We start from the raw sequence: 56,829 nt of genomic DNA, 5'->3' as shown, positions 1-56,829 counted from the left end.
CGCGACCGTCGAGCTGAACAACGCGTTCTACCGTCTGCCGAGCCGCGAGAACTTCGCGTCCTGGCGGGACCGGGTCCCCGCGGACTTCGTGATCGCGGTCAAGGCGAGCCGCTATCTCACGCACATCAGACGCCTGAAGGATCCCGCCGAGCCGGTCGACCGCCTGATGACCCACGCGGCGGGCCTCGGCGACCGGCTGGGTCCGGTCCTCCTCCAGCTCCCGCCGACCCTCAAGACCGACCCGGCCCTGCTGGACGCCTGCCTGGCGTGCTTCCCGCGCGGTACGAGGGTGGCGGTGGAACCCCGCCATGACTCCTGGTGGACGCGGGAGACCCGCGAGGTCCTGGAGCGCCGGGGCGCGGCCCTGTGCTGGTCCGACATCCAGGCCCGCCCCATGGCCCCCCTGTGGCGCACCACCGACTGGGCCTACGTCCGCTTCCACGAGGGCCGGGCCGCTCCCTGGCCCCGCTACGGCCGCCGTTCCCTGGAAACCTGGGCCGACCGCATCGCCACGGCGTATCCCAAGAAGGCCGACATCTACACGTACTTCAACAACGACCCGGGCGGAGCGGCGGTCAGGGACGCGGCGGCGTTCGCGAGGGTCGCGGAGCGGGCGGGACTCCCGGTGACACGAACACCACAGCCGACTACCAGCGGTTGACCACCTTCCCCGCCGCTTCTTTCTCCCTCGCCGCCCTGCTCAGTCGAGGCCCGAGACCCCCTACCCCCCATAAGCCGCCCGCAGGGCGTCCCGCACCGCGGCCAGCGCCTCCTTCTCCCCCAGCCCCAGCCGGCGCACCCGCTCCGCGTACGCCTGTGCGGCCGACGACGCCTCGCGCTCGGCGGCCGACCCGGCGGCGGCGACGAACGTTCCGTTGCGCCCCCGCGTCTCGATCACCCCGTCCGTCTCCAGCGCCCGATACGCCTTGGCCACCGTGTTCACGGCCAGCCCCAGCGACTCGGCCAGCCCCCGCACCGTCGGCAGCCGGTACCCCACCGGCAGCACCCCGCCCCGCGCCTGCTCGGAAATCTGCGCCCTCACCTGCTCGTACGGCGGCGCGCTGTCATCAATGTGGATCTTCAGAGTCACGGCCCGATTCTCCCGTATCCGCCGGAAAATGAGAGGCATCCCGCACTCGCCCCCGCATAGCGTGCGCCCCATGACAGTGATCGTGCGCGATCTGCGCCCCGACGCCCGGTCGGATGCCGAAGGCTTCGCCCTGGTCCGGCAGCTGGCCCTCCCCTACATGCTGTTCACCCCGGAGTCCCTGGTCCACGACCTGACGCACACCCACCCCGACGCCCGCTTCCGCCAGCTGATCGCGGAGGAGGACGGTGAGATCATCGGCACGGCCCAGGTCGGCCTCGCCCACGAGAGCCCCGAGCCGGGCCAGGGCTTCGCCAACGTGTACGTACATCCGGAGCGCACCGGCCGGGGCGCCGGCACCCTCCTCGTCCGTACGGCGGAGTCGCACCTGTCGGACGCCGGCGCGACCACGTCGTACGCCTGGGTGCTGGACGCCCCGTCCCACCGGGCCTTCGCCGAGCACCGCGGTTACACGGCGAGCCGCTCCGCCCACTTCCTCCGCCTCGACCTCGCGCACGGCACACTCCCCCCGCTCCGGACCCCGCCCCCGGGCGTCGAGCTCCGTACGGCCGCCGACTTCGCCGACGACCCGCGCCCGCTCTTCGCCCTCGACGCGGAGACGACACTGGACGAACCCAGCGACATCGACACCGAGTTCGCCGACTACGAGGCCTGGCTGGACGGGACCTGGCGGCATCCGCTGTTCAGCCACCAGCTGACCTCGGTCGTCCTGGTGGACGGCCGCCCGGCGGCGTTCAGCGCGGCGCGCACCGACGGCGGCACCCGCTATGGCACCGTCATGACCGGCACGGCCCGTGCCTTCCGCGGCCGGGGCCTGGCCAAGCTCGCCAAGAACGACTCCCTGCACCGCGCCCGCGCCGCCGGCTGCACGGAGGCGTTCACAGGCAACGACAGCGGCAACGGCCCGATGCTGGCGATCAACAAGTGGTTCGGGTACGACATCTGCGCGACGGAGGTCAGATATGTCCGCGAACTCGGCTGAGCCGACGGCCACGGTGGACGTCGTCCTGGTCAAGGCGGGCCGCACGAAGATCCGTTACCCCGCCGAGCTGTTGCACGACGACGGCACCCGGATCGCCGTACGCGCGCCGTGGACCGGTGACGTGGCCCGCGACTTCGGCTTCGTCCGCTTCGAACAGGGCGATGTCTTCACCGAGTTCTACTGGCGCGACCGCTGGTACGCGGTCAAGGAGGTCCGCGCCGCCGACGGCACGCTGAAGGGCTGGTACTGCGACGTCACCCGTCCGGCGACGCTCACCGGCGGCGAGCTGGTCGTCGAGGACCTCGACCTGGACCTGTGGCGGTCCGCCGACGGCACGGACGTCCGCCGGCTGGACGAGGACGAGTTCGCCGAGAGCGGGCTGGCGGCGCGGGACCCGGAGGCCGCCGCGGCCGCCGTCGCCGCGCTCGACACGCTGGAGACGCTGGCCCGCGAGCCGGACTTCACCGCCCTGCTGTCCTGAGGCGTCCCCTCGCATGTCCTGAGGCACCCCCTCACACCGTCGCCACCACCGCGTACCGCTCGTCGTCCACCTCCTTGCCCCACAGCACCGCCCGCGCCGACAGCCGCTCCACCCGCACGTCCGCGGCGAGCGGCGCCAGGAGGCCGGTGAGCCGGTCGGCGGGTATGCCGACCGGGGTCACGGTCCCCCACACCCCCTCCACCAGCACGAACCGCCCACCGGGGCGCAGGAGGCCGCGCCAGTGCCGCAGCACACGTGCGGGGTCGGGCAGCGCCCACAGCACATGCCGTACGAGCACGGTGTCGAAGAGCCGCTCACCCACCGGCGGTGCCGCCGCGTCGCCGAGGAGGAACACCGCGTCACGGCCGGCGAGCTTGGCGCGGGCCCGCTCCACCATCGCCGGGGAGCTGTCGACCCCGGTGACGTGATGGCCCTGCTCGGCGGCGAGGAGGGCCAGGCTGCCGGTGCCGCAGCCGAGGTCGAGGAGGTCGGCGGGGCGTCCGGGCAGCCACGTCCGGAGCCGCTCCGCCCAGGCCGCGCGCACCTCGGGCGAGCCCAGCCCATGATCCGGCTCGGCGTCGAAGGTGGCGGCCTGCGCATCCCAGTCGACACTCACCGCAACAGTCCGGTCACTCTCGTTCGTCATGCCCCCAGCGTGACACCTGCCACTGACACTCGGTCCGTGTGACAGCGACCACTGACAGACCCCGCACCGATGAGGAACTCTCGCCCAAAGGGTCTACCTCCGTGACACCACGGATCTCGGTAGGCACTGAAGGAGGCAGCCATGCGCCGCACAACCGTGCAGAAGCCCCTGAAGAGGACGGACAGCCGCCGGATCCGCGAGGAGGCCGACGAGCGCCCCGCCGGACGCCCTGAGGTGCGCAAGGACATCGCACGCACCTGGTGGCCGGACGGCTGACCGCGCCGGTCCCCCCGCGCGTTCTTCAGCCCAGCCGCTTGCGGTAGTGGACGCGGTCGTACGGCCCGTCCACGCGCCGCCCGACGACCTCGTAGCCGTACTTCGGGTAGAGCTCCTGGTTCTCCCACATCAGCGCGTTCGTATAGAGCCTGGCCTCGGGCAGGCCGAGCGCACGCGCGCGTGCGTCCACGAACTCCAGCAGCCGCCGTCCCACCCCCTGCCCGCGCGCGTCGGGGCGGACGGCGATGCTGTCGAGGAACAGATGGTCGTCGTGGGCCTCGATGACGACGAGCCCGATCACCGGCTCCCCGGCGACGAACACCCTGCCCGCGGCCACATTCGCCGTGTGGTCCGCCTCCATGGGCTGCGGCACCACCCCTATGCGCGCGATGTAGTGGTGGTACGCCATGTCCGTCACGGCCTTCACGGCCGGTACGTCGGCGGCCCGGGCGGGCCGGATCTCGTCGTTCGCCATGGCGGGAACGCTAGCTTCCTCAGCTCAGCCTGAGCACTCCCTTAAGGCGACCATAAGGATCTCCCTCGCCCCCTCCCAGCAGGCGATTTCACGGTTTCTTGGGGCTAGCTTTCTGATCGCCCCCACGGGATCCGGCCGGGCGGGACCGAGCCCGCCCCGAGGACCGTTCTGAGGAGTTTCCCGTATGACTCCGGGGCCTGACCGGCGGCTCAGGCCGGACAGGCCCCGGCGGCGTTCAGTTGGGCAGCGCCGCTCAGCTGAACGCCGACGCACAGCTGGTGGCGGTGGCGTGTGCCGGGTCGAGCGCGTTGGCCACCTCGTGGAAGGCGATCCGGTCGAAGAGCCCGATCGCCACGTGCTCGGAGAGGTCGAGCGAGCAGAGGTCCTGGAGCAGGACGTTGTGGACGTCGGAGCCGCTCAGGTACTGGCTCCGCCAGGGGGTGGCCACCTCGTCGTACTTGGTGGCGATGACCGTGTAGTGCACGCCGGGGACGGTGTCGCCGCCCGCGTTGAGCTTGGTGAGGAAGGCGGAGTCGGGGATCTGGTCGGCGAGGCCGGGGGTACTGGCCTTGATCAGGTCCGCGGCGCCGGGGAAGTACGGCAGCAGGTTGGTGAGGCCGCTGATGGTGGCGCCGTGGTTGTCGGGGGCGAGGCCGACGAGGGCGTTCACCTTGGCGGAGCCGCCGAGGAACTTCAGGTAGTAGCGGGGCATCATGCCGCCCTGGGAGTGGCCCACGAGGTCGGCCTTGGCGGCGCCGGTCGCGCTCAGCACCTTGTCGACGTAGGCGGAGAGTTGCTCTGCCGACTTGTCGATGGGGCCGAGGCCGTAGAAGAGCGGGACGCCGGACAGCTGGCCGTAGTCGAGGGAGAAGACGCAGTAGCCGCGGTCCTCCAGGTACGGGGCGAGGGAGAGCCAGTTGTCGACGGAGTTGCCCAGTGTGCCGTGGACCAGGATCACGGGGCGGGGGTGGGCGGCGGAGGGGCGGCAGGAGTAGTCGTTCCAGCCGGTGCTGGGGGCGCTCGACGCGTGGGCGGTGGCGGCGGGGACGGTGGCGACGGCGGCGGCGAAGAGCAGTGCGGTCAGGGGTCTGAGCACTCGTTTCCAGGGCAGCATCGTGTGATCTCCTTGCGGCTCAAGGGAGTTGCGACGGCCTTACGCCCTGTGATCCGGATCACGAGGATGCTGTTCACTCATCAAGTTACGGACGAGTAGTGCAATCGTGAAGTTACGCGTCGGTAAAACTTCCGAGTAACCGGTCGCGCGCCACCCGCCTGACGGGGTGTCACCAGCTGGGCCTGAGGGGACCATAGGGTGCGATACGCCAGATCACTCCACAACACGCACGTCTGCCCCGGCCAAAACGACGGAGGTTCCGGTACGGCGGGTGCCGTACCGGAACCTCCGGGATCGCGGGCTGTGCCCTGCGGTCAGTAGGTGGTGATCTCCTCACCGGCCGCGTTCCAGGCCCGGGTCCACCCCTTGGAGGAGATGGACTCGGACACGGTCACCATTCCGGGGGAATGGTCGATGTGGCCGCCGACCTGGCCCTCGGGAACGGGTGGGAAGGCGACGTCCAGATGGTCACCCTCGGCGAGTTCGTACTCCATACCCGAGGGCTCGAACTGCACGGTGAGCGGTCCCACGAACGCGGAGATGCGGACGCGCACTCCTACCACCCTTCCAGGATGTACTTCACGGGTCGGCGCTCGGGTTCTTCGGGGTCGACTCGCCGACCTTCTTGTAGGCGTCGTACACGACCTGGATCTGATCCTTGGTCCAGCCCGCCTGCTTGAGCTTGGCGATGTGCGAAGCGGCCATCAGGGCGTAGTTCTCGGCCTTGTTGGCCCAGAGCACACCGTTGCCGAGTTCCGGCAGCTTACTGTGGCCATGAGCCTCGGCCACCAGCTTGACCTTGGCGAACTCGTCCGCGACCGCCGCCGCGGCCTTCGCGGAGCGCTCCACGCCCGCTGCCGCGTCGGCGGCCAGGCCCGCGTCGCGGGCGGCGGACACCGCCTCGGTCACACCGGAGCCGGCCAGTGCCGCCGGAGCAGACCTCACACAGGGCGACACAGCCGCGAACCGTCACCCGCCCACCCGCCCCGAGCCGCTGAAGCACTGCGGCAAGGCGGCCGCAGGGGTGATTTCGCCCAACTGCCCCACCAGGCCGGAGAGCCGACAGGACGGCGCCTGCTCGGGACGCCACCTCGCCCTCAAGAATCGCTGATGTGTTCGAATCGAGTGTCGCCTACCTGGGTGGATGAGGTTAGAGTAATCGAACGCGAGTACGATGAATATATCGGGCGTACGGTCGAAAAGGGGTGGAGTGATGGAGGTGCGGCATGGCGGGCTTCGTCCATCTGCACGTCGCGTCCGGTTACTCCGCCCGCTACGGCGCCTCCCACCCCGAGCAGCTCGTCCGGCAGGCGGCGGACCGGGGCATGTCCGCGCTCGCGCTCACCGACCGGGACACGGTCACCGGAGCTGTTCGATTCGCGCAGGCCTGTGCGAAGGAGGGGGTCAGGCCGGTCTTCGGCATCGACCTTGCGGTGGCGGCCCTGGCGCCCCCGCCGCCGGTCCAACGCCGCCGCACCCCGGCGCGCGGCGGCGCGCACGTGGTCGAGCCGCCGTTGCGGTTCGTGCTGCTCGCCCAGGACCGGGCGGGCTGGGCCCGGCTGTGCCGGATCACGTCGGCCGCCCATGTCGGTGCCGTGTCCGGTACCCCGCCGGTGGTGCCGTGGGAGGCGCTGCGCGAGTACGGCGGCCCGGGCCTGACCGTGCTGCTGGGGCCGCTCTCGGAGCCGGTGCGGGCGCTGTCGGTGGGCCGCGAGGACGTGGCCATGAAGCTGCTGGCGCCCTGGCAGGAGGTCTTCGGGAAGGGGGTTCGATTGGAAGCCGTCGCGCAGAAACGTTTCGGCACCGGTCCGGGATCCCTGCGCCTGGCCGCCCGTACTCTCGCGCTGGCCGACCGCACCGGCACCACCGCCGTGCTCTCCAACGCCGTCCGCTACGCCGACCCCGACCAGCACCGCCTCGCCGACGTCCTGGACGCCGCCCGCCTGCTGCGGCCGATCGACCGGCGCCGGCTGGACAGCGGAGAGCGCTGGCTCAAGGACGAGCGAGGAATGGAGACCGTCGCCCGCATGATCGTCGAATGCGCCGGAGGAGACATCCGTCGGGCTCGCAGGCTGATGGCGGACACCGCCGCCACCGCGGACACGTGCACCGTCGACCCGGTGGCGGACCTCGGGCTCGGCACCCCGCACCTCCCCGAACCGGCGCTCTTCGGCGCCGAGCCCAAAGCCGGCGGCGCGGCCCGGCTGCTCCGTCTGCGCAGCGAGGCCGGCCTGGTCCGGCGCGGCCTCGACCGCGACCGGGCGGCGCTCGCCCGGCTCGACGAGGAGCTCGCCGTCATCTCCCACTGGAACTACGACGCGTACTTCCTCGCCGTCGGACAGGTCGTCGCCGACATCCGGGCCAAGGGCATCCGGGTCGCGGCCCGCGGCTCCGGCGCCGGCTCCCTGGTCTGCCACGCCCTGGACATCGCCACCGCCAACCCGCTCGACCACCACCTGCTGTTCGAACGCTTCCTGAGCAGGCGCCGGGCGTCCCTGCCCGACATCGACATCGACGTGGAATCCGCCCGCCGACTGGAGTGCTACGACACGATCTTCGAACGCTTCGGCAAGGAGCGGGTGGCGGTCACCGCCATGCCCGAGACCTACCGCGCACGCAGGGCACTCAGGGACACCGGCCTCGCCCTCGGCATCGCGCCCGCCGACATCGACCGGATCGCCAAGAGCTTCCCGCACCTGCGCGCCTCCGACATCACCGGCGCCCTCGCCGAACTGCCCGAGCTACGACAGCTGGCCACCGAGGCACACCGGTACGGCCCCCTGTGGGAACTGGCCGAAGGCCTCGACTCCCTGGTCCACGGCATGGCCATGCACCCCTGCGGTGTGGTCATCAGTGACGCCACCCTCCTGGACCGGCTGCCGGTGCAGCCCACGCCACAGGGCGACTACCCCATGGCCATGGCAGCGAAGGAGGAGATCGAGGCGCTGGGCAACATCAAGCTCGACGTCCTGGGCGTGCGGATGCAGTCCGCGATGGCCCACGCCGTCACCGAGATCGAACGCACCACCGGCAGCAGAATTGATCTGGACGACCCCGAACAGGTGCCGCTCGACGACGTCTTCGCGTTCAAGCTCATCCAGGCCAGCCAGACCCTGGGCCTGTTCCAGCTGGAGTCCCCCGGCCAGCAGGACCTGCTCTCCCGGCTCCAGCCACGCGACGTCCAGGACGTCATCGCCGACATCAGCCTCTTCCGCCCCGGCCCGGTCGCCGGTGGCATGCCCGAGCGGTACATCGCCGCCCGCCACGGGGGCGCACCCTCCTACGCGCACCCGGACCTGGAACCGGTCCTCACCGACACCTACGGCGTGACCATCTGGCACGAGCAGATCATCGAGACGCTCTCGGTGCTGACCGGCTGCGACCGGGCCTTCGCGGAGATCACCCGGCGGGCGCTCGGCGACAAGGAGCAACTGCCCAGGATCAGGGACTGGTTCCACGAGCGGACCCGCGCGCGCGGCTACAGCGCGGCCGTCCGGGAGGAGGTGTGGAAGACCGTCGAGGCCTTCGGGGCGTACGGCTTCTGCCGCGCCCACGCGGTCGCCTTCGCCGTACCCGCCCTGCAGAGCGCCTGGCTCAAGGCGCATCACCCGGCGTTCCTGCTGGCCGGCCTGCTCGAACACGACCCCGGAATGTGGCCCAAGCGCGTCCTGGTCTCCGACGCCCGCCGCCGCGGGGTCCCCGTCCTGCCCGTCGACGTCAACCGCTCCCAGGTGAAACACACCGTGGAGAAGACCGACGGAGACCGGTGGGGCGTACGCCTCGCCCTCTCCGCGGTGCATGGCATCAGCGAGGACGAGTGTGCCCGGATCGAGGAGGGGCAGCCGTACGGATCGCTGTCGGACTTCTGGCAGCGGGCACACCCCAGCAGACCCGTCGCCGAACGCCTCGCCGAGATCGGCGCCCTGAACGGTCTCCACGACGGCCGCCTCACGCGCCGTGATCTGCTGCTCCAGATCGCCGAACTCCACCGCCAGTCCCGCACCCGGACCGCTGGTGCGGGCCAACTGTCCATCACCGCAGACGCCGTCGGCGGGGCGGAGCCGAGCGGGCTGCCGGAGATGACCGGACGCGAGGCCCTGAGCGCCGAGCTGAGCACCCTCGGCATCGACATCTCCAAGCACCTGATGGAGCACCACCACCGGCTGCTGCGCGAGATCGGCGCGACCGACGCGGCCCACCTGGCCGGCCTGCGCGCCGGTCAGCAGGTGCTGGTCGCGGGTGTGCGGGCCTCGACGCAGACCCCGCCGATCGCGAGCGGCAAGCGGATCATCTTCGTCACCCTGGAGGACGGCTCCGGCCTGGTCGACCTGGCCTTCTTCGAGGACTCCCACCCGGCCTGCGCACACACCGTCTTCCACAGCGGACTGCTCCTCGTCCGCGGCACGGTCCAGGTGCGCGGCACCCGCCGTACCGTCGTCGGCACCATGGCCTGGGACCTGGACGAGATCGCCGCCGCCCGCCGCGACAACGGCCCCGAGGCCGCCCTCGCCCTCCTCGGCGCCAGCCGCCCCCACCCGACCCCCGCCCAGCCGCACCGCACCCTGACCGACGGCACCGCCGGCGCACGCCTCCACCCCTACGCCGACCTCCAGCCCGCCGGCACCCGCTCCGCCGACCTCAAGAAGTTCGGCCACCGCAGCCCCGGGAGCGCGGGATGAGCGCACGTCAGCGGCACATCGCCCACCTTCACCTGCACGCCGTACTGAGTGAGGCCCAGTACGACGACGTAATCGAACTGATGTCTGGTATCACGCCTCATGTGCAGGCCGTACCGCCCAACGCCGTTCAGCTGGACCTGACATCGGCGCTCCGGTACTTCGACCTGTCTTCCTACGATGTGGTCCAGCTGGCGAAGATGAGGCTGAAGGCCCTCTACGGCATCGACAGCAGCGCAGGCCTCGCGAGCAACAGGATGTTGGCGGCCATGGCTGCCGACGCGTCCGCACCCGGCGAGACCACCTGGGTGCCCGCCGAGAGGGCCGCCGAGTGGCTGTACCCACGGCCGGTCACCGCGTTGCCGGGAATCGGCCGTGCCACGGCGACCATCCTCACCCAGTACGGCCTGCACGCCATCGGTCAGATCACCGACCTGCCTTTGGCCACCCTGCAACGGCTCCTCGGAGCCGCCTCGGCCCGGCTGCTGGCCGAGCGCGCCCGCGGCCGGGACCCTCGCCCGGTCACCCCTTCGGCGCCGGCAGAACACCTGCTCGCCGGCCTCGTACTGGAGCGGGACTGCCTCGACCCGGCACAACATCATCGGGCAGTCCTGGGACTTGCCGACCAGATCGGCCAACGCCTGCGCGGTGAAAGCCAGATCGCGCGGCGGCTCACCCTCACGGTCCGGTACGCCGACCGAAGCTCCACCACGCGCGCACGCGCACTACCGGAACCCACCAACCACTCACCCGCCCTCACCGCCACCGCCCTGGGACTGCTGACCGCCCTCGGCCTGCAGCGCGCAAGAGTCCGCGCCTATGCGATCCGTGCTGACGGTCTGCTGCCGGCCGACAGTGCCTACCGCCAGCTCTCCCTGGATCCTGGCGATGCCCGCGCCCGCGCGGCCGAAGCCGCCGCAGACCGGGCGCGCCAGCGCTTCGGACCGGAAGCCGTCCGCCCAGCCACTATGGCGAACTGACCGCTTGCGCCAATGACCTGCGGTTCTGCCGCAGCCGCCACCCTTCAGGCCGCGTCGCCGCCTACGAGTCCGCCGGATTCCGTCGGCTCCCCGAAATCCACGACCGCTACCGCGACGACCGGCATGTTCAGGAACGCCCGGCCCGCGCCCGCCAGAAGGCGAGGTTGCGGCGGGTGAACCGGGTGAGCAGGTGCTCGGGCCCCAACGCCTCCGCGCAACCGTCAAGGATCTGCTCCAGCTCCGCCACCGCATCCACCGCATAGCCGCCCAGCCCAAGCCAGCAGGCCGCGATGCGGCGGATCGACAGCGTGCCCTCCGCGTCCCTCGGCGCCGTGCCCTCGCTCAGCAGGGATTTCCACAGGCCCACCATGGAGAAGGCCTCGTTGCGGAAATACCGAGAGCCCCGCAGACGGCGCGGTGCGCGGTCTACGGCCGGTGCCGACGGCGGTCCGCGGCCGGGGGCGGGAGGGACTGCTCGGCCCAGACGGTCTTGCCGTCGGGCGTATGGCGGACGCCCCAGTTCTGTGCGAGCTGGGCGACGATGAACAGGCCGCGCCCCCCTTCGTCGACGGTCTTCGCATGGCGCAGCCGTGGCGCGAGGGAGTTGCTGTCGTGGACTTCGCAGGTGAGGGTGCGGTCCTTGATGAGCTGCAACTGGGCGGGCGGGGCGCCGTAGCGGACGGCGTTGGTGACCAGCTCGCTGACGATCATTTCGGTGGTGTAGGCGGTTTCCTCGTCGACGCTCCACCGGACGAGCTGGTGCCGGGCGTGGGCGCGTGCCTTGGCGACGGCCTTGGGATGGTGGTCGAGATGCCAGGTGGCGACCTGGTCGGCGGGGAACGGGTGGGTGCGGGCGAGGAGAAGGATGACGTCGCTGTGGCGGGTGTCGTTCCGCAGCCGGTAGAGCACGTCGTCGCACAGGTCCTGCAAAGGCCGTCCGGAGTGGGCCAGCACCCGTCGCAGGATGTCCGGGGACGGTGAGGTGTCCAGCAGGGCCGCGGTGTAGAAGGCGATGACGCTGCCGTCGGCGACGGGGACCGTGGCGGCGGCGAAGGGCGGGCCCCCGGCGCTGCCCAGGGGAGGTCCGCTCGGCAGGTCCAGGATCTCGGTGGTCCCGTCGGGATGGGCGATGACGGGTGGGGGATGCCCGGCCAGGGCGACGGTGCAGGTCTGGGCGAACGGGTCGTGGACCGTGTACGCACAGCTTCCGGTCAGGGGCACGAGATCGCCGGGCGGCAGCGCCGCGCGTTCCGCGGCGAGGCTGAGGGCGGTGTCGTTGAGGCGGGCGAGGAGTTCGTCGGGCTCCAGGTCGAGGGCGGCCAGGGAGTGCACGGCGGTCCGCATCTGTCCCATCGTGATGGCCGCGTGGATGCCCTGGCCGGCGACTTCCCCGACCACCAGTGCGGTGCGGGCACCGGACAGGGCGAAGGTGTCGAACCCGCCGCCCCCGCCCGTCTCGGAAGGCACGTGCAGGTAGGCGGTCTCGACGGTGCTCCGCGGCGCGGGGTGCGGTGGCAGCAGGTGCCGCTGGACCGTCAGGGCGATGGTGTGTTCGCGGGTGTAGCGGCGGGCGTTGTCGATGCACAGGGCGGTGTGAGCGGCCACTTCGAGGGCGAGGGTGACATCGCCCTTGTCGTAGACGTCCGCCTGGTCGGTGCGGTACAGGCTCAGCAGTCCCAGTACGGTTCCGCGCACGGTCAGGGGTGCCGTGATGAGGAGGCGGGCACCGGAGACGCGGATCGCCTCGGCGCGTGGCGGGTCGGCCGCCAGCCAGGGCGTGTCGGGTGTCAGGGCGACGAGGCGGGGCTTGAGGTCGGTCAGCGTCTGGGCGTAGGGCGTGGGGAACGGCAGCGGGCGTACGTCGCCCACCGGATGCGCCTGGATCTGCTCCTCGCCGCCGCTGTGGCGGAAGGCGGCACGGCGCAGCGGCACCTCCGGTCCCAGCGGGCTCAGGGGAGGTTCCTCGCCGCGTACCACGGCGTCCACCACTTCCACCACGGCGATGTCGGCGAGGTCCGGCACCACCGCCTGCACCAGTTCCTCGCAGGTGGCGACGACGTCGAGGGTCCGTCCCACGTGCTCGCGCACGAAGCCGAGGACCCGCATACGGATGCCCGCCCTCTCGCACTCGGTGACATCGACCATCTCCGTGAGCACGCCCCAGACCCTCCCCTGCGCGTCCTCCAGCCGGGACGCCGAGACGGAGAACAGGTACTCCGGCCCCGGTTCGTCCTTCGGACGCACCCCCACGAGCCGCCCCCGCACCGGCGCGCCGGTCTCCAGTACGCCGCGCAGCATCCCCTCCACCTCACCGGGTGCGGACAGGTCGTACACGTCGGTGATGTGCCGGCCCACGATCTGGCCCTGAGACGCTCCGTGCAGAACCGGTCTGGTGAGGTTGATCCGCAGGATGCGCAGCTCCGTGTCCAGGATCAGCAGGCCGGTGGGCGACTGGTGGAACAGGGCTTCCAGCACTGCGGCACCCTTGCCCGGCGAGACGGCTTCGTTGTGCGGCACGGCGACCCACCTCCCTAGTCCAGCCTGCACCGAGCCCCGATGCACCGCTCCCCCGCCCGTCGGCCCCCCTCGACCCGTTGCCGTGTCGTGAGAACGGCGCAGCAACCCAAGACTGCACGCATGTTCGATTCACACTGCCCGGCTCGGCACGGCATGGAGCTGCCCCGCCCCCGGTCCGGGGGCGGGGCAGCTCGGGGATCAGGCGCGGGTCAGCCGATCTGGGTACCGGTGGCCGACAGCGCCTCCGTCACCGGCTGGAAGAACGTCTCCCCGCCGGAGGTGCAGTCGCCGCTGCCGCCCGAGGTCAGGCCGATCGCGCTGCTGCCCGAGAAGAGCGAGCCGCCACTGTCGCCCGGCTCGGCGCACACGTCGGTCTGGATGAGCCCGCTCACCGTGCCCTCCGAGTAGTTCACGGTGGCGTTGAGACCGGTGACCGTGCCGTCGTGGACCTGGGTGGTGGAGCCGCTGCGGGTCACCTTCATGCCCACGGTCGCCTCGGCCGCGCCCGTGATCTTCTGGGTGGAGCCGTCGTAGAGGTCGACCTCGCTCGGGTGGTCCACCTCGGAGGTGTACTTGACCAGCCCGAAGTCGTTGCCCGGGAAGCTGGACTGGGCGTTCTGGCCGATCACGTTGCCGGAGGAGTCCGACCAGCTGGAGATGGCGTCGGTGCAGTGCCCGGCGGTCAGGAAGTACGGCTCGCCGCCCTTGACCACGTTGAAGCCGAGCGAGCAGCGCCCGCCCGACCCGCTGATCGCGTCACCACCGGCGATGAAGGGCTTGAACTCCCCCTCCGAGTGCCGCAGTTCGGCCTTCTCGCCAAGCCCGTCGACGACCTTGGTGAGCTTGCTCAGCGCGGTCCCGGCGACCGTCTTGTCGGCGGTGACGACGACCTTGTTGGTGACCGGGTCGGTCGCCCACGAGGTGCCGGGGATGGTGGCGTCCTCCTTCAGCGTGGTCCGTGCGCCGTCGAGTTCGGCGAGGGAGTTGGCGACGAGTCTCGCCTTGGCCCCGGCGGCCTCGACGGTCCCCGCGGCGGTGTCGTCGAGCACGTTGACGACGAGGCTCTTCGCCTTGGCGTCGTAGTAGGTGCCGGCCGCGTCGGTGCCGAGGTCGGCGACGAGCGTCGAGGCGAGCTTTCCGGCCGCAGGCGCGGACAAGATCCGCGGTGCGGCGTCCTTGGCGGGCTCGCTGGCGTTCGCACTCTGGAAGGTCACTCCGGCGGCGACGAGCGCGGCTGTCCCCGCGCCGGCGAGGGCCGCACGGCGCCTGGGTATGCGTCGGTGCTTCAACTCATGTCCTCCTGTGGGGGGTCGGCCCGTAAGGTTGTGGGGACCTCAGGGCCGGAAGGCTGGTTGACGGGCGCCTACTATTCCGACACCCACAGGGAGCACACAAGGTCGACTTCAGGACGCGCGTGCGCGGATGTTGTGCGCCCCCTGCGCCCGGGCCGTTCACAGTCACCCCAGGAGGATTCGCACTGCAAACACTACGGGCGAGTAACCCTCGGCGGAGAGTGACCCTCACCCCTGGCCGGAATTCGCCCCTCCAGGCTCGCCAGGCTCGTCTTTGGCCCTGTTCACCGTGGACCCGTCGGCCCCGGGCGGCAGTTGCTGCTGGGCCCGCTCCAGGAACCGCAGCAGTTCCACCGGGAACGGCAGCACCAGGGTCGAGTTCTTCTCGGCGGCGACCGCCACCACCGTCTGCAGCAGCCGCAGCTGGAGCGCGGCGGGCTGCTCCGACATCTCCTTCGCCGCCTCCGCGAGCTTCTTGGAGGCCTGCAGTTCGGCGTCGGCGTTGATGACCCGGGCCCGGCGCTCCCGGTCGGCCTCGGCCTGCCGGGCCATGGACCGCTTCATGGTCTCGGGCAGCGAGACGTCCTTGATCTCGACGCGGTCGATGGTGACGCCCCACTCCACGGCGGGGCTGTCGATCATCAACTCAAGGCCCTGGTTGAGCTTTTCACGGTTCGACAGCAGGTCGTCCAGCTCGCTCTTGCCGATGATGGACCGCAGCGAGGTCTGCGCCATCTGCGAGACCGCGAACCGGTAGTCCTCGACCCGGACGACCGCCTCGGCAGGTCCGGTCACCTTGAAGTAGACGACGGCGTCGACGCGGACGGTCACGTTGTCCCGGGTGATGCCCTCCTGCGCGGGCACGGGCATGGTGACGATCTGCATGTTGACCTTCTGGAGCCGGTCCACGAACGGGACGATCATGGTGAACCCGGGCTCGCGCACCTCCGGTCGCAGCCGGCCCAGGCGGAACACCACGCCTCGCTCGTACTGTCTGACGACCCGTGCCGCAGCGAGCGCGTAGACCGCTCCGACGGACACGAGAGCGGCTCCGGCCGCCACCAGCGCCTCGACCATGCCGGCCCCCAGGGGGTGACTCCAATGGTCCCTCGACGGTAACTCCGCTACCCGCCCAAAAGGGAGCCCCCGCACGCCGGTTGCGTACGGGGGTCCACTGGGAGAACGGATCCGGGAGGATCGTCAACCGACGCTCACGCCGTAGTAGCTCAGCGCCTCGGTGACCGGCTGGAAGAAGGTCGTGCCGCCGGAGGTGCAGTCGCCGCTGCCGCCGGAGGTCAGACCGTAGGCCACGGAACCGCCGTAGAGCGGGCCGCCGCTGTCGCCGCCCTCGGCGCAGACCGTGGTCTGGATCATGCCGTAGACGATGTCACCGCTGCCGTAGTTGACGGTGGCGTTGAGCGCGGTGACCCGGCCGCTGTGGGTGCCGGTGGTCGAACCGCGGCGGTACACCGTCGTCCCGACGGCCGGGGTGGCCGCGCTGGAGATGGTCTGGCTGCCGACCGCGCTCGGGTGCGCGATCGAGGTGTTGGTGTAGCGGACCAGCGCGAAGTCGTTCGTCGGGAAGCTGTAGCCGACGTTGGTGCCCAGGACCGTGGTGTGGCCGGAGTTGCTGTACCAGGTCGAGGCCACCTCACCGCAGTGCCCGGCGGTCAGGAAGTAGTACGTGCTGCCGCTGTGCACGTTGAAGCCGAGGGAGCAGCGGTAGGCGCCGCCGTAGATGGCGTCACCGCCGGTGATCAGCTTCTTGAAGGTGCCGGGGGTGCGCTTGATGGTGATCGCGCCGGCGTCGGCGCCCGCCTGCCGCTTGATCTTGGCGATCTCGGCGGTGGAGACCGTGGAGTCGGCGGTGACGACGACACGGTGGGTCTTGCTGTCGACGGCCCAGGCGGTACCGGGGACGTCCGCCTTCAGAACGGAGCTGTTCACGGCCTTCAGTTCGCCGGCGCTGAAGGTGTGGACGGGACTCGCGCTCGCGGTGGGGACGGCGAACGCTGCCGCGGCCAGGAAACCGGTGCCCACGGCGATCAGCCGGGTCCGTCTCGGGGTCGTGCGCTTGATCCTCACTTTTCGTTCCCTCCCAGGGGAATCAGGGGGCCCGCGTGGGGTCGGGGCCCGTGAGGCGCAGCCAGGGACGACGTCCGGGTTCCGGACACGCAATGCCCCTGACAAGCGCTGAGGGGGAGTATTCGGGCGAACGACCGGTACCCGCAAGAGTGCCTTTCGGCCGTGCGACTGTGTTCGAACCATGCCGACTTTGTGTGATCTCGTCGTGATCCGGGGGAGTTGACGCCCGGTCACAATATCCGCGAAACCCTCACGCCACTGTGCGCTCCCCCGCCTCGACCGCGAGGCCCAGCCTGTTCCCCGGCGGCGGGAAAGGGCAGATGAAGTGGTCCGCGAAGGCGCACGGCGGCAACTGTGCCCGGTTGAAGTCGACGGTGGTGGAGCCGTCGGAGTCCGGGGCGGCCGAATAAAGGAACCGGAAACGGTAGCTGCCGGCCCCGCTGGTGGCGTCGGCGAACACCGCCCATAGCCGGCCGTCGGCCTGCTCGGCGACCTGCAGTGTCCGTTCCTGGCCCGCCAGGGTGAAGGCGAGTTCCCCGGCGAGCACGAGCGCGCGTTCCACTCCGTCCGCGGTGTCGACGCGGACGGTACGCCGGTCGTCGTCGTAGGGCGTGAAGCGGCCCGGCACCGACCAGCGCGGGTCGTAGGGGGTGGCGTCGATACCGAGGAAGGTGCGGCGGGCCGGGGCGGCCGGGTCGTAGTCCCGTATGCCCAGGACGCCTTCGCGGACCAGCACGACCAGCCGGCGCTCGCCGAGGGTGACCCGGGCCGTCGGTTCGCGGTCGGCGGCGAGCCGGACCGCACCGGCGAAGGGCTCGCCGTCCAGGGCCAGGCCGTCGGCCGCCGTCGCGGTGAGCAGCACGCTGTCGCCGTCCACCACCCAGGCGCCGGGGACGCCCGGAATCCGGCCGCTCGGGTGGTCCTCGATCCAGTAGGTGCCGGTCAGCGCGAGCGGCCCGTAGGGGGCCGACACGGTCTCCACGCGGTGTTCGTGCCAGCGCTTCCAGTCGTCGGACGCGTTCTCGGTCATACGGTCAGCCCTTCCCCGGTTCTCGGCATGGTCCACCTCATGTCTCTTCTATGCACTCGACCCGTCCACAGCAGCCGGGAGCCCCGCGTTGCTTCAGGGCGCCGCGAACTGGCCGGCCGGCCTGGCCAGGCCCAGGTGCTCGCGCAGGGTGCTGCCCGGGTAGAAGGTGCGGAACAGCCCGCGGTGCTGGAGCAGCGCCACGGTGCCGTTGACCAGCCGCTCCAGATCGCGGCGCGGTTCGGCGGGGATCAGGTGGAAGCCGTCGGTGGCGCCCTCGCCGTGCCAGCCGGCGATCAGCTCCGCGAGGTCCACCGGACCGCCCCGGTACTGCGGCCCCTGCACGGTCTGCCGGGGCCCGCCGCCACCGTGCCCCGGCTCGGCCGCGCGCTCCCCGTCCCCCAGATCCACCACCAGACTCACCAGCACCCGCAGCGCGTCCGGCTCCCGCCCGAACTCGCGTGCCCGGTCCCGTAGTTCCTCGCGTACGGCGGCGGCCTGCGCGGAGCTCGCCGCCCGCACCAGGACGACATCGGCGTACCGGGCGGCGGTCCGCAGGGCGGCCCCCTCGGTGCCGTCGGCCACCCGGACCGGATGCCCGGGCGAGGGCGCCGGCGCGTCGCTCCACCAGCCGGCCCGGCCCCGGCTGACCTGGTCGAGGTGGGCGAGGGCGGTCCCGGGGGCGGTCACCAACGGCACCAGCCCGATCCGCCGGGTGGCCGGGGCCACCTGCGACAGGACGGCGACCGGGTCGGTCTCCGCCCACCCGAACCGGCCGTCGAGCGTGACGAAGTCCAGGCCCCCGCTCTCGGCGAGCCGCGCCAACTCGACGTAGGGCTCCGCGTCGAACACGCCGACCTGATCCACGGCGGCGGCCAGATGCAGCCCCCGGCCGTACGAGCCGGTCATGAGAAACCACCCTCTCCCCTGGACACCCGGGCACCGGCTCGTCGATCAACCGGCCCATCGATTCACAGCGCCTTCGGCGGAAGGGCCCGGTCCGCTCCTCCCGCGGAGCGGCCGGCACCTCCCGCTCGGGCAGCTCGTAGCGCCTGTTCCTCGGGCTAGGCAGCGGCTTGGCCTGTCAGGTCGCGCAGGAAGGCCAGCGCCGCCCGTGCCGTGGCGTCGTTCTGCCGGAACGCGGGCCCTCCGGTGCGCGGCCGGGTGAACGCGCCGGGCGTACGGCCGTCGGTGAACGGCCCGAGCGCGAACCGCCGGGGATGCGGCCGTCCGCCCCCGTCGAGGATCCGCCCGTCGGCGGGGTCCACCCGGAGCAGCCCGTCGGGCGTCTCGGCCGCCCCGTCGGTCCCCAGTTCGCGCAGCAGCGCGTCCCGGGCCCGCCCGACCGTCGGTTCGGGCAGCCGCGCCTCGACCAGCGCCCGCGCCTCGACGGAGAACCCGGGCACGGTGTCCGAGGACGCCCGGAACACCCCGTCCCGCGCCGTCACCGTCATCCCGGCGCCGACGAACCTGACCACCCCCGCCCGGGACAGCGCGAGCAGTTGCCGCAGCCGGGGCCCGGGCGGCCCGGAGGCCAGATAGCTGAAGAACCCGTGCCACCAGGACCCGATGTCCCCGAGCCGCACCAACTGCCCGTAGACGGAGAGCAGCCCGAGGAAGACCGCCAGGTCGGCGCTGTGCGCCGGGTCATGACGGCGGCTCAGGTCGTCCTCGACACAGGCCCGCAGTCCCTCCTGGAACTCCTCGTGCGACCCGTACCGCACCCCCTCCAGCGGGCGGTCCAGCGCCGCGAGGTCGAGCCGGTCGGCCGGGTCCGGTACGGCGGCCGCCACCAGCGCCCGCAGTTCGGCGTCGCCCTCGGCGGCGGCGTACTTCTCCTCGAAGTCCGGCCAGGCGACGGCCGTCCGCTCGGGGTGGACGGTGAACAGCCGGTGGTAGTGGGCGAAGCCCAGCTCCTTGGTGACCAGCGGCCACACGTCCCGCCGGAAGTCGAAACCGCCCGGCCGGGCGCGCAGTTCGTCGACCTCGCCGGGGCCGAGGAAGCGCGGCAGCGGCGGGCGTTCACCGGTCCAGTCGTAGCCGATCTTCGAGTGGTACGGCACTCCGCGCCGCGACCCGACGTACAGCACCGGCTCCTGTCCGGACGGCACATAGGTGTCACCGTCGTACCGTCCGCCCCGGCCCTCGGTCAGGAGCACCATCAGGTCGACGAAGGCGAGCCCGAACCCCCGTACCAGCACCGGCTCGCCGGGCCGCAGGGCGGACAGGTCGCTGTCCGCCGTGAAGTCCGGCGGCAGGTGGACCAGACCGTGCGTGTCGGCGTATGCGGCCAGGGCGGCCTGTTCGGGGTCGAGGTCGGCGTCCAGGTGGCCGAGGGCGAGGACGACGAGGTCGGCGAGGAGCGGGCGCGGGCGGCCCTCCAGCCAGACCTGCTGGCGCCCCTCGCGCGGCCCGCTCACCCGCAGGGCACGGCGGGGGTGGTGGTGCACCGTGACGGCCTCGGGCAGGTCGGCCACGGCGCGGTCGTAGACGTGCCGCAGATACCGGCCCTGGATCTGCCGGTCGGCGAAGGTACGGCCGTCCAGGCCCGCCCACTCGTGCAGGGTCGGCCCCTCCCGTACCGGGCCGGTCATCCGCACCGTCTCGTCGGTGAACATGGTGACGTCCTCGGCGTGCGAGTTCATCCACAGCAGCGGCGACTGGGCGGCCCGCCAGATACGGCCGGCGCCCGGCGGATGCGGGTCGACCAGATGGATGTCGAGGCCGGCACCGGCGTACAGCTCGGGCGTGTTGGCGGCGATGCGTTCGAGGAGCCCGGTCCCCCGCGGACCGGCCCCCACGATCACCAGCTGGGGCCTCATCGGGCCGCCTCCGTGCCGCGCGGCGCGGCGTCCGAGGTGAAGCAGCCGGCGACGGGTATGCCGGGAGTGGCGGGGGCTTGGGCGAGGGTTTCGGGTGACATGCGAAGGCTCCGTGGCGGATCAATCGAACACGGTGGACGCGCGCACGATGGTGCGGCGGGTGCCTTCACACGGAACGTCGCTGGGCGACGCTCTTACGGCCGAGCCCCTCAGCAGGGCCGTCCGTCGACTCTACGGGGCCGTTTCCCCTGTCTGTCAAGGGTGTCCAGAGTGTGAGCAGTGCGTCTCAAGTCAGTTGACGGGGAACCGGAGACCTGTTCCACTTGGCCCATGCATCCGCAGCAGTGGCTGGTCACCCGCTCCCACATCGACTTCGGTCGCGTGTGGTCCTGTTCCTGTTGAGCTGACCCACTGCGCGCCCCGCCCTCGGCGGGGGCTCTTCGCGTTCTCCCTCGCACTCCTCGCTTCGCCTTCACACGCGCACCCCTCCCCTCGCGCCACCCCTTCTTCACTGTGATCATCTCGGCCACGGCCCCGTTCCGCACCGCCTGCGGTTCGGGCTCCGGCGCCCACGTTCCAGACGGCTGTGAACAAATTCATTACCGACGGTACGTGCGGCCGAATTCCGAGGAAGTGGGGGACGACCGCGTCGGCGGTCGGCATCGCGCGGATCTCCCCGCCGGAGCCGATGAACTGACAGTACGTCAGGGCCCGTACGACGCTGAGCTGCGCTGTCGTATCGGCCGACTGTCGGTTCGTCGCCCGCCGCCGGTTCACCCGGACGCACCACCGATCACCCATACGCCCGGAACAATCATATTTCACTCACAGTCAGCAGCCGTGCGGGCTACGGCCCTTGGCACAACTGGGCTCTCGACGTATTCGCTCTGCACCAGTACCGTCACAAACCCCCCGCGCGGCGTCTATCCACTTGGCGCGCCATCCGCATCATGGACGACCATAGGGATGCGGAAGCATGAAAGACCGCTGTGAGAGGAGGCGTCCATGGGATCGGTACGCAAGGCGAGTGCCTGGCTTGGCCTCGTCGACGACAACGATGACGAGCGCTACTACGACGACGACTACTCCGAAGGGACCGAGCAGCCCGGGGATGCCTGGGTCACCGACCCCCGGGTCAAGGTGGCCTCGGACACCGCCGAGGAGAAGGGCCGCAGGATCGGCACGGTCACCCCGGACAGCTTCCGGGACGCCCGCGCGATCGGCGAGCTGTTCCGCGAGGGCGTGCCGGTCATCGTGAACCTCACGGCCATGGAGGCCGGCGACGCCAAGCGGGTCGTCGACTTCGCGGCCGGGCTGATCTTCGGCCTCCGGGGTTCCATCGACCGGGTGTCCAACCGGGTCTTCCTGCTCTCCCCCGCCAACACGGAGATCGTCAACGGTGAGCCGGCCTCGCGCCGGGAGGACGGTTTCTTCAACCAGAGCTGAGGCAGGGCCGCTCGCCGGCCCTGCCCCCGCGCAGGGATCACCGGAAGGCGTCGAGCCCGGTGAGCGCCTTGCCCAGCACGAGCTGGTGCATCTCGACGGTGCCCTCGTAGGTGAGCACCGACTCCAGGTTGGTCGCGTGCCGCATCACGGGATACTCCAGCGAAATCCCGTTCGCCCCGAGGATCGTCCGTGCCGTACGGCAGATCTCGATCGCCTCTCGTACGTTGTTGAGCTTGCCGAAGCTGACCTGCTCGGGACGCAGGCGGCCGGCATCCATCCGCCGCCCCAGGTGATGGGCGAGCAGGATCCCCTTGTGCAGTTCGACCGCCATGTCGGCGAGCTTGGCCTGGGTGAGCTGGAAGCCGCCGATGGGCCTGCCGAACTGCTCCCGCGACTTCGCGTAGTCGACGGCCGTCTCGAAGCAGGCGCGTGCCGCGCCCATGGCGCCCCAGACGATGCCGTAGCGGGCGTGCGACAGACAGCTGAGCGGCCCCTTGAGGCCGGTGACCTCCGGCAGTTCGGCATCGGCCGGGAGCCGTACGTCGTCCAGGACCAGCTCGCTGGTGACACTCGCCCGCAGCGACCACTTGTGCTTGATCTCCGGCGCCGAGAACCCGGGTGTGTCGGTGGGCACCACGAACCCCCGGATCCCGTTCTCGCTCTGCGCCCATACGACGGCCACGCCGGCGACCGAGCCGTTGGTGATCCACATCTTCCGCCCGTTGAGCACCCAGTCGCCGCCGGCGTCGCGCTTGGCGTGCGTACGCATGGCGGCGGGGTCGGAGCCGTGGTCGGGCTCGGTGAGGCCGAAGCACCCGATGACGTCACCGGCGGCCATGGCCGGCAGCCAGCGCTGCTTCTGCGCCTCGCTGCCGAACCGGTGGATCGCGTACATGGCCAGCGACCCCTGCACGGACACGAGCGAGCGGATGCCCGAGTCGGCGGCCTCCAGCTCCAGGCAGGCGAGCCCGTACTGCACGGCGGACGCGCCGGCGCAGCCGTACCCGGTGAGCGACATCCCGAGAGCCCCGATGCCGCCCAGTTCCCTGGCGAGCTCCCTGATGCCCGGCAGCTCCCCGCTCTCGTACCACTCGGCGACGAAGGGCAGCACCCGGTCCGCCGCCCAGCTCCGCACGGTCTCCCGGACGGCGAGATCCTCCGGCTCCAGAAGATCGTCGATGCCGAGCGGATCACCGGCATCGAACGGAGGCAACTTCCCGGACGCGGACATGAAAACCCTCCCAAAACTAGCGCTGCTAGTTACAACAGGCTACGCGCAGTCTCCCGGTTCTCCCACCCGCACGGGTGGTGCGTGGGAGATCGTCGGGTTACGCGGAGACGCGGGACATCTGGGGCTCCCTGGGGGCCGGTACCTCCACCGCGGCCTCCTCGCACTGCATCGCCCGCGGCAACCGCAGTGCCATCACCGCGCCCAGCAGCAGCAGTCCCGCGCTCACCAGCAGTGTCACATGCAGACCGTGCACGAAGGAGTCGCGCGCCGCGTGGCGCAACGCCGCGCCCGTCGGGCCGCCGAGCCGCCCGGCGACCTCGTAGGCCTCGCCCAGTGAATGCCCCGCCGCGGCGGACGCCGACTGCGGCACCCCGGGTACCCGGGACAGCCCCGGCGCGTACGCCGCGTTCATCACGCTGCCGAGAAGCGCGATCCCGATGCCCGCCCCCAGCTGGTACGAGGTCTCGCCGATCGCCGCCGCCCCACCGGCCTGCGCCGCCGGCGCCTCGCTCAGCATCGACTCGTACGCCCCGAAGAGCGTGGTCTCCAGACCGAAGCCGAGCAGCACGAAGCCGAACAGCAGCAGACCCGCGTTGTCCACCCCGCCCATCGCCGTCAGCGTCAGCACCGCCACCGCGGTCAGGCAGAAGCCGAAGCACACCATCCGGCGCGGCCCGAAGCGCCGTAGCAGGCGCGCCCCGGCCAGCCCGGCCGCCATCGCGGCGAGCGTCAGCGGCAGCAGTCGCAGCCCCGTCTGCAACGGCGAGAGGCCCAGCACCAGTTGCAGATACTGCGCGGCGATCAGTTCGAGACCCACCAGCGCGAGCATCGCGAGGACGATGCAGCCCACCGCCGTACTGAACGCCGGCCGGGCGAACATCTTCAGGTCCACCAGCGGGAACGTACGCCGCCGTTGCCGTCGTACGAACAGGAACAGCAGCAGCGCGCCGAGCACCAGCGGGGCCATCGTGAGTGCGTCGGCGGCCGGTTCGCCGCTGCCGAGCCGCTTCACGGCGAACACCACGCCGAACAGTCCCGCCGCCGCCATCAGGGCGCCCACGACGTCCCAGGGGCCGTTGCGGTCGCCGCGTGACTCGGGGAGGAGAAGCCGCCCCACCGGAAGACTGACCAGCATCAGCGGGATGTTGACCAGGAAGACCGAGCCCCACCAGAAGTGTTCGAGCAGGAAGCCGCCCAACAGCGGCCCGACGGCCGCGCCGACCGCCGCCACCGCGCTCCATATGCCGATGGCGAGGGCCCGTTCACGGCGGTCGGGGAAGACCTGCCGGAGGATCGACAGCGTCGCCGGCATGATCATCGCACCGCCGACACCGAGCAGCGCCCGGGCCCCGATCAGCGCCTCGGCACTCGGCGCGACGGCCGCCGCCGCGGAGGCGACTCCGAACAGTGCGTATCCGAGGAGCAGGACGCGCCGCCGGCCCACGCGGTCGCCGAGCGTGCCGAAGAGGATCAGCAGCGAGGCGCAGACCAGCGGGTAGATGTCGACGATCCAGAGCAGTTCCATGGCGCCGGGCTTGAGGTCCTCGGTGACGGCCGGCACCGCGACGTGCAGCACGGTCGCGTCGAGGGCGACCAGCAGCAGGCTGACGCAGAGGACGACGAGGACGACCCAGCGGTTGGCACCGGCACCGGCCCCGGTCGCCCGACGGCGCGGCCGTACGGCTGCCGTGGTCGTCCCGGACATGTACGTACCTCCCAGATGATCCCTCGCGCGGGGCGGATCGGCGGGGCGGGGACTCCCCGTCGTACGGCCGGAGAGGAGCGGGGTCCCCGGCCCGCGCATACGAACGCGAGTGACACGTCAGCGTACGCGAGTTCGTTCCAGGGGCACGTGGCGGACCTCTCACACTCTCCACAGAACTCGTGTGGCGTACGCCACTGACCCCGCTGTGCACCACGCCCGGACGAGCCCCTCGGTTCCGCGTCCCGTCGATAATCGAGCCCGTGACCGATCTTGAAACGCCCGTGGCGACACCGCGCGCCCCAGCCCTGCGCCGGGCGGCGCCGGCCCTGCTCGGGTACGCCGCCGTGCGCACCCTGGGCCTGCTCGCGCTGGCCGTGTGGAGCGGGGCGCGTGGCAAGAGCGCGTACACCTTGTTGACGGCGCGCTGGGACTCGCTGTGGTACACGCGGGTCGCCGAACTCGGGTACGGCTACGAGGTGCGGCTGCCGAACGGCGATATCCACTCCAACCTGGCCTTCTTCCCGCTGCTGCCCTGGCTGGAGCGCCTGCTGCACGCGCTCACGCCCCTGTCGTACGCCGGCGCGGGCTTCACGGTCGGTCTGCTCGCCTCGCTCGCCGCGGCCTGGGGGATCTTCGCGGTCGCCGACTTCGTGTACGGCCCGCGGGCCGGTTTCTGCGCGGTGCTGCTGTGGGCCGTGCTGCCGGTCGGGATCGTGCAGTCGATGGCGTACAGCGAGTCGCTGTTCACGGCGCTGGCCGCCTGGTCGCTGTATGCCGTGCTGACCGGCCGCTGGGTGACCGCGGGCGTGCTGGCCGCGCTGGCGGGGCTGACCCGGCCGGTGGGACTAGCCGTGGTGGCGGCGGTGTGGACGGCGGGCGTGGTCTCGTTCGTGCGGGATCGGAGCGGGGGCGTGCCAGACCGTAGCGAGAAGCACGCGCCCGGCGCGCACGATGACGGACGCGCCCCGGAGCCGTCCAGCGCCGCCCGCGCCCGGCGCGTCCCGCGGACAACCGGCGCGCCCCACACCACACGCGCCCCTCACACGACACGCACCCCTGGCACCACAGGCACCGCACACCCCTCCGGCGCGCCTGCCTGGCGCCGCGCCCTCGGCATGCTCCTCGCCCCCGTCGGCGCCGCCGCCTACGTCCTGTGGGTCGGCCACCGCACCGGGAAGGGCCCGCTCGGCTATCTGGACGTCCAGGCGGGCTGGCGCAACGGCTTCGACGGCGGCTATGCGTTCGCACGCTTCATTGCCGTCAAGTTCACGTCATTTCCGTCCGCCCTGGCCGGAGCAGGTTTGATCGTCGGTGTCTGCCTGTTGCTGTGGCTCTACGTGATCGGCGTCCGGCAGCGGCAACCGCTTCTTCTGCTGGTCTACACGGGTGTCGTCCTCGCGCTCGCGCTGTGCGCGTCGAGCTACTTCGGCTCCAAGCCGCGCCTGCTGATGCCGGCGTTCCCGGTGCTGCTGCCGCTCGCCCGAGCCCTCGCCCAGGCGCGCACCAGCAGATCCGTGCTGGTCACGGCCGGTGTGGCGGTAGCCTCGGCGGCGTATGGCGCGTTCTGGCTGAACGGCTCCGGGCCACCATGATCATCGCCATCGCGAGGGTGAGCAGCCGGGGTATTCCACACCACGCTTTGGTTAACGAATTCATAAGTGGCATAAAACGGCCGCCCGGCATGATCAAAGGAATTGAAGGGCGGGCACACCGCGGATTACGGAATCCTTAGAATTCGGAGGCCTCCTGAGAGGTTTCCCACATCACATCGTCATCACAAAGCCGCAGTTTCGACCGGGAACAGAGCTCACTCGCTGTAACGTCGATTGGGTGCGTACCGAACGAAACCTCACCCGTCTGGACCGGGTGTTCGCCAGGCTGGACCGTGAGCCGGAACGACCGGCCCACATTGATGTGCCGAAGATGAGCCGGCACCGGGTCGTGTTGTTCACCGCGACCCTCGCCTTCTACCTGGCGATCGTGTGGGCCGTCGTGATCACGTCCTGGCTGGTCCGGCTCGACTGGCAGGTCATGTTCTTCCGGCCGTACCAGCAGTGGTCGGGAATCCACTGGTTCGTCGACTACTACGTGGTCCTCGGCCAGCGCGGCCCGACCGCCGTGATGGTCGCGGCCTGGCTCGGCTGGCGCTCGTGGCGGCAGCACACCCTGCGCCCGATGCTGACGCTCGGCGCCTCCCTGCTGCTGCTCAACATCACGGTCGGCGCCGCCAAGCTCGGCATGGGGCGCCTCGGACCGCACTACGCGACCGTGATCGGCTCGAACGAGATGGGCCTGGGCGGCGATATATTCCCCAGCGGCCACACCGCCAACGCGGTGGTGACCTGGGGAATTCTGGCGTATCTGGCCTCCACCCCGAGAGCCCGCCGGTGGCTGTCCGCGGCCTCCGCGGTCACCTCGCTCGGCGTCGGCATGTCCACCGTCTACCTCGGTACGCACTGGCTGAGCGACGTGTTGCTGGGCTGGGCCGCGGGGCTGCTGATCCTGCTGGCGCTGCCGTGGTGCGAGCCGTTCATCGCCCGTGCCGAGACCTGGCTCTTCGACCTGCGCGACCGCTGGCGTGCCCGCCGCGGCGGAACGGTCCCCGTGCCCGCGCCCGTCCAGGTCGCGCCGGTGGCACTCAAGCCCCGTACGGCGCCCGCCGAGGACGCGCCGGCGCCGGAGCGCGAGCCGGTCTCCTCGGCCCGCTCGCCCCGGGCCCCGATCCATCTGGCGCCCGGCCCGCACACGGCCCGCTCGGAGCGCACCCCGGTGACCCCGGTGGGCAGCCGCCGCCCCCCGCACCCCGAGCGCCAGCCGCGCGGCGGCGCCGCCCAGCCGGCCCGACCGCTGACGGGCGGCTGACGGCGGTACGGACGCGACAGCGCGGCAGCCCGGTACGCACAGCCGGTACGCACGCCGAAGGCCCCGGTTCCCAGAGTGCGGAACCGGGGCCTTCGCCGTCGTACGGTCAGCCCTTCCAGGCGCGCGCCACGACGCCGTCCCGTACCTCGAAGTTGAGCCGTCCCGCCCGGTACTCCATGGTGATGATCGCGCCCGGCGGCAGCGAGCGCACCGTCGGCCACCCCCGCTGCCGGGCGAGTTGTTCCGCGTCGCCCGCGTCGAGGCCTACGTACCCCTGCGGGCTGTCCTGGGGCTCCTTCGGCGGAGCCGGATTCGGTGCCATGCGGCCACGCTAGGCCGCTTCCGGCGGGGACGGAAGTCGAGATCGGCCGGCGAAGTCCGTTGTCCGTCTCCGGTCACGCTTCTGTCACAGAATCACGACACGCGTTTCGGTCGAACTCTGTCACACGTACGGGCGGTTCAGTACGCCTTCTTGGCGCATTCCCGTGCAATTCCCTGATGCCGGTAGGGTCTTCCGAAAAGCCAGCCGGAAAGAAGCGGAAGTAGGGATCAGGGGCGCTCGGGGGAGCCCATTCCATTCCGTATCCGTGGGCCGCCGCGGAAGCTGACACCGCATAAGAGTTTCACCGCTTCGGCACAGAACCCGCGTACGACGCCGGGCCGGGCCCGGTTCCGGCAGCGTCAAGGGGCGTGAACTCGAAGCCCCGCGCCGTCGTCTGAATCAGCCTCACAACGCACCGGGCCCCGCCCGGTCGGGACCGGACGGGGCGTGACGGTGCGGGGCAGGGGCGCGTGTCAGAGCCCGAGGCGCTGCCCAGGCACGATGAGGTTCGGGTCGCCGCCGATGACGGCCTCGTTGGCGGCGTACAGGCGCTGCCAGGTGGTGCCGTGGCGCTGGGCGATCTCACTCAGGGTGTCGCCCTCACGGACGGTGTAGTCGCCGCGGGCGGAGTCACGGCCGGTGTGGGCCGTCGAGCGCTGCGCCTTCTTGTGCGCGGGGGCCGACTTGGTGGTGGTCGACTCGGCGGCCGACCCGCCGGTCGACCTGGTGGCCGACTCGGTGCTGCTCTTCGTGGTCGCCGAGGCGCCCTCGGGCGCCGAACCGGTCGCTCCGGCCCGTGCCGAGCAGACCGGCCACGCACCCCAGCCCTGGGCCTGCTGAACCTTGGTGGCGACGGCTATCTGCGCTTCCCTGGAGGCCTGGTCGGCCGTCGACGCGTAGGCGGTGCCGCCGTACGCGCGCCAGGTGGAGGCGGAGAACTGGAGTCCGCCGTAGTAGCCGTTGCCGGTGTTGATGTGCCAGTTGCCGCCGCTCTCGCACTGGGCGATGCGGTCCCACACTCCGTTGTCCGCCGCCTCGGCGTTGCCGGTCGCGGCCAGCAGGCCCAGCGGGGCCAGCAGCACCGCTCCGGCCAGGGCCGCCGTCGTACGGCCCTTGCGGGAGCCGTTCTTGGCGACGGTCTCACGGGTGGTATCGGCACACTCGGACATGTATTTCCCTCTCCACATACCCGGGCTCCCCCAGGCGTGACGCGGTCCCCGCGCGATGGACGCGGTTCGTCGCGCTCGCCCCGTCCGCCGCGGCCGGTACTGCGATGGTGCTCTGCCTGGTGCCGGCCGGCGGACGTACCCGAGCGGTGCTCGTTGCACACGGCGGAAGAATCTAGGGATCGGCAACGCCCGAAATCAACCAACTGCCCGTCAGGCCAGGCCAGTTCAGCGTTACCGGGGGTAGCGGTTATTTCCAGCCACCCACTACATTCCATGATTTCATGATTTGTCTACCATGCGATCGGTGGATCTGTGATTCACTTCACCGCGTCAAATTCCTTTGGCTTGCGAAGAGTTGACGGTGAGTGCCGAATTCCGCACGTCGGGTGACCCTGTGCAGTGGATGGGTGGATCCCGATCCCCCCGAGGCGTGACCACCACCACAGATCACCCGTTGTCTTCTTCATGAGCCCGCAACCCCCTGGGGCTCATGGACCGGGATCCACCCGGGCCTTCACGCACCGCATCCCGAGGGAGCCACCGTGCCGCGCATGCTCGACGTCAGCGACGAGGTACGCGCCGAGATCGGCGACGAAGAAGCCGACCGGCTGCTCGCCGGAGACAACGCCCCCGGCAGTTACGACTGCACGTCCTGCCGCACCCCGGGCGACTCCGAACAGGAGCGCACCAGCACCGTCCTGTTCATCGGGGACGAGACCGCCGTCCTCGCCTTCGCCCACGCCGGCTGCCTGCCCTCGCAGGTCGTCCAGGTCACCGAGGAGCAGCTGCAGGGCGCGGTCCGTTCCATCAGCGGTGACAGCGCGCCCGGCGGCGGGCCGCAGCGGTCCGTGCCCGAGCAGGCGGTGCTCGGGGTGACCAGCGGACTCGTGCTGATCGCCGGGGAGCTGCACCCGGCACTCGTCGTCGAGCCGACCTCGCCGATCGTGCGGCCGGGCACGGACGGGGTGGGCGACGACTTCCTGCCGCTCCTCATCGAGCAGGGCTTCATGCCCGTGACGGAGCTGACCGCGGTGCCGCCGGTGCTGCACGGGTGGTCGGTGCTGCTGGCGGTGGGCCAGCTGCACGCGGTGCTCCAGCCGGGGAGCAACGGCGGGCAGCCGGTGGCCTGGTGGCAGGCGCACCAGCCGTTGCAGGTGACCGACGGATGGCGGGCGGCGGCCAACAAGCACCAGCAGGTGCTGATGTTCGCGGCGCCGGTGGGGTCGATCGGGCGGCAGCCCCGGGAGGATCTGCTGCGCGACGCGCTGGACAAGGCCGCGGCGAACGGGAAGCTGGTGGCGGCGGCGTTGCCTCTTGCAGGGGTCTGAGCCTCGCTCAGGGGCGAAAGGTGCCGGTCTCGTCGGCGGGTGCGGGTGCATCGTGGCTGGTCGCGCCCACGCGGCGGAGCCGCATATCCGATGCGGCCCCGCGCCCCCAACGGGGCGCTGCATAGCCGCATCTCTTTGGTGACCCGGTCGTTTGGACATACGTGCACGCATACGACTTTCCGCCCCGTCGGCCGTCCTTCTCCACTGTTCCGTCCGCTCGTGCGGGGCAGGAGAGCCTAGGCGCGCTCTCGGCCACGCCAATCTACGACTCGCTCTACGCGGAGTGGGTCAAGGCCTTCCGTACGCTGCCGGGTGACCGCAGCGGTGAGGAGGGGCTGGGGTTCGTCGCCTTCGGGACGACCCCGTTCAGCACCGGCACGTACGGTCTGGGGATGTACGGGGGGAACTCGTACAGCGCGTACAGCGCGGGCGCCTACAGCGCCCGGCACGGCGGTGAACAGCCGCAGCCGCCGCAGTGGCAGCGGATCGGGACGCTCGGGCGCTCCCATGACGCCGGGATGCTCCCCGTACCGGCGGCGCTTCCACCAGGACCACGCCGGGGTCAGTGACGGATGCCCGAGGGGCGGCCACCGATGACGGTGGCCGCCCCTCGGGCGTACGGCTACTTCTTCTTGCCGCGCTTCTCGCGCACCCGCACGGAGATGTGGATCGGGGTGCCCTCGAAGGCGAACTCCTCGCGCAGCCGGCGTTCGATGAAGCGCCGGTAGCCCGCCTCGATGAAGCCGGAGGCGAAGAGGACGAACCGCGGGGGCTTGGTGCCGGCCTGGGTGCCGAACAGGATGCGGGGCTGCTTGCCGCCCCGGACCGGGTGCGGGTGGGCCGAGACCAGCTCGCCGAGGAAGGCGTTGAGCCGGCCGGTGGGGACGCGGGTCTCCCAGCCGGCGAGGGCGGTCTCGATGGCGGGGACCAGCTTCTCCATGTGGCGCCCGGTCGTCGCGGAGACGTTGACCCGGGGCGCCCAGGCGATCTGGCCGAGCTCGGTCTCGATCTCGCGTTCCAGGTAGTAGCGGCGCTCCTCGTCGAGGGTGTCCCACTTGTTGAAGGCGACGACGATGGCGCGGCCCGCCTCGACGGCCATGGTGACGATCCGCTGGTCCTGGACCGAGATGTTGTCGGAGGCGTCGATCAGGATGACCGCCACCTCGGCCTTCTCGACGGCGGCCGCGGTGCGCAGCGAGGCGTAGTAGTCGGCGCCCTGCTGGAGGTGGACCCGCTTGCGGATACCGGCGGTGTCGACGAACTTCCAGGTGATCCCGCCGAGTTCGATCAGCTCGTCGACCGGGTCGCGGGTGGTGCCGGCGAGTTCGTTGACGACGACCCGCTCCTCGCCCGCCACCTTGTTCAGGAGGGAGGACTTGCCGACGTTCGGACGGCCGATGAGCGCGATCCGGCGCGGGCCGCCGACCGCCGTGCCGAAGGTCTGCTCGGGCGCCTCCGGCAGCGCCTCCAGGACGGCGTCCAGCATGTCGCCGGTGCCGCGGCCGTGCAGGGCGGAGACCGGGTGCGGCTCGCCGAGGCCGAGCGACCAGAGGTAGGCCGCGTCGGCCTCGCCGCTTGGTCCGTCGACCTTGTTGGCGGCCAGCACCACGGGCTTGCCGGCCTTGCGCAGCAGTCGTACGACCGCCTCGTCGGTGTCGGTCGCGCCGACCTTGGCGTCGACCACGAAGACGACCGCGTCGGCCGCCTCGATCGCGTACTCGGCCTGGGCGGCCACGGAGGCGTCGATGCCGAGGACGTCCTGCTCCCAGCCGCCGGTGTCGACGACCTTGAAGCGGCGGCCCGCCCACTCGGCCTCGTAGGTCACGCGGTCGCGGGTGACGCCGGGCTTGTCCTCGACGACGGCCTCGCGGCGGCCGATGATGCGGTTCACGAGCGTCGACTTGCCGACATTCGGGCGGCCGACGACGGCGAGCACCGGCAGCGGGCCGTGGCCCGCCGCCTCGATGGCACCCTCGACGTCCTCGATGTCGAAGCCCTCTTCGGCGGCGAGCTCCATGAACTCCGCGTACTCGGCGTCGCCGAGTGCCCCGTGGTCGTACTCGTGCTCAGCCGAGTCGCCGGGCTGGATGTGGTCGTTCATGAAGTCCGTACCTCGTCGTTCATCGTGGTGATCGGTGGATAGGCCCCGTATCGGGCTGATCCACTACTTAGTGTCGCCTAGCGTCCGGTCAGACGCCTGGCGTTTTCCAGGTGACTGGTGAGCTGCTTCTGGATGTGCTCGGTGGCCTGGTCCAGGGCGGTGCGGGTGCGCCGGCCGCTGCCGTCGCCCGCCTCGAAGGGGTCGCCGAAGACGACGTCGACGCGGGTGCGCAGCGGGGGCAGCCCCTTGACCAACCGTCCGCGCCGCTCGGAGCTTCCCAGGACGGCCACGGGCACGATCGGCGCCCCGGAGCGCACCGCGAAGTAGGCGAGTCCCGCGCGCAGCGAGGCGAAGTCGCCCTCGCCCCGGCTGCCCTCGGGGAATATGCCGAGTACTCCCCCGGCCGCCAGCACGCCGAGCGCGCGGGTGACCGCCGTGCGGTCGGTGGACTGCCGGTCCACCTTCAGCTGGCCGATCCGGGTCAGGAACGGGTCCAGCGGCCCGATGAACGCCTCCTTCTTGATCAGGAAGTGCGTCGGCCGGGGCGACACGCCCATGACCATCGGGCCGTCGATGTTGTGGGAGTGGTTCACGGCGAGGATCGCCGGGCCGTGCGCCGGCATCCTCCAGGCACCGAGCACGCGCGGCTTCCACAGCCCGTACATGAGGCCGACGCCGATGCGCCGCCCCACCTCGGCGCCCCGCTGCGACGGAATCGTCGCGTTCGACGAGTTCGACGGGTTGGACGGAAGGCTCACTTCACCGCCCGCTTCTCCTCGACGAGGGTGACGACGCACTCGATGACCTGGGCCAGCGTCAGCGTGGTGGTGTCCACCTCGACCGCGTCGTCCGCCTTGGCGAGCGGCGAGGTCTTCCGGGTCGAGTCGGCCGCGTCCCGCTTGATCAGGGCCTCGCGGGTGGCGTTGACGTCGGCGCCCTTGAGTTCACCGCTGCGCCGGGCCGCGCGGGCCTCGGCGGAGGCGGTGAGGAAGACCTTCAGGTCGGCGTCGGGCAGCACGGTCGTGCCGATGTCCCGGCCCTCGACGACGATCCCGGTCTCGGTGCCGTGGGCCAGCGACCGCTGCAGCTCGCTGATCCGCGTCCGCACCTCCGGGACCGCGCTGACCGCGCTGACCTTGGAGGTGACCTCCTCGGTGCGGATCGGGCCGGCGACGTCCACGCCGTCGACGGTGATCGTCGGGTGGGCCGGGTCGGTCCCGGAGACGATCTCCGGCTTGCCGGCGACCGCGGCGATGGCGGTCGGGTCGGTGAGGTCGATGCCGTTGTTCACCATCCACCAGGTGATCGCCCGGTACTGGGCGCCGGTGTCCAGGTAGCTGAGGCCCAGCTGGGCGGCCACGGCCTTGGACGTGCTCGACTTGCCGGTGCCCGAGGGGCCGTCGATCGCGACAATCACGGGCTTTACGGCGCCGTTTTCCACGGGGGGACACCTTCCGGGTGCAGGGTGGTGGGTGGTGTGCGGGGCGCCGTCGCGCCCCGCACAAGGTTACCGGCCCCCGCGACCGCCGGATTCAGCCTATTGCCGCAGCGCCCAGCCCCGGTCCCGGAGCGCCGTGGTGAGCACCGGCGCCGCCTTGGGCTCCACCCAGATCTGGACGTGACCGGCCTGCTGTCCGGTCGCGTGCTCGATGCGCACGTCCTCGATGTTGACCCCGGCCGCGCCGGCGTCCGCGAAGATCCGGGCCAGCTGGCCGGGCTGGTCGTCGATGAGCACCGCCACGACCTCGTAGGTGCGGGGGCCGGCGCCGTGCTTGCCGGGCACCCGGACCTGCCCAGCGTTGCCGCGCCGCAGCAGGGCCTCGATGCCGGCCCCGCCCTCCTGCCGCTTGGCGTCGTCCGAGGACTGCAGGGCCCGCAGCGCGCGCACGGTCTCGTCGAGGTCGGCGGAGACGTCCGCGAGCAGGTCGGCGACCGGACCGGGGTTCGCGGAGAGGATGTCGATCCACATCCGGGGGTCCGAGGCGGCGATCCGGGTCACGTCCCGGATGCCCTGCCCGCACAGTCGTACGGCCGCCTCCTCGGCGTGCTCCAGACGGGCCGCGACCATGCTGGAGACCAGGTGGGGCATGTGGGAGACCAGGGCGACCGCGCGGTCGTGGGCGTCGGCGTCCATGACGACCGGGACGGCACGGCAGTGCGAGACCAGTTCCAGGGCGAGGTTCAGCACCTCGGTGTCGGTGTCCCGGGTCGGGGTGAGCACCCAGGGGCGGCCCTCGAAGAGGTCGGCGGTGGCGGCCAGCGGCCCGGACTTCTCCCGGCCGGACATGGGGTGCGTCCCGATGTACGACGACAGGTCCAGGCCCCGTGCCTCCAGCTCGCGGCGCGGGCCGCCCTTGACGCTGGCCACGTCGATGTAGCCGCGCGCCAGGCCGCGGCCCATGGCGTCCGCGAGGACGGCGGCCACATGGGCGGGCGGGGCGGCGACGATCGCCAGGTCGACGGGACCGTCCGGGGTCTCGTCGGTGCCGGCGCCGAGCGCGGCCGCCGTGCGGGCCTGCTCCGGGTCGTGGTCGGCGAGGTGCACCACCACGCCCCGCTGGGAGAGGGCGAGCGCGGCGGACGTACCGATCAGGCCGGTGCCGATGACGAGTGCGGTCCTCACTGGGCGATGTCCTTGCGCAGGGCGGCCGCGGCACCGAGGTAGACATGGCTGATCGCGGCGCGGGACCGGTCGGACTCGATGTGCGCCAGTATCCGTACGACCCGGGGCATGGCGCCCTCGATCTCCAGCTCCTGGGCGCAGATCAGGGGCACGTCGACGATGCCGAGCTTGCGCGCGGCGGCCGCCGGGAAGTCGCTGTGCAGGTCGGGAGTGGCCGTGAACCAGATGCTGATCAGGTCCTCGGGGGTCAGCCCGTTCCGTTCCAGGACGGCGGTGAGCAGCGCTCCGACCTGCTCGTCCATGTGACCGGCCTCGTCCCGCTCCAGCTGGACGGCCCCCCGGACCGCTCGTACCGCCACGGCGCTGCTCCTGTTCTGACGTCGGCGTCTTGGTCCGTCCAGCCTAGTCAGGCCACCGCCGGGCCCGTGCGCGGTGCCCGCCCGCTGAGACGGCGGCTCACCCGGACCGCCGCCGGATCAGGTCCTCGATCGAGGCCTGCGGCACCTCGCCGTCGGGGGTGAGCCGGTCGACGACCTGGGGCAGGTCCCGGGCGATCCGGTCCGCGGCGTTCCGCGGGCTCACGCCGGCCTGCTCGGCGACCTGCTGGAGGGTGGCGTCGGGCAGGGCCTGCTGGATCTGGTCGGCGGTGACGGGCTGGTTGGTGCCGGTGCCGACCCAGGAGTCCTGCTGCGCGGTGAGACCGGACCTGGCCAGGCTGTCGAGGAGGCCGCCCAGTGAACTCCCGCCCTGGCCGTGGCTGAGGGAGCCGATCAGCGCGCCCAGGAGCCCGGCGTCCTTGCGGTCGCCGCCCAGGAGGCTGCCGAGCATGCTTTCCAGATCGTTGCCTGCCATGACCATGCCTTTCGGAGCCTTTCGAGCCTTCGAGAAGACGTCAGCGGACGCCGGCGGACCCCTTGGTCAATGTCGTCCGGATCACCGCGTCCCGCTACTCGGGGGAGGCCCGTCCCGCGCGCCGCGCCGTCCGGACGCGTTGGGCTATCAGACGTACGGAAAGCACGTTTTAAGGCACTCCATCCCGACTTGCTTCTTCTTCGATGCTTTCAGTGCCAAGATGCTGCTGCTCCGCTCGGAGCGACTCCCTGGCGTCCGCCTTCTGGTTCTTCCGCACGTTCGGAGCGAGACATGACCGACGGTTCCACCCGCCGCACGATGCTCACGACGGGCGCGTCGGCGCTCGCCGTGTGCTGCGTGGGATGCGGCAACAGCAACGACAACGGCTCCTCCAGCTCGTCCGAATCACCCGCCGCCTCCGCGTCGGCCTCCGAGTCGGCCTCGGCCGCCGCCTCCGCGTCGGCTTCCGCCGAGGCGTCCTCCTCCGGGTCGGCGAGCGCGGCCGGGAAGGCGCTGGCGCAGACCAGTGAGATCCCGGAGGGCGGCGGCATGATCTTCAAGGAGCAGAAGATCGTGGTGACGCAGCCGAAGAAGGGCGAGTACAAGGCCTTCTCGGCGATCTGCACCCACCAGGGCTGCACGGTGTCCCAGGTGGCGGACGGCACCATCGACTGCCCCTGCCACGGCAGCAAGTTCCACATCGCCGACGGCTCGGTCGCGCACGGCCCGGCCACGAAACCGCTGCCCGCCGAGTCCATCACGGTGAGCGGAAATTCGATCACCCTGGCGTGACCGGCCGCGTACGCTCCCGGGCATGCAGCCCGAGGACCTGGTACGCGACCACACGATCTACGCCTGTGTCATGGGGTCGAGGGCCTTCGGTCTGGCCGCGGAGGACAGCGACACCGACCGCCGGGGCGTGTTCCTCGCCCCCACGCCCCTGTTCTGGCGCTTCGAGAAGCCACCGACGCATGTGGAGGGCCCGGGCGAGGAGCGGTTCTCCTGGGAGCTGGAGCGGTTCTGCGAGCTGGCGCTGCGGGCCAACCCGAACATCCTGGAGTGCCTGCACTCGCCCCTGGTCGAGCACCTCGACGACACCGGCCGCGAACTGCGTGGCCTGCGCGGTGCCTTCCTCTCCCGGCAGGCGTACGGCACCTTCACCCGCTATGCCCTGGGCCAGCGCCGCAAGCTCGACGCCGACGTCCGGGTGCACGGCGCCCCGCGCTGGAAGCACGCGATGCATCTCCTGCGGCTCCTGACGAGCGCCCGCGATCTGCTGCGCACGGGCGAGCTGACGATCGACGTCGGCGACGCGCGCGAGTCACTCCTGGCGGTGAAGCGCGGCGAGGTCTCCTGGCCGGAGGTCGAGACCCGCATGACCCGCCTCGCCGAGGAGACCGAGCGGGCCCTGCACGGCAGCCCGCTCCCGGCGGCGCCGGACCACGCGCGCGTGGCGGACTTCCTCTTCCGGGTCCGCCGCGCCTCAGTCCTGCAGCCGTACCCGGACCAGGAGGTCGTGCAGGGCGTCGTGGGCCCTGGGCGCGTCGGGCAGCGCTGACGCGTTCTGCGCGTGGTCGAGCAGCCCGTGCAGCCGCTCCACGTCGGCCGCCACGCGCGCGTGCTCGACATCGGCGCCGCCGTGCTCGTGGGCGGCCTTGGCGGCGATCAGCTCGGGCAGGTAGCCGGGGGCCGCGGGCACCTCGCCGAGGAGCGTGGGCAGATGGGCCTGGACCTCGCCGCTGCGCATCAGATGGATCCCGGTGAGCAGCACCCGGAAGGTGTAGAGCAGCGGCTTGAGTTCACGGGTCTTCTCGAACAGCCGCCACTGGGTGACCGCACGTAGACATCAGCCGCTCCGCGGCGGGCCCGGTAGTGATGGGCGTGATGGCCGGTGAGGACGTCCGGGGCGAGCGCGGCCAGCTCGCGGCGGGTGTCCGTGGTGTGCGCGACCAGGGGTGACAGGAGCTGCTCCAGCACGTAGCCGTTGCGCCGGAGCATCAGCCGGACGAACTTGCGCAGGTCGTGGGTGACGAGGTCTATCTCCGTGCCCTGGCGCACCCACATCCGGGAGCGGGTCTCCTCCGGCTCGTGCAGCCCGACCAGGTCGGCCGCGGGCAGCAGATGGGCGCCCCGCAGGTCCACGTCGGAGTCCCGGGACGGGAAGCCGTACAGATGCGCCCCGGAGACGGTCGCGAACAGCAGGGGGTGGGGCTGTTCCGCGACGACGGGCGTCAGGTCCAGATCCAGATCCAGGTCGTCGATCATGGGCTCAAGCGTCCCAGAGCGCGCCCAGGGTCTGCAGGTCGCCCCGGTACTCGATGCGGTCGGCCCACTCCGTCGGCCAGGCGTCGACGCCCAGCCAGGCGCCCGCGAAAGCGCCGGTCAGGCAGGCGATGGAGTCCGAGTCGCCGGAGGAGCAGGCGGCCCGGCGCAGGGCCGTCACCGGCTCGTCGGGGAAGAGCAGGAAGCACAGCAGGCCGGTGGCCAGGGCCTCCTCGGCGATCCAGCCGGCGCCGGTGGCCAGGCACGGGTCGGCCTCCGGGGAGGCGGTCCGCACGGCCTCCTCGAGGCGGTCGAGTATCGCCAGGCACTCGTCCCAGCCGCGCGCGATGAACGCCTCGGCGGTCGCGTCCTGGCTCCGGGTCCACAGGTCGCCGAGCCAGGTCTGGTGGTAGTGGGTGCGGTTGTCGACGGCGTACGACCTCAACTGCCTGACCAGAGCCGCCGGTTCGGTCCCCGTCGCCAGCAGCCGTACGGCACGCGCGGTGAGGTCGGAGGCGGCCAGGGCGGTGGGATGGCCATGGGTGAGGGCGGACTGCAACTGGGCGGCACCGGCCCGCTGTTCGTCGCTCAGCCCGGGCACGAGCCCGACCGGCGCGACCCGCATGTTGGCCCCGCACCCCTTGGAGCCGATCTGGCTGGCGTCCTGCCAGACCCGCCCCTCCTCCTTCAGCAGCTCGCAGGCCCGCAGACAGGTGTTGCCGGGCGCCCGGTTGTTCTCGGGCGACTCGTACCACTTCACGAACTCCTCCCGCAGCGGCTTCTCCAGCCGCTCGGGCGCGAGCACTCCCCGGTCCATGGCGGTACGCAGCCCGTGCCCGACCGCGAGCGTCATCTGCGTGTCGTCGGAGACGACGGCCGGCCTCGGCAGTTCCATCTCCCGCCACGGCCCGCACTTGGCGAGGATCGAGGGCACGTCGTTGAACTCGGTCGGGAAGCCGAGGGCGTCCCCGAGGGCGAGACCTATCAGGGAGCCGCTGGCGGCACGCTTGTACGCGAGGTTCGAGGTCATGCGGGGCGTCCTTCCCGGGACGGGCGGAGCAGGGTCGGATGGAGCGTGGCGGCGGTGCCCGCGCGGTAGAGCGCGGCGGGCTTGCCGCGGCCGCCGGTCAGCCGGGCGGCACCCGGCACCGGTTCGACGAACCCGGGTGTGGCGAGCACCTTGCGGCGGAAGTTGGGGCGGTCCAGTTGGACGCCCCACACGGTCTCGTAGACGTTCTGCAGCTCGCCGAGCGTGAACTCGGGCGGGCAGAAGGCGGTGGCCAGGCAGCTGTACTCCAGCTTCGCCCCGACGCGTTCATGGCCGTCGGCCAGGATCCGGTCGTGGTCGAAGGCGAGCGGCCGCTCCGGGTCGTACGGCAGCCAGCGCGCCTGGGCCGCGTCACCGCCGCCGCGCGGCTCGGGCGCGTCGGGCAGCAGCGCGGTGAAGGCGACGGAGACGACCCGCATCCGCGGGTCGCGGTCCGGCTCGCTGTAGGTGCGCAGCTGCTCCAGGTGCAGCCCCGACACGTCCGAGAGTCCGGTCTCCTCGGCGAGTTCCCGCCGAGCCGCCGTCTCGGCCGACTCCCGGGGCAGCACGAAGCCGCCCGGCAGCGCCCACTGTCCGGCGTACGGCTCCTGCCCGCGCTCGACGAGCAGCACGTGCAGGGCACCCGCGCGGAGGGTGAGGACGGCGAGGTCGACGGTGACGGCGAAGGGTTCGTAGGCGTACTTGTCGTAGCCCCGCATGAGCCCGTCCACCCCCTTACTGATCACTCCCACTTATAGTCGCTACGACTATAAAGAATGTGCAGGTCACCGCGCAAGGCCTTCAGCGGCCGCTGGAGCCCCGTTCACGCGAACGACGACGGCCGGTCCCGTCGCACGCGGAACCGGCCGTCAGGGAAGGCGCAGGACCCTCTAGAGGTCGACTTCCTTCATGAGCATCCCGACCTCGGTGTTGGACAGGCGGCGCAGCCAGCCCGACTTCTGGTCGCCGAGGGTGATCGGACCGAAGGCGACCCGCACCAGCTTGTCGACCGGGAAGCCGGCCTCGGCCAGCATGCGCCGCACGATGTGCTTGCGGCCCTCGTGCAGGGTGACCTCGACGAGGTAGTTCTTGCCGGTCTGCTCGACGACCCGGAAGTGGTCCGCGCGCGCGTACCCGTCCTCCAGCTGGATGCCGTCCTTGAGCTTCTTGCCGAGGTCGCGCGGGATGGGGCCCACGATGTGCGCGAGGTAGGTCTTCTTCACGCCGTACTTGGGGTGGGTCAGCCGGTGCGCCAGCTCACCGTGGTTGGTGAGCAGGATGACGCCCTCGGTCTCGGTGTCCAGCCGCCCCACGTGGAAGAGCCGGGTCTCCCGGTTGGTGACGTAGTCGCCGAGGCACTGCCGCCCGTCGGGGTCCTCCATGGTGGACACCACACCGGCCGGCTTGTTCAGCGAGAAGAACTGGTACGACTGCGTGGCGACGGTCAGCCCGTCGACGCGGACCTCGTCCTTCTCCGGGTCGACCCGCTTGCCCTGCTCGACGACGATCTCGCCGTTGACCTCGACCCGGGACTGCTCGATCAGCTCCTCGCAGGCCCGCCGCGAGCCGTAGCCCGCGCGCGCGAGGACCTTCTGCAGCCGCTCGCCCTCCTCCTCGGCGCCCGGGAAGGTCTTGGGGAGCTTCACGTCCGGCTTGCCGGCGTACCGCTCACGGTTGCGCTCCTCGGCACGGGCGTCGTACTCACGGGAGCTCGCCGGAGCCGTCCGGCCACGACCGGTGCCCTGGCCCTGCCGGGGGCCGCCCTTGGCGCCGCCGCGCGCCGAGGCGCCACGGCCCGACTTCGGGCCGTCCTGGGTGGCGCCGGGGCCCACGTCGTAACGCCGCTCCTCCGGACGCGGCTTCTTCGGCCGGCCGGTGCCCTGCTTGTCGTCGCGGGCGTTCCCGGCACCGCGGTAGTTACCGCGGCCACCGCTGCTCCCGCCGCGGCCGCCGCTGTTGCCACCACGGCTCCCGCCGTTGTTTCCGCTGCTGTTCCTGCCGCTGCTGCTTCGCATCAAATTTCCGTCTAGTCGTCTGCGTCGTCTGCACCCGGCGCATCGGGTGCGTCCGGATCGAACGACGGTACGCCCTCCTGGGTCTCGGCCTCGATCGCCTCCGCCTCCGGGAGGAAGGGCGCGAGTTCCGGAAGCTCGTCCAGGCCGCGCAGGCCCATCCGCTCCAGGAAGTAGTTCGTCGTCCTGTACAGGATCGCACCTGTTTCGGGTTCCGCGCCCGCCTCCTCGACCAGACCGCGCTGGAGCAGGGTGCGCATCACACCGTCGCAGTTGACTCCTCGTACGGCCGAGACGCGGCTGCGGCTCACCGGCTGGCGGTACGCGACGACCGCGAGGGTCTCCAGCGCGGCCTGGGTGAGCCGGGCGGTCTGGCCCTCCAGGACCAGCCGCTCGACGGCGGGCGCGTACTCGCCCCGCGTGTAGAAGCGCCAGCCGCCCGCGACGAAGCGCAGCTCGAAGCCGCGGCCCTGCGCGGTGTACTCCTCCGCCAGTGCCCGCAGCGCCTTCGTGATCGTCTGCCTCGGCCGCTCCAGGATCTTGGCCAGGTGCTCGGCGGTGGCGGGCTCGTCCACGACCATGAGGACGGCCTCCAGGGCCGGCTTGAGGTCGAGTTCGGCGACCGGACGCAGCCCGGCCGGCAGCTGGGTTGTGTCCTCGCTCACGCCTTGTCCTCCTTGGGCGGCTTGGGCGGCTTGGGCGGCTTGGGCGGCTCGGGCGGCTCGGGCGGCTCGGGCGGCCGGTCGAACTCGTCGGTCACCACCGGCTGGGTCCCGCCGTCCCCGCCGGTCCACCGCACGATCAGATCGCCGAGCGCGGTCTCCTGGTCCAGGGCGACGGCCTTCTCGCGGTACAGCTCCAGGAGGGCCAGGAAGCGGGCGACGACGGTGAGGGTGTCGTCGGTGTCCTCGATGAGCGCCTGGAAGCTGGCCTCGCCCAGCTCCCGCAGCCGCGCCACCACGATCCCGGCCTGCTCCTGCACGCTGACCAGCGGGGCGTGGATGTGGTCGATGTACACCTGCGGCTTGGGCTTGGGCTGCATCGCCTTGACCGCGAGCCTGGCGAAGCCTTCCGGGCCGATGCTGATGACGACCTCGGGCAGCAGCTCCGCCAGATGCGGCTCCAGGCCGACGGTACGGGGCCAGCGGCGGGCCTCCTCGTCCAGGCGCCGGTTGAAGATGTCGGCGATCTGCTTGTACGCGCGGTACTGGAGCAGCCGCGCGAACAGGAGGTCCCGGGCTTCGAGGAGCGCGAGGTCGGCCTCGTCCTCGACCTCCGCGGCGGGCAGCAGCCGGGCGGCCTTCAGGTCGAGCAGGGTGGCGGCGACGACGAGGAACTCGGTCGTCTGGTCCAGGTCCCAGTCCGGTCCCATGGCCCGGATGTGCGCCATGAACTCGTCGGTGACCTTGGAGAGCGCGACCTCGGTGACGTCCAGCTTGTGCTTGGAGATCAGCTGGAGGAGGAGGTCGAAGGGACCCTCGAAGTTGGCGAGCCGGACTTTGAAGACACCGTCGGGGACGGGTTCCGGCTCCGGGGCCTCGGCAGGAGCCTCGGCGGGAGCGGCTTCCGGCTCGGGCTCGGGTTCCGGCGTCGGTTCCGGCTGCGGTACGACCGCCTCCGGCTCGGGCTCCCGATCCAGCTCCCGATCCACGGGAGCGGCCGGAGCCGCCGTGCCCGGCCCCTGCCCCAGCACACGCCGACGGCCCCCGGAGGGGCCGGAAACGGGAGCGTCGGTCGAGGTCATGGCCCCCGCAGGCTACCTCTACCGGCCGCGCAGCCGTCGTACGAGGATGCTCGCGTCCCCTCGGGACTCCAGGTCGGCCAGCACCACGGCGACCGCCTCGCGGACGATCCGGCCCCGGTCCACGGCCAGCCCGTGTTCGCCGCGGAGCACGAGACGCGCGTGCTCCAGGTCCATCAGCTCCTCGGCGGAGACATAGACGGTGATCTTCTCGTCGTGCCGTTCGCGGCCGCTGGGCCGTCGGGCGGGCGCCCGGCCGCCGCGCTTGCGGGGCTGGGCCTGATCGGCGGCGCCAGAACCTTCCTGCGCGTCCTGCCGCCGCCCGGACCGGTCCGCCGACGGCGTGACCGTGACCGAGGACCCACCCGGAGCCGAGGCGTGGTTGCGGGACTCCCCGGCATCGGCCGGCTCGGCCCCGGTCGCCACGTGCTCCGCGCCCTCGCCGTCGCCGCCCTGCACGGGCACCGACTGCGGTGCGTCGTGGGCGGCCTCGGCCGCCGTGTCGTCGCTCTCCGCGGGACTCGCGGGAGCCGGCACCCGGGCCTCGCCGTTGGCCGGGCGCCTGGGACTGGACGGCTGCAGCGCCATCCCCCCGGTCGTACGGAACAGTTCGTCGGCCCCCGGCAGACTCACTCGGCGTGACACCGGGCGAGCACCTCCCTGGCGAGCTGGCGGTAGGCGGCGGCACCGACGGAGTTGGAGGCGTACGTGGTGATCGGCTCACCGGCGACCGTGGTCTCCGGGAAGCGGACCGTGCGGCCGATGACCGTGTGGTAGACGTGGTCGTCGAACGCCTCGACGACACGCGCGAGCACCTCACGGCTGTGCACGGTGCGGGAGTCGTACATGGTGGCGAGGATGCCGTCGAGCTCCAGCTCCGGGTTGAGCCGCTCCTGGACCTTCTCGATGGTCTCGGTCAGCAGCGCGACACCACGCAGGGCGAAGAACTCGCACTCCAGCGGCACGATCACCTTGTGGGCGGCCGTCAGCGCGTTGACCGTGAGCAGACCGAGCGAGGGCTGACAGTCGATCACGATGTAGTCGTAGTCGGGCAGCAGCGGCTTCAGGGCGCGCTGCAGCGTCGACTCGCGGGCGACCTCGGAGACCAGCTGGACCTCGGCGGCCGACAGGTCGATGTTGGAGGGCAGCAGGTCCATGTTGGGGACCGCTGTCTTCAGGAGCACCTCGTCGGCCGCCATGCCCCGCTCCATGAGCAGGTTGTAGACGGTGAGGTCGAGCTCCATCGGGTTGACGCCCAGACCGACCGACAGCGCGCCCTGCGGGTCGAAGTCCACGAGCAGTACCCGCCGGCCGTACTCCGCGAGCGCGGCACCCAGGTTGATGGTCGACGTCGTCTTGCCCACGCCGCCCTTCTGGTTGCACATCGCGATGATCGTCGCGGGTCCGTGACTGGTCAGCGGGCCCGGGATCGGGAAGTACGGCAGCGGGCGACCGGTCGGGCCGACGCGCTCGCGGCGCTGGCGGGCCGCGTCGGGCGCGAGCGTGGCCGCGTACTCCGGATCGGGCTCGTACTCGGCGTCGGGATCGTAGAAGTGCCCGTCGGGCAGTTCGTCGTAGTCGGCGAACTGGCTGCGGGGCGCGCCCCTTCCATCGCCGGCCATGGCGTTCACGTGATGGCCATCCATGCTCTGGTGTGCTGTCCGCGTGGTCAGCGAACTCTGATGGGCTGCGAAGGTGCGCACCGCGACGGAGCCGACAGCCTCGAACCCCGCGGGACCCTGGTCCCTCACCGGCATTCCTGGTTGACCACCCCCGGGAGAAAATGTCGACTCATTCACAAGTCGTCTTACCTCCTTGGTGACCAGGAAACTTCTAGACAGGTCAGCGTGGCATCATGCCGACAGTCGGCGACTCTATGGCGTGTCGGGCGTTCGCAGCAACACAATCCGCCGGACCCGGCAGGATGTGTCGGCAATGAAACATCCCGCTGTCAAGGGCGTACGGCCGTCGCACAGCAGGTTTCACCGGTGTGCGAATCGGTCGAAGGGTTACGTTCGAGGCGAGTTGACCGAGCGTCGCAAAGTGACCATACACACATCCGGCCGGACCTTGTCGGGCAAGGTCCGGCCGGATGAGCGCGATTGACGCGGCTTGTTGACGTATCGCCTTTACGAAAAGGTGACTTAGCCACCGCCTCGGCGGCGCGGCTCAGTCCAGCAGTGTGTCGAGCTCGACGTGCTCCAGGCCGAGTGCCTCGGCGACCTCGCGGTAAACGACCTTGCCGTCATGGGTGTTGAGGCCCTTGGCGAGCGCGGCGTCGCGGCGCAGCGCCTCGACCCAGCCGTTGTTCGCCAGCGACACGATGTAGGGCAGCGTGGCGTTGGTGAGCGCGTAGGTGGAGGTGTTGGGCACCGCGCCGGGCATGTTGGCGACGCAGTAGAAGACCGACTCGTGGACCCGGAAGGTCGGCTCGGCGTGCGTGGTGGGACGGGAGTCCTCGAAGCAGCCGCCCTGGTCGATCGCGATGTCGACAAGAACACTCCCCGGCTTCATGCGGGAGACCAGCTCGTTGGTCACCAGCTTGGGGGCCTTGGCGCCCGGGATGAGCACCGCGCCGATCACCAGGTCGGCCTCCAGGCAGGCCTTCTCCAGCTCGAAGGCGTTGGACATGACGGCCTTGACCCTGGTGCCGAAGATCTTGTCGGCCTCGCGCAGCTTGTTGATGTCACGGTCGAGCAGGGTCACGTCGAAGCCCATGCCGATGGCGATCTGCACGGCGTTCCAACCGGAGACACCACCGCCGATGACGACGGCCTTGGCGGGCAGCACACCCGGGACGCCGCCGGGCAGGACGCCACGGCCGCCGGCCGCGCGCATCAGGTGGTAGGCGCCGACCTGCGGGGCGAGCCGGCCCGCGACCTCGGACATCGGGGCGAGCAGCGGCAGGGCGCGGTTCGGCAGCTCGACCGTCTCGTAGGCGATGGCGGTGGTGCCGGACTCCAGGAGGGCGTCGGTGCACTCCTTGGACGCGGCCAGGTGCAGGTAGGTGAAGAGGGTCTGGTCCTTGCGGAGGCGGTGGTACTCCTCCGCGATCGGCTCCTTGACCTTCAGCAGCAGGTCGGCGGTGGCCCACACCTCGTCGGCGGTGTCCAGGATCCGCGCACCGGCGGCGATGTACTCGTCGTCCGGGATCGACGAGCCGACACCGGCGCCGCGCTCGATGACGACCTGGTGGCCGTGGCGCACCAGCTCGTGCACACCGGCGGGGGTGATGGCCACCCGGAACTCGTTGTTCTTGACCTCGCGGGGGATGCCGACCTTCACGTCGATCACGGTCCTTGGCTCAGAGGGTGTGGGGGCACAACAGCACATACCCGGCATGCGGGAACACACCAGGAGACACCGCAGGAGAACCGGCGGCAGAGCCAGTTTAATGAAGGTGTTCCGGCTGTCTAGCCTTTCATTGCATCAACCTTCGCCGGACTCGCTACGGATTTCGCAGGTGTTATCCCCCTGTTCCGGGCTGGAGTCCTGGTCGAGGGGCTCCTCACCCAGCATGCGCTCGGCGGCGGAGCGGTGCAGGCTCGCGGCGGTGGAGTCGCCGAGGCGCTCCAGCGTGTCGGCGAGCCGCAGCTGGAGCGCGGCCTGGAGCCGGGCGTCCTCGGCGCGGCGCGCCCACTCGACCGCCTCCTGGCAGGTGCGCAGCGACTCCGCGGGCCGGCCGGCGTACTCCTGGACCCGGGCGAGCTCGCTCAACGCCCGCGCCTGGGCGGCCACATCGCCGTTCTTGCGGTGTCCGGAAACGGCCGCCCGCCAGGCCCGCAGCGCCTCGCCGTAGCGGCCCGCGTAGGTGTGCGCACCGGCGATGCGGCCGTAGAGCCGGGCGGCCTCGGCGCGCTCGTCGCGGGCGAGGCGCTGGGCGAGGGCGCGGCCGAACCAGTCGGCGGCCCGGTCGTAGTCCCCCAGCTCCTGGTAGGCACCGCCTACGGATTCCATTGCGCGGCCGGTCGCATACGGGTCATTTGCGTGGCGTCCGGCATCCAGAGCAGACCTATAGCGCACCAGAGCGTCAGCGGTACGCCCCGTCTGCGCGTCCAGGTCGGCCAGGTTCAGCAGTGCGGCGGCCTGCTCGCGGGGCAGGTGACGGCGCTCGGCGACATCCAGGACGAGCCGGTGGATGCCGTACAGGTCGGGGGCGGCCGCCTGGGTGCCGAAGTGTGCCGCCATGGCCTTGACCAGCTGGGACATCAGCCGGCGGGCCAGGGTGTCCAGCTCGCCGTCGGCGACCGCGGCGCGGGACGCGGCGAGCAGGGCCGGGCGCCGGTCCCGCAGCCAGTCGGCGGCGGCCCGGGGGGTGGGGAAGCGCAGCTCGCGGGGCAGGGCCTGGAGTCTCTCGCGGGCCTGCGGGTTGTCGGTCTCGGTGATCGCCCGGCAGGACTGCAGCAGCCGTACCGTGCGCTCCAGCATCCGGGCCCGGGCCAGCTGGAGTTCCCCGGCGCGTTCCTGGGTCTCGGCCAGCCCCCGGAGCAGGGGGTGCAGACAGCCGGGAACCTCGTACTGGGGCAGCTGGGTGGCCACGGGGCACAGCAGGTTGAGGCGGACCAGCTCGTCCAGGGTGGTGCGGGCGGTGTCGACCGAGCAGCCGGCCAGGGAGGAGGCGGTGTGCGGGTCGACGAGGCCGGCCGGGGCCAGCGAGAGAAGTCGCAGTATCCGGGCGGTCTGGGCGGCCAGGTCGTCGTGGACGAACCGGAAGACCCGGGCGAGGGCGGTGCAGTCCTCGGGGTCGGCGTGCAGCCGCTTGGCGAGGTCGGAGACGGCCACCTGGGGGTGTGCCGCCAGCCAGCCGCCCGCCAGGGTGAGTGCGGCGGGCTGCCCCTGGCACACCTCGACCAGCGCTTCGGCGGACCGCGGATCGACGGTGATGCGGACCGAGCCGGTGTACCGGGCGAGGAACTCCACGGCCGACTTGGTGTCCAGGCCGCCCAGGGTGCACGGGCGGACGTCGGAGATCCCGGTGAGCGGGCCGCCGGAGACGGCGACGGCCAGGCAGTCGGGGGTGTCCGGGAGCAGCGCGTCGACGTGTTCGGCGCCGGGCGCGTCGTCGAGGAGGAGCAGCATCCGGCGCCCGGCGAGGGCGGTGCGCAGGGCGTGGGTGAGATCGTCCTCGGCGGCGCCGGCCGGGGTGGGCAGCCGCAGGGCGGTGAGGAGCTCGCGGGCGATGCGCTCGACGGGGACGGGGGTGCCGTCGGGCTCGGCGAGGCGGGCGCGCAGCACCCCGTCGGGGTAGTCGGCGGCGACCCGCCGGACGAGTTCCCCGGCGAGGGCGGTGCGGCCGGATCCGGGTCTGCCCGCGATGAGCAGGACCCGGGCGCGGGGGGCCTTGCGGCCGGCGATGGTGTCCAGGCCCGCGCGCTCGATGTCGGCGCGCAGTTCCTTCAACTCCCTTGTACGGCCCAGGAATTCGTCGTCCGTGGCCGCGGGCGCCGACACTCGTGCGCCGCCTGTGTCCACCGCCTGATCCGTCACGGGCCACACTCCCGTCCCACCGCACACGCATGCCCGCCGGGACTCCGGTTCGGGCCTTTCGGCTCAATCGCGTCGAGCCTAGTTCACGTGCACGGACGTTCCGGGTGGAGCGCGGCGGGCGCATCGCCCGATCGGATCAGGCGATGGTCACACCGGACCGCCTGATGGAGGGTCAGGACGCGAAGGGACGGGCCGGCCAGGGCGCGTCGGCCGGGCGCAGCGTGTCGAGGCCGTCGCCGGCGCGGGCGGCGACCAGCGAGAGCACGCCCGTCACCAGGCAGTTGTTGTGCACGTCACCGGCGAGCGCCAGACGCACCAGCTCGCCCACCGGCACCCGCGCGTACTCCAGGTCGATCTCCTCGTGCTCCGTCTCGAAGCGCTCGCCCTCGGCCTCGGAGAGATCACGGGCCAGGAAGATCCGTACGGCCTCGTCGCAGCCGCCGGGGGTGGTGTAGAGGTCGGTCAGCACCCGCCAGTCCTCGGCCTTGACGTGCGCCTCCTCGTACAGCTCGCGCTGGGCCGCGTGCAGCGGGTTCTCGCCGGGGATGTCGAGCAGCCCGGCCGGGATCTCCCAGAGCTTCTGCCGGACCGGGTGCCGGTACTGGCGGATGAGCAGCACCCGGTCCTCCTCGTCGAGGGCCAGGACGGCGACCGAGCCGGGGTGGACCTGGTAGTCGCGGCGGACCACCGAGCCGTCGGGCATGACCACCTCGTCCGTGCGGACGGAGGTCTTGTTGCCCACGAAGGGGGTCTCCGTCGCCCGGATCTCCCACTCCTCGGGGGTGTCCTTGATCGTCATGCCGTGCCGCCCTTCCACGTGCAGAAAAGAAAACCGGGGTGCGCGCCTTTGAAGGTATGCACCCCGGCGACCGTACAACCGGTGTGTTACTTCGAATTCTCCTGCTCGACCTCGGCCTGCTGACGGGCGACCGCGGCCTTCACCAGGCCCGCGAACAGCGGGTGCGGGCGGGTCGGGCGGGAGCGCAGCTCCGGGTGCGCCTGGGTGGCGACCAGGTAGGGGTGGACGTCGCGCGGGTACTCGACGTACTCGACGAGCTTGCCGTCCGGGGAGGTGCCCGAGAACTGGATGCCGGCCTTCTTCTCCAGCTCCGCGCGGTAGGCGTTGTTCACCTCGTAGCGGTGCCGGTGCCGCTCCTCGACGTACTCCTTGCCGTCGTACACCTCGCGCACGATCGAGCCCTCGGCCAGCTTGGCCGGGTACATGCCCAGGCGCATGGTGCCGCCCATGTCGCCCTCGCCGGCCACGATGTCCAGCTGCTCGGCCATGGTGGAGATCACCGGGTGGCCGGTGGCGGAGTCGAACTCGGTGGAGTTGGCGTCCGGGATGTCGGCGAGGTTGCGCGCGGCCTCGATCACGATGCACTGCAGGCCCAGGCAGAGGCCGAGCAGCGGGATCCGGTTCTCGCGGGCGTACTTGATCGCGCCGACCTTGCCGAGCACACCGCGGTCGCCGAAGCCGCCGGGGATGCAGATGCCGTCGACGTCGGCGAGCTGTGCGGCGGCGCCGGCCGGGGTCCTGCAGTCGTCCGACGTCACCCACTTGATCTTCACGCGGGCCTTGTTGGCGAAGCCGCCGGCGCGCAGCGCCTCGGTGACCGAGAGGTAGGCGTCGGGCAGGTCGATGTACTTGCCGACCAGGGCGAGGGTGATCTCGTGGTCGGGGTTGTGGACGCGGTCGAGCAGGTCGTCCCAGGTCCGCCAGTCCACATCACGGAACGGCAGGTCCAGCTTGCGGACGACGTAGGCGTCCAGGCCCTCGCCGTGCACGGTCTTCGGGATGTCGTAGATCGACCGGGCGTCCGGGCAGGCGACGACCGCGGCCTCGTCGACGTCGCACATCAGCGAGATCTTGCGCTTGATGGCGGTGGGCACCTCGCGGTCGCAGCGCAGCACGATCGCGTCCGGCTGGATACCGATGTTGCGCAGGGCGGCCACCGAGTGCTGGGTGGGCTTGGTCTTCAGCTCGCCGGACGGCCCGATGTAGGGAAGCAGCGAGATGTGCACCACGAAGACGTTGTCCCGGCCGACCTCGTGGCGGACCTGGCGGACGGTCTCCAGGAACGGCAGCGACTCGATGTCGCCGACCGTGCCGCCGACCTCGGTGATGACGACGTCCACCTCGTCGGTGGCCATCCGGCGGATGCGGTGCTTGATCTCGTTGGTGATGTGCGGGATGACCTGGACCGTGTCGCCCAGGTATTCGCCGCGCCGTTCCTTGGCAATCACCGTCGAGTAGACCTGACCTGTGGTGACGTTGGCGGAGCCGTCCAGGTCGCGGTCGAGGAAACGCTCGTAGTGGCCGATGTCCAGGTCGGTCTCGGCGCCGTCGTTGGTGACGAACACCTCACCGTGCTGGAAGGGGTTCATCGTGCCCGGGTCGACGTTCAGGTACGGGTCGAGCTTCTGCATCACCACACGCAGGCCGCGGGCCTTGAGCAGCATGCCCAGGCTGGAGGCGGTGAGGCCCTTGCCGAGCGAGGAGGCGACACCCCCGGTGACGAAGATGTGCTTGGTCGTCGTAGATTTCGGCGGCATGGCCAAGAGGGTGCTCCCGTGGTCGCGGTCTGTCATGCGGTACGGCCGCCCTCCGGAGGTTTCCGGGGGTGCCGTCGCTGCGGTTCGGGGGTTTCGTGCCCACCGGTCCACGGGCTACCAGGGTATCAGCGCCGCGGAGAGATGGCTTCCGGCCACGCTCCGTACACACATCGGCACAGACGTGGGGCCTGGCTTACCGGGTTTTCACCCAGGGCTCACCCATTCGGCCCACACGGGTTGCCCGGAGCGGCACACAGATCATCTACGTGCGTCGTATCCTGCTCGGACACTCGCTGCCGAGCCGGCCGGAAAACACGGCACACCCCCGCCCGTCATCCCCGGAACAACGAGAGCTTGGCAGTTCGTTGAGCTATGACTGTCGTTTTGCCTCAGGGCGCGGCGGGCTGCTTTGCTTCACCGCTTAACGACGCACAACAACAACCCCCCTTGACCGCACTAGCGACAGCCCCCTTTTGCCTGGGGGGTGACGTGGCCGTTCGACTGGAGTTGCACGTGGCCGGGCGCATCGAAGATTACGCACTCATCGGAGACATGCAGACCGCTGCCCTGGTCTGCCGGGACGGCACGGTGGACTGGCTGTGCCTGCCCCGCTTCGACTCGCATGCCATCTTCGCCGGTCTGCTCGGCACCGAGGAACACGGCTTCTGGCGGCTCGGCCCGGCACACGCGGCCGACTCCCAGCCGCCGACCGCGGCCCGCCGCACCTACCGCGGCGACTCGCTGATCCTGGAGTCGGAGTGGGACACCCCGCGCGGCACGGTCCGGGTGACCGATTTCATGCCCCCGCGTGACGGCGCGCCCCAGCTGATCCGGATCGTCGAGGGCGTCACCGGCCGGGTGCCGATGCGCTCGGTGCTGCGGATGCGGTTCTCCTACGGCCGGGTGGTCCCCTGGGTGCACAAGCACGAGGGCCGTACGGTCGCCGTCGCCGGCCCCGACTCGGTGTGGTTCGACACCTCCGCGGAGACCTACGGCAAGTCGCTCACCACCTACGCCGACTTCACCGTCGCCCCCGGCGACCGGATCGCGTTCACCATCTCGTGGCAGCCCTCGCACAAGGAGCCGCCGGCGCTGCCGGAGCCCGAGCAGTCGCTGGAGGCGACCGAGGAGTTCTGGCGGGAGTGGGTCGAGCACTGCACGTACCACGGCCCCTACCGCGAGGCGGTGATCCGCTCCCTGATCACGCTGAAGGCGCTGACCTACGCCCCCACGGGCGGCATCGTCGCCGCGCCCACCACCTCGCTGCCCGAGGACATCGGCGGCGTCCGCAACTGGGACTACCGCTACACCTGGCTGCGCGACGCCGCCATCACCCTCTCCTCGCTGCTGCGCACCGGCTACCGCGAGGAGGCCCGCGCCTGGCGCGAGTGGCTGCTCCGCTCGGTCGCCGGCGACCCGGAGAACCTGCAGATCATGTACGGCATCGCGGGCGAGCGCGAGCTGGGCGAGGCCGAGCTGGACTGGCTGCCCGGATACGAGAACTCGACCCCGGTCCGGGTCGGCAACGGCGCGGCACACCAGCTCCAGCTGGACGTCTACGGCGAGGTCATCGAGGCCCTGCACCTGGCCCACATGACCGGCCTCGCGCGCAACGACTACGCCTCCCTCCTCCAGCTGAAGCTCATCCGCTACCTGGAGGACCACTGGGACGAGCCGGACGAGGGCATCTGGGAGGTGCGCGGGCCGCGCCGGCACTTCGTGCACTCCAAGGTGATGGCCTGGGTCGCGGTGGACCGCACCATCAAGCTGATCGAGTCCGGGGACGCGGACGGCCCGCTGGAGCGCTGGAAGGAACTGCGCGACGACATCCACCGGGACGTCTGCGAGCGGGGCTACGACAAGGAGCGGAACACGTTCACGCAGTCGTACGGCTCGCAGGAGCTGGACGCGTCGCTGCTGCTGATCCCCCAGATGGGTTTCCTGCCGCCGGACGACAAGCGGGTCATCGGCACCATCGAGGCGATCCAGCGCGAGCTGTCCACGTCGGACGGCTTCATCCTGCGCTACCCGACCTCGGGCGGCGACGAGGGCGTGGACGGTCTCCCCGGCGACGAGGGGGCGTTCCTGGCCTGTTCGTTCTGGATGGCGGACGACCTCGCGATGATCGGCCGCGTCGACGAGGCCCGCAAACTGTTCGAGAAGCTGCTCGCGCTGCGGAACGACCTCGGGCTGCTCGCGGAGGAGTGGGATCCGCGGCTGAAGCGGCAGGTGGGGAACTTCCCGCAGGCGTTCAGCCATGTGCCGTTGATCGACACGGCGCTTCGCCTTACGGCGTCGGGGGCGTACGGGGGGTAGGCAGCGGTCGTTTTTCGGCTGCGGGGGCGTGGGGGCTGGTCGCGCCCACGCGGCGGAGCCGCATGTCCGACGCTTCCCCGCGCCCCTTTCAGGGCGCTCGTGCTTAGGCTGGTCTAGGACGAATCCCCTCTTTTCGAAAGGGGGGCGGCTATGGCTTCCCCCTCGAAGGCAGGTACGGCGCTTGCCGCGTTGCGTGAGGATCTGGTCGGTGCGGTGTTCGCGCCGGGGGACGTCGGGTACGAGGACGCCCGTGCCGTCTTCAACTCCATGATCGACCGGCGGCCGGCCGTCATCGCCCAGTGCGCCGACGACGCCGACGTGGTCCGCGCGGTGCGGTTCGGCCGGGAGCTCGACCTGGCGATCGCGGTGCGCGGCGGCGGCCACAGCGTGGCGGGCTCGGCGAGCGGCGACGGCGCGCTCGTGGTGGACCTGCGCCGGATGCACACGGTGACCGTCGACCCGGCGGCGGAGGCGGTACGCGTGCAGGGCGGCGCCACGATGAGCGACCTGGATCGGGCGACCGAGCCGTACGGCCTCGCCACCACCGGCGGCCGGGCCCCCACCACCGGCGTGGGCGGCTTCGTGCTGGGCGGCGGCACGGGCTGGCTGGACCGCGCCTTCGGCCTGGCCGTCGACAACCTGCTCGGTGTCGAACTGGTCACCGCCGACGGCGAGCGCGTGCACGCAAACGCCGACGAGAACCCGGAGCTGTTCTGGGCCCTGCACGGCGGCGGCGGGAACTTCGGCGTCGCCACCGCCCTCACCCTCGAACTGCACGAACTGCCGGCGTTCTCGATCGCGCTGCTGCTGTTCGCGCCGCAGTCCGGCCCGGACGCGGTGCGCACCTTCCGCGAGGTGATCCGCACCGGCCCCGACGAGGCGGCCGGCGTGGTGCAGTACCTCACCGGCCCGCCGCTGCCGTTCGTGCCGGAGCACCTGGTGGGCAGGCTGGTGTGCGTCGCCCTGGTGACCTACGCCGGCGGCGAGGAGGGCCTGCGGAAGGTCGCCGAGCCGCTGCTGGCGCTTCCGCACGAGGCGGAGGTGGTCGGCCCGATGCCGTACACCGAGGTCCAGTGCATGCTCGACTTCCCGTCCGGGCTGCGGAACTACTGGTCGGCCGAGTACCTGGCCGAGCTGCCAGACGAGGCGGTGGACGCCTACTGCGCCTGTGCGGACGACATGCCGGTGCCGACCGGCACCCAGCACGTGCTGTTCCCGCAGGGCGGCGCGATCGCGGCCGGGCCCGCCGAGTACCCGGTGCCGTACCGGAGCGCGTCCTGGGCCGTGCACCCCTTCGGTATGTGGGCGGAGCCCGCTGCCGACGAACGGGCGATGGCCTGGGTGCGGGGCGTCCGGACCGCCGTACGGCCCTGGTCCACCGGCGCGGTCTATCTCAACTTCATCGGCGACGAGGGCCCCGACCGGGTGCGGGCCGGCCTGGGCACGGCGAACTCGCTGCGGCTCGGCAAGGTGAAGCGGACCTGGGACCCCGACAACGTTTTCCGCTTCAACCACAACATCGAACCGCTCTAGCGGAAGGTGCCCGGAAGGCGTTCGCCCAGGTAGCGTCCGCTCCATGGACAGCGGTACGGGCAGCGGATTCGACACCCAGGGCGGGATCACCGTGCAGCGGGCGCTGGAGCTGCCCGGGCTGCGCAGCGGGCTCCCGGAGATCCTGGCGGGCGCCGACCGGCTGGGCCGGACCGTGCGCTGGGTGCACGCCGGCGAGGTGCCGAACATCGCCTCGCTGCTGAAGGGCGGCGAACTGCTCCTCACCACCGGCTACGGGCTGGGCACCCGGCCGAACGACCAGCGGGCGTTCGTGCGCACGCTCGCCGAGCGGGGCATCGCCGCCCTGGTGGTGGAGCTGGGCCCGCGTTTCTCCCGGCTGCCCGCCACCATCGTCGACACCGCCCGGGCGGCCGGGCTGCCGCTGGTGGTGCTGCACCGCGAGGTGCCCTTCGTGACGGTGACGGAGGAGATCCACACCGAGATCGTCAACCACCACTACACGCTCCTCCAGCGCGCCGAGGAGGTGCACCGCCGCTGCACCGAGGCCCTGCTGGGCGGTGGCGGGGTCCCCCAGGTCCTCGCGATCCTCGCCGACTTCTGCGGCAACCCGGTCTTCCTGGAGACCACCGACGGCCAGCTGCTGTACGCCGCCGGATCGGGGCCCGAGGGCGCGGATCCGCTCCAGGTGTGGGAGGGGCTGCGCGGCCAGCACAAGCACGCGCCGCCGCCGACCGGGGCGGTCCTGGTGGACGTGCCGGGCGGCGGGCCGGGGACCGGCTCGGTGCGCGCCCGGCTGGTGCTGCTCCCGGTACGCGGGCCGCTCACCCCCGTGCACCGCATCGCCGCCGAGCGGGCCGCCGGCATCCTGGCCGTCGTCCTGATGCAGGCCCGCCAGGAGGAGGAGCTGGCGGCCCGCGGCCGCGGTGACTTCCTGACCGACCTCGCCGAGGGCCGCATCACCGCACAGGACGCCCCGGCCCAGGCGCGCGTCCTCGGCTTCAAGCCCGGCAGCAGCCCGCTGCTGCCGGTGGTCATGCGGGTCGGCGACTCCCTGTCCCCGGGCGGGGGCTGGGCGGTGCTGGCCCGGGCGGTCGGGGAGGAGCTGGCGGCCGTGGGTGTGCCCGTGCTCCTCGGCGTGCGACCGGTGGAGGGCCGCGTCCCGCTCCTGCTGGGCCTGCGCTCGGAGGCGGAGCGGACGACGGTCGCGGACCGGGTCGCGGCGGCGCTGCGGGCGGGCGTGGAGCGCGCCGGGATGCAGCGTCCCGGGGCCGCTCCCCCGGTCGTGGTGGTCGGGGTGGCCGGCGGCTGGGCGGCCGCCTCGGCGGGCCTGCGGCACGCGGCCGAGACGGCGACGGCGGCCCAGGGCCTCTCCGACCGCCCCTGGTACGACGCCCGCCGCCTCGACATCGACCTTCTCCTGTGGCGGCTGCGCGACCACCCCGACCTGGCGGCCTTCGTCGAGCGGGCGATCGGCCCGCTCCGGAACCACGACAACCGCTCCAGGCCGCCCCTGCTGCCCACCCTGGAGACCTACCTGGCGCACGCCGGCCGCAAGGCGGAGACGGCCCGCGAACTCCACCTCAACCGGCAGACCCTCTACAACCGCCTCGCCCGCATCGGCGAGTTGCTGGGCACGGACCTCGACGACCCGCAGGTGGTGCTGGCGTTGAGCCTCGCCCTGCGGGCCCGCCGGCACGTCCCCTAGTAGTGCTTCGTTAGGTTCTGGTTCTGCTGGTCGGTAGGGGTCGGCCGCAGGTGGTGCAGGTGCCGGCCCAGCACCTGAGCAGGTCCTGAAG

General features: G+C 71.4%; 51 protein-coding genes and 2 pseudogenes (1 of these 53 only partly in view). 17 read left to right on the top strand and 36 right to left on the bottom strand.

Features of this window, described 5'->3' with window-relative positions; genetic code table 11:
- On the top strand, positions 1–661 hold the 3' portion of the coding sequence (locus ACGFZQ_RS20660) for a DUF72 domain-containing protein (RefSeq protein WP_393841549.1). It extends 110 nt beyond the left edge of the window; 661 of the gene's 771 nt are visible here — the last part of the coding sequence; the start codon falls outside the window, past its left edge; the stop codon is at positions 659–661.
- A gap of 60 nt (positions 662–721) precedes the next feature.
- Here the strand turns inward: ACGFZQ_RS20660 and ACGFZQ_RS20655 are convergent, their stop codons facing one another.
- Positions 722–1,090, bottom strand: a complete 369-nt coding sequence (locus tag ACGFZQ_RS20655) for a GntR family transcriptional regulator (RefSeq protein WP_351740060.1) — start codon at positions 1,088–1,090, stop codon at positions 722–724.
- A 70-nt stretch (positions 1,091–1,160) separates the two neighbouring features.
- Between ACGFZQ_RS20655 and ACGFZQ_RS20650 the strand changes: the two genes are divergently transcribed.
- Complete coding sequence (locus ACGFZQ_RS20650; RefSeq protein ID WP_393841548.1) at positions 1,161–2,090, top strand: GNAT family N-acetyltransferase; 930 nt, start codon at positions 1,161–1,163, stop codon at positions 2,088–2,090.
- Positions 2,071–2,571 carry a DUF402 domain-containing protein gene (locus ACGFZQ_RS20645; protein WP_393841547.1) on the top strand — a complete coding sequence of 167 codons (501 nt, stop codon included), beginning with the start codon at positions 2,071–2,073 and terminating at the stop codon, positions 2,569–2,571. Before ACGFZQ_RS20650 ends, ACGFZQ_RS20645 begins: the two co-directional genes overlap by 20 nt.
- Positions 2,572–2,602: 31 nt before the next feature.
- On the opposite strand, the gene ACGFZQ_RS20640 is transcribed toward ACGFZQ_RS20645, so the two are convergent.
- Entirely contained in the window at positions 2,603–3,217 is a 615-nt protein-coding gene (locus ACGFZQ_RS20640) for a class I SAM-dependent methyltransferase (RefSeq protein ID WP_382533671.1), read from the bottom strand.
- A 141-nt stretch (positions 3,218–3,358) separates the two neighbouring features.
- Here ACGFZQ_RS20640 and ACGFZQ_RS20635 point away from each other — a divergent pair, with 141 nt between their 5' ends.
- Positions 3,359–3,493: a hypothetical protein gene (locus ACGFZQ_RS20635; protein WP_089102986.1), complete on the top strand. Its 135-nt coding sequence runs from the start codon at positions 3,359–3,361 to the stop codon at positions 3,491–3,493.
- Between the two features lie 25 nt (positions 3,494–3,518).
- On the opposite strand, the gene ACGFZQ_RS20630 is transcribed toward ACGFZQ_RS20635, so the two are convergent.
- The 4 genes from ACGFZQ_RS20630 to ACGFZQ_RS20615 all read right to left on the bottom strand — a co-directional run bounded on the left by ACGFZQ_RS20630 (position 3,519) and on the right by ACGFZQ_RS20615 (position 6,027).
- Positions 3,519–3,968 (bottom strand): GNAT family N-acetyltransferase, encoded by a 450-nt coding sequence (locus tag ACGFZQ_RS20630; RefSeq protein WP_393841546.1) that lies wholly within the window; start codon positions 3,966–3,968, stop codon positions 3,519–3,521.
- A 253-nt stretch (positions 3,969–4,221) separates the two neighbouring features.
- Positions 4,222–5,082 (bottom strand): esterase/lipase family protein, encoded by an 861-nt coding sequence (locus tag ACGFZQ_RS20625; RefSeq protein ID WP_393841545.1) that lies wholly within the window; start codon positions 5,080–5,082, stop codon positions 4,222–4,224.
- Between the two features lie 314 nt (positions 5,083–5,396).
- Positions 5,397–5,636, bottom strand: coding sequence for a hypothetical protein (locus ACGFZQ_RS20620; protein WP_393841544.1), 240 nt, complete (start codon positions 5,634–5,636; stop codon positions 5,397–5,399).
- Positions 5,637–5,661: 25 nt separating this feature from the next.
- Positions 5,662–6,027 (bottom strand): hypothetical protein, encoded by a 366-nt coding sequence (locus ACGFZQ_RS20615; RefSeq protein ID WP_393841543.1) that lies wholly within the window; start codon positions 6,025–6,027, stop codon positions 5,662–5,664.
- Between the two features lie 281 nt (positions 6,028–6,308).
- Here ACGFZQ_RS20615 and ACGFZQ_RS20610 point away from each other — a divergent pair, with 281 nt between their 5' ends.
- Positions 6,309–9,761 carry a DNA polymerase III subunit alpha gene (locus ACGFZQ_RS20610; RefSeq protein WP_393841542.1) on the top strand — a complete coding sequence of 1,151 codons (3,453 nt, stop codon included), beginning with the start codon at positions 6,309–6,311 and terminating at the stop codon, positions 9,759–9,761.
- Complete coding sequence (locus ACGFZQ_RS20605) at positions 9,758–10,738, top strand: ImpB/MucB/SamB family protein (RefSeq protein ID WP_393841541.1); 981 nt, start codon at positions 9,758–9,760, stop codon at positions 10,736–10,738. The genes ACGFZQ_RS20610 and ACGFZQ_RS20605 overlap by 4 nt, the downstream gene beginning before the upstream one ends.
- Before the next feature lie 127 nt (positions 10,739–10,865).
- Here the strand turns inward: ACGFZQ_RS20605 and ACGFZQ_RS20600 are convergent, their stop codons facing one another.
- The 8 genes from ACGFZQ_RS20600 to ACGFZQ_RS20565 form a co-directional block, all read right to left on the bottom strand.
- Positions 10,866–11,108, bottom strand: coding sequence for a hypothetical protein (locus ACGFZQ_RS20600; RefSeq protein ID WP_393841540.1), 243 nt, complete (start codon positions 11,106–11,108; stop codon positions 10,866–10,868).
- Between the two features lie 56 nt (positions 11,109–11,164).
- On the bottom strand, positions 11,165–13,255 hold the full coding sequence (locus ACGFZQ_RS20595; protein WP_393841539.1) for a SpoIIE family protein phosphatase: 2,091 nt from the start codon (positions 13,253–13,255) through the stop codon (positions 11,165–11,167).
- Positions 13,256–13,464: 209 nt separating this feature from the next.
- On the bottom strand, positions 13,465–14,544 hold the full coding sequence (locus ACGFZQ_RS20590; protein WP_393841538.1) for a S1 family peptidase: 1,080 nt from the start codon (positions 14,542–14,544) through the stop codon (positions 13,465–13,467).
- 231 nt (positions 14,545–14,775) lie between these two features.
- Positions 14,776–15,624 (bottom strand): slipin family protein, encoded by an 849-nt coding sequence (locus tag ACGFZQ_RS20585; protein WP_393841537.1) that lies wholly within the window; start codon positions 15,622–15,624, stop codon positions 14,776–14,778.
- 123 nt (positions 15,625–15,747) lie between these two features.
- Positions 15,748–16,632 (bottom strand): S1 family peptidase, encoded by an 885-nt coding sequence (locus tag ACGFZQ_RS20580; protein WP_393841536.1) that lies wholly within the window; start codon positions 16,630–16,632, stop codon positions 15,748–15,750.
- Between the two features lie 250 nt (positions 16,633–16,882).
- Positions 16,883–17,662 carry a DUF1684 domain-containing protein gene (locus ACGFZQ_RS20575; RefSeq protein ID WP_393841535.1) on the bottom strand — a complete coding sequence of 260 codons (780 nt, stop codon included), beginning with the start codon at positions 17,660–17,662 and terminating at the stop codon, positions 16,883–16,885.
- Positions 17,663–17,755: 93 nt separating this feature from the next.
- Positions 17,756–18,568, bottom strand: coding sequence for an LLM class flavin-dependent oxidoreductase (locus tag ACGFZQ_RS20570; RefSeq protein WP_351740207.1), 813 nt, complete (start codon positions 18,566–18,568; stop codon positions 17,756–17,758).
- Positions 18,569–18,723: 155 nt separating this feature from the next.
- Complete coding sequence (locus ACGFZQ_RS20565; protein ID WP_393841534.1) at positions 18,724–20,481, bottom strand: FAD/NAD(P)-binding protein; 1,758 nt, start codon at positions 20,479–20,481, stop codon at positions 18,724–18,726.
- 1,005 nt (positions 20,482–21,486) lie between these two features.
- On the opposite strand from ACGFZQ_RS20565, the gene ACGFZQ_RS20560 reads away from it, so the two are divergent.
- Complete coding sequence (locus ACGFZQ_RS20560; protein ID WP_351699550.1) at positions 21,487–21,927, top strand: cell division protein SepF; 441 nt, start codon at positions 21,487–21,489, stop codon at positions 21,925–21,927.
- Between the two features lie 37 nt (positions 21,928–21,964).
- Here ACGFZQ_RS20560 and ACGFZQ_RS20555 read toward each other — a convergent pair whose 3' ends face one another.
- On the bottom strand, positions 21,965–23,158 hold the full coding sequence (locus ACGFZQ_RS20555) for an acyl-CoA dehydrogenase family protein (RefSeq protein ID WP_393841533.1): 1,194 nt from the start codon (positions 23,156–23,158) through the stop codon (positions 21,965–21,967).
- 97 nt (positions 23,159–23,255) lie between these two features.
- Positions 23,256–24,863 (bottom strand): MFS transporter, encoded by a 1,608-nt coding sequence (locus tag ACGFZQ_RS20550; RefSeq protein ID WP_393841532.1) that lies wholly within the window; start codon positions 24,861–24,863, stop codon positions 23,256–23,258.
- A gap of 260 nt (positions 24,864–25,123) precedes the next feature.
- Here ACGFZQ_RS20550 and ACGFZQ_RS20545 point away from each other — a divergent pair, with 260 nt between their 5' ends.
- The gene (locus ACGFZQ_RS20545; protein WP_393841531.1) at positions 25,124–26,455 is read left to right on the top strand and encodes a mannosyltransferase family protein; all 1,332 of its coding nucleotides are present in this window, start codon (positions 25,124–25,126) and stop codon (positions 26,453–26,455) included.
- 238 nt (positions 26,456–26,693) lie between these two features.
- Positions 26,694–27,725 (top strand): phosphatase PAP2 family protein, encoded by a 1,032-nt coding sequence (locus tag ACGFZQ_RS20540; RefSeq protein WP_393841530.1) that lies wholly within the window; start codon positions 26,694–26,696, stop codon positions 27,723–27,725.
- A 106-nt stretch (positions 27,726–27,831) separates the two neighbouring features.
- Here ACGFZQ_RS20540 and ACGFZQ_RS20535 read toward each other — a convergent pair whose 3' ends face one another.
- Together ACGFZQ_RS20535 and ACGFZQ_RS20530 are read right to left on the bottom strand one after the other, a co-directional pair.
- The gene (locus tag ACGFZQ_RS20535) at positions 27,832–28,047 is read right to left on the bottom strand and encodes an I78 family peptidase inhibitor (RefSeq protein ID WP_351699538.1); all 216 of its coding nucleotides are present in this window, start codon (positions 28,045–28,047) and stop codon (positions 27,832–27,834) included.
- 473 nt (positions 28,048–28,520) lie between these two features.
- A complete protein-coding gene (locus tag ACGFZQ_RS20530) occupies positions 28,521–29,216 on the bottom strand; it encodes a transglycosylase family protein (protein WP_393841529.1) in 696 nt (231 codons plus the stop codon).
- Positions 29,217–29,758: 542 nt separating this feature from the next.
- On the opposite strand from ACGFZQ_RS20530, the gene ACGFZQ_RS20525 reads away from it, so the two are divergent.
- Together ACGFZQ_RS20525 and ACGFZQ_RS20520 are read left to right on the top strand one after the other, a co-directional pair.
- Positions 29,759–30,544, top strand: a complete 786-nt coding sequence (locus ACGFZQ_RS20525; RefSeq protein ID WP_351740228.1) for a hypothetical protein — start codon at positions 29,759–29,761, stop codon at positions 30,542–30,544.
- A 161-nt stretch (positions 30,545–30,705) separates the two neighbouring features.
- Complete coding sequence (locus ACGFZQ_RS20520; protein WP_351740230.1) at positions 30,706–31,113, top strand: hypothetical protein; 408 nt, start codon at positions 30,706–30,708, stop codon at positions 31,111–31,113.
- Positions 31,114–31,166: 53 nt separating this feature from the next.
- On the opposite strand, the gene der is transcribed toward ACGFZQ_RS20520, so the two are convergent.
- From der to ACGFZQ_RS20490, 6 genes are all read right to left on the bottom strand, one after another.
- Positions 31,167–32,645: a ribosome biogenesis GTPase Der gene (gene der, locus ACGFZQ_RS20515; protein ID WP_393841528.1), complete on the bottom strand. Its 1,479-nt coding sequence runs from the start codon at positions 32,643–32,645 to the stop codon at positions 31,167–31,169.
- 77 nt (positions 32,646–32,722) lie between these two features.
- The gene (locus ACGFZQ_RS20510; RefSeq protein WP_393841527.1) at positions 32,723–33,442 is read right to left on the bottom strand and encodes a lysophospholipid acyltransferase family protein; all 720 of its coding nucleotides are present in this window, start codon (positions 33,440–33,442) and stop codon (positions 32,723–32,725) included.
- Complete coding sequence (gene cmk, locus ACGFZQ_RS20505) at positions 33,400–34,086, bottom strand: (d)CMP kinase (RefSeq protein WP_382533602.1); 687 nt, start codon at positions 34,084–34,086, stop codon at positions 33,400–33,402. The genes ACGFZQ_RS20510 and cmk overlap by 43 nt, the downstream gene beginning before the upstream one ends.
- Before the next feature lie 96 nt (positions 34,087–34,182).
- Positions 34,183–35,268: a prephenate dehydrogenase gene (locus ACGFZQ_RS20500; protein ID WP_393841526.1), complete on the bottom strand. Its 1,086-nt coding sequence runs from the start codon at positions 35,266–35,268 to the stop codon at positions 34,183–34,185.
- The gene (aroH, locus tag ACGFZQ_RS20495; RefSeq protein WP_393841525.1) at positions 35,265–35,627 is read right to left on the bottom strand and encodes a chorismate mutase; all 363 of its coding nucleotides are present in this window, start codon (positions 35,625–35,627) and stop codon (positions 35,265–35,267) included. Before aroH ends, ACGFZQ_RS20500 begins: the two co-directional genes overlap by 4 nt.
- A gap of 97 nt (positions 35,628–35,724) precedes the next feature.
- On the bottom strand, positions 35,725–36,126 hold the full coding sequence (locus ACGFZQ_RS20490) for a YidB family protein (protein WP_393841524.1): 402 nt from the start codon (positions 36,124–36,126) through the stop codon (positions 35,725–35,727).
- 130 nt (positions 36,127–36,256) lie between these two features.
- Here ACGFZQ_RS20490 and ACGFZQ_RS20485 point away from each other — a divergent pair.
- The 3 genes and pseudogenes from ACGFZQ_RS20485 to ACGFZQ_RS20475 form a co-directional block, all read left to right on the top strand.
- Positions 36,257–36,373, top strand: a pseudogene (locus tag ACGFZQ_RS20485) (DUF6529 family protein); the annotation flags it as partial.
- 38 nt (positions 36,374–36,411) lie between these two features.
- Positions 36,412–36,912 carry a Rieske (2Fe-2S) protein gene (locus tag ACGFZQ_RS20480; RefSeq protein ID WP_393841523.1) on the top strand — a complete coding sequence of 167 codons (501 nt, stop codon included), beginning with the start codon at positions 36,412–36,414 and terminating at the stop codon, positions 36,910–36,912.
- A 22-nt stretch (positions 36,913–36,934) separates the two neighbouring features.
- On the top strand, positions 36,935–37,678 hold the full coding sequence (locus tag ACGFZQ_RS20475) for a DNA polymerase beta superfamily protein (protein WP_393841522.1): 744 nt from the start codon (positions 36,935–36,937) through the stop codon (positions 37,676–37,678).
- Here the strand turns inward: ACGFZQ_RS20475 and ACGFZQ_RS20470 are convergent.
- The 12 genes and pseudogenes from ACGFZQ_RS20470 to ACGFZQ_RS20415 all read right to left on the bottom strand — a co-directional run bounded on the left by ACGFZQ_RS20470 (position 37,604) and on the right by ACGFZQ_RS20415 (position 51,205).
- A pseudogene (locus ACGFZQ_RS20470) lies at positions 37,604–38,385 on the bottom strand (DNA polymerase beta superfamily protein). The gene ACGFZQ_RS20475 and the pseudogene ACGFZQ_RS20470 sit on opposite strands and share 75 nt — an antisense overlap.
- 4 nt (positions 38,386–38,389) lie before the next feature.
- The gene (locus tag ACGFZQ_RS20465) at positions 38,390–39,412 is read right to left on the bottom strand and encodes an ADP-ribosylglycohydrolase family protein (protein ID WP_393841521.1); all 1,023 of its coding nucleotides are present in this window, start codon (positions 39,410–39,412) and stop codon (positions 38,390–38,392) included.
- Positions 39,409–40,128 carry an NUDIX domain-containing protein gene (locus ACGFZQ_RS20460; protein ID WP_393841807.1) on the bottom strand — a complete coding sequence of 240 codons (720 nt, stop codon included), beginning with the start codon at positions 40,126–40,128 and terminating at the stop codon, positions 39,409–39,411. The genes ACGFZQ_RS20465 and ACGFZQ_RS20460 overlap by 4 nt, the downstream gene beginning before the upstream one ends.
- 171 nt (positions 40,129–40,299) lie before the next feature.
- On the bottom strand, positions 40,300–41,424 hold the full coding sequence (locus ACGFZQ_RS20455; protein ID WP_393841520.1) for a pseudouridine synthase: 1,125 nt from the start codon (positions 41,422–41,424) through the stop codon (positions 40,300–40,302).
- 11 nt (positions 41,425–41,435) lie between these two features.
- Complete coding sequence (gene scpB, locus ACGFZQ_RS20450; protein WP_351740254.1) at positions 41,436–42,086, bottom strand: SMC-Scp complex subunit ScpB; 651 nt, start codon at positions 42,084–42,086, stop codon at positions 41,436–41,438.
- Positions 42,083–43,165: a segregation and condensation protein A gene (locus ACGFZQ_RS20445; RefSeq protein WP_393841519.1), complete on the bottom strand. Its 1,083-nt coding sequence runs from the start codon at positions 43,163–43,165 to the stop codon at positions 42,083–42,085. Before ACGFZQ_RS20445 ends, scpB begins: the two co-directional genes overlap by 4 nt.
- An 18-nt stretch (positions 43,166–43,183) precedes the next feature.
- Entirely contained in the window at positions 43,184–43,807 is a 624-nt protein-coding gene (locus tag ACGFZQ_RS20440; protein WP_393841518.1) for a hypothetical protein, read from the bottom strand.
- Complete coding sequence (locus tag ACGFZQ_RS20435; RefSeq protein WP_351740262.1) at positions 43,792–44,919, bottom strand: ParA family protein; 1,128 nt, start codon at positions 44,917–44,919, stop codon at positions 43,792–43,794. Before ACGFZQ_RS20435 ends, ACGFZQ_RS20440 begins: the two co-directional genes overlap by 16 nt.
- Positions 44,920–45,331: 412 nt before the next feature.
- Positions 45,332–46,456: an alanine dehydrogenase gene (gene ald, locus ACGFZQ_RS20430; RefSeq protein WP_393841517.1), complete on the bottom strand. Its 1,125-nt coding sequence runs from the start codon at positions 46,454–46,456 to the stop codon at positions 45,332–45,334.
- A gap of 135 nt (positions 46,457–46,591) precedes the next feature.
- Positions 46,592–48,649 carry a tetratricopeptide repeat protein gene (locus tag ACGFZQ_RS20425; RefSeq protein WP_393841516.1) on the bottom strand — a complete coding sequence of 686 codons (2,058 nt, stop codon included), beginning with the start codon at positions 48,647–48,649 and terminating at the stop codon, positions 46,592–46,594.
- Between the two features lie 172 nt (positions 48,650–48,821).
- Positions 48,822–49,448, bottom strand: a complete 627-nt coding sequence (locus ACGFZQ_RS20420; RefSeq protein WP_351740269.1) for an NUDIX hydrolase — start codon at positions 49,446–49,448, stop codon at positions 48,822–48,824.
- Positions 49,449–49,534: 86 nt separating this feature from the next.
- Complete coding sequence (locus tag ACGFZQ_RS20415) at positions 49,535–51,205, bottom strand: CTP synthase (protein WP_351740272.1); 1,671 nt, start codon at positions 51,203–51,205, stop codon at positions 49,535–49,537.
- A gap of 513 nt (positions 51,206–51,718) precedes the next feature.
- On the opposite strand from ACGFZQ_RS20415, the gene ACGFZQ_RS20410 reads away from it, so the two are divergent.
- The 3 genes from ACGFZQ_RS20410 (at position 51,719) to ACGFZQ_RS20400 (ending at position 56,738) form a co-directional block, all read left to right on the top strand.
- Positions 51,719–53,521 (top strand): glycoside hydrolase family 15 protein, encoded by a 1,803-nt coding sequence (locus tag ACGFZQ_RS20410; protein WP_351740322.1) that lies wholly within the window; start codon positions 51,719–51,721, stop codon positions 53,519–53,521.
- Positions 53,522–53,671: 150 nt separating this feature from the next.
- Positions 53,672–55,054 (top strand): FAD-binding oxidoreductase, encoded by a 1,383-nt coding sequence (locus ACGFZQ_RS20405; protein ID WP_393841515.1) that lies wholly within the window; start codon positions 53,672–53,674, stop codon positions 55,052–55,054.
- Between the two features lie 43 nt (positions 55,055–55,097).
- Positions 55,098–56,738 (top strand): PucR family transcriptional regulator, encoded by a 1,641-nt coding sequence (locus ACGFZQ_RS20400; protein WP_382533572.1) that lies wholly within the window; start codon positions 55,098–55,100, stop codon positions 56,736–56,738.
- Positions 56,739–56,829 lie beyond the last annotated feature (91 nt).

Source organism: Streptomyces sp. NPDC048254 (assembly GCF_043201895.1).
Taxonomy (GTDB): domain Bacteria; phylum Actinomycetota; class Actinomycetes; order Streptomycetales; family Streptomycetaceae; genus Streptomyces.
The sequence above is the reverse complement of the archived record's forward strand: the minus strand, read 5'-3'. Positions and strand labels throughout refer to the sequence as shown.

Bases quoted from the DNA above. Each gene is read 5' to 3' on its own strand.
- ACGFZQ_RS20650 (WP_393841548.1), top strand. From the start codon at position 1,161: ATGACAGTGATCGTGCGCGATCTGCGCCCCGACGCCCGGTCGGATGCC.
- ACGFZQ_RS20645 (WP_393841547.1), top strand. From the start codon at position 2,071: ATGTCCGCGAACTCGGCTGAGCCGACGGCCACGGTGGACGTCGTCCTG.
- ACGFZQ_RS20640 (WP_382533671.1), bottom strand. From the start codon at position 3,217: ATGACGAACGAGAGTGACCGGACTGTTGCGGTGAGTGTCGACTGGGAT.
- ACGFZQ_RS20635 (WP_089102986.1), top strand. From the start codon at position 3,359: ATGCGCCGCACAACCGTGCAGAAGCCCCTGAAGAGGACGGACAGCCGC.
- ACGFZQ_RS20630 (WP_393841546.1), bottom strand. From the start codon at position 3,968: ATGGCGAACGACGAGATCCGGCCCGCCCGGGCCGCCGACGTACCGGCC.
- ACGFZQ_RS20625 (WP_393841545.1), bottom strand. From the start codon at position 5,082: ATGCTGCCCTGGAAACGAGTGCTCAGACCCCTGACCGCACTGCTCTTC.
- ACGFZQ_RS20610 (WP_393841542.1), top strand. From the start codon at position 6,309: ATGGCGGGCTTCGTCCATCTGCACGTCGCGTCCGGTTACTCCGCCCGC.
- ACGFZQ_RS20605 (WP_393841541.1), top strand. From the start codon at position 9,758: ATGAGCGCACGTCAGCGGCACATCGCCCACCTTCACCTGCACGCCGTA.
- ACGFZQ_RS20600 (WP_393841540.1), bottom strand. From the start codon at position 11,108: ATGGTGGGCCTGTGGAAATCCCTGCTGAGCGAGGGCACGGCGCCGAGG.
- ACGFZQ_RS20585 (WP_393841537.1), bottom strand. From the start codon at position 15,624: ATGGTCGAGGCGCTGGTGGCGGCCGGAGCCGCTCTCGTGTCCGTCGGA.
- ACGFZQ_RS20575 (WP_393841535.1), bottom strand. From the start codon at position 17,662: ATGACCGAGAACGCGTCCGACGACTGGAAGCGCTGGCACGAACACCGC.
- ACGFZQ_RS20570 (WP_351740207.1), bottom strand. From the start codon at position 18,568: ATGACCGGCTCGTACGGCCGGGGGCTGCATCTGGCCGCCGCCGTGGAT.
- ACGFZQ_RS20565 (WP_393841534.1), bottom strand. From the start codon at position 20,481: ATGAGGCCCCAGCTGGTGATCGTGGGGGCCGGTCCGCGGGGGACCGGG.
- ACGFZQ_RS20560 (WP_351699550.1), top strand. From the start codon at position 21,487: ATGGGATCGGTACGCAAGGCGAGTGCCTGGCTTGGCCTCGTCGACGAC.
- ACGFZQ_RS20555 (WP_393841533.1), bottom strand. From the start codon at position 23,158: ATGTCCGCGTCCGGGAAGTTGCCTCCGTTCGATGCCGGTGATCCGCTC.
- ACGFZQ_RS20550 (WP_393841532.1), bottom strand. From the start codon at position 24,863: ATGTCCGGGACGACCACGGCAGCCGTACGGCCGCGCCGTCGGGCGACC.
- ACGFZQ_RS20535 (WP_351699538.1), bottom strand. From the start codon at position 28,047: ATGGCACCGAATCCGGCTCCGCCGAAGGAGCCCCAGGACAGCCCGCAG.
- ACGFZQ_RS20530 (WP_393841529.1), bottom strand. From the start codon at position 29,216: ATGTCCGAGTGTGCCGATACCACCCGTGAGACCGTCGCCAAGAACGGC.
- der (WP_393841528.1), bottom strand. From the start codon at position 32,645: ATGAACGACCACATCCAGCCCGGCGACTCGGCTGAGCACGAGTACGAC.
- ACGFZQ_RS20490 (WP_393841524.1), bottom strand. From the start codon at position 36,126: ATGGTCATGGCAGGCAACGATCTGGAAAGCATGCTCGGCAGCCTCCTG.
- ACGFZQ_RS20480 (WP_393841523.1), top strand. From the start codon at position 36,412: ATGACCGACGGTTCCACCCGCCGCACGATGCTCACGACGGGCGCGTCG.
- ACGFZQ_RS20475 (WP_393841522.1), top strand. From the start codon at position 36,935: ATGCAGCCCGAGGACCTGGTACGCGACCACACGATCTACGCCTGTGTC.
- ACGFZQ_RS20465 (WP_393841521.1), bottom strand. From the start codon at position 39,412: ATGACCTCGAACCTCGCGTACAAGCGTGCCGCCAGCGGCTCCCTGATA.
- ACGFZQ_RS20460 (WP_393841807.1), bottom strand. From the start codon at position 40,128: ATGCGGGGCTACGACAAGTACGCCTACGAACCCTTCGCCGTCACCGTC.
- ACGFZQ_RS20455 (WP_393841520.1), bottom strand. From the start codon at position 41,424: ATGCGAAGCAGCAGCGGCAGGAACAGCAGCGGAAACAACGGCGGGAGC.
- ACGFZQ_RS20445 (WP_393841519.1), bottom strand. From the start codon at position 43,165: ATGACCTCGACCGACGCTCCCGTTTCCGGCCCCTCCGGGGGCCGTCGG.
- ACGFZQ_RS20435 (WP_351740262.1), bottom strand. From the start codon at position 44,919: ATGCCGGTGAGGGACCAGGGTCCCGCGGGGTTCGAGGCTGTCGGCTCC.
- ACGFZQ_RS20420 (WP_351740269.1), bottom strand. From the start codon at position 49,448: ATGACGATCAAGGACACCCCCGAGGAGTGGGAGATCCGGGCGACGGAG.
- ACGFZQ_RS20415 (WP_351740272.1), bottom strand. From the start codon at position 51,205: ATGCCGCCGAAATCTACGACGACCAAGCACATCTTCGTCACCGGGGGT.
- ACGFZQ_RS20405 (WP_393841515.1), top strand. From the start codon at position 53,672: ATGGCTTCCCCCTCGAAGGCAGGTACGGCGCTTGCCGCGTTGCGTGAG.
- ACGFZQ_RS20400 (WP_382533572.1), top strand. From the start codon at position 55,098: ATGGACAGCGGTACGGGCAGCGGATTCGACACCCAGGGCGGGATCACC.